Source organism: Allobacillus halotolerans, from assembly GCF_018967645.1.
GTDB lineage: Bacteria > Bacillota > Bacilli > Bacillales > Alkalibacillaceae > Allobacillus > Allobacillus halotolerans.
The window spans coordinates 1-45172 of the sequence record NZ_JAHLZF010000021.1 but is presented as its reverse complement, the minus strand read 5'-3'; the positions used below and the strand labels follow the sequence as shown (position 1 = coordinate 45172).

General features: G+C 42.3%; 39 protein-coding genes and 1 tRNA gene. 8 read left to right on the top strand and 32 right to left on the bottom strand.

What is annotated here, in order from left to right; genetic code table 11:
* Window positions 1-223: hypothetical protein (locus tag KQ486_RS12160; RefSeq protein WP_216687768.1), on the bottom strand; the 223-nt coding region annotated here is incomplete at its 3' end.
* A gap of 46 nt (window positions 224-269) precedes the next feature.
* On the opposite strand from KQ486_RS12160, the gene KQ486_RS12155 reads away from it, so the two are divergent.
* Window positions 270-1190 (top strand): GNAT family N-acetyltransferase, encoded by a 921-nt coding sequence (locus tag KQ486_RS12155; RefSeq protein WP_216687767.1) that lies wholly within the window; start codon window positions 270-272, stop codon window positions 1188-1190.
* Window positions 1191-1238: 48 nt separating this feature from the next.
* Here the strand turns inward: KQ486_RS12155 and rnr are convergent, their stop codons facing one another.
* From rnr to KQ486_RS12090, 13 genes are all read right to left on the bottom strand, one after another.
* Window positions 1239-3413, bottom strand: a complete 2175-nt coding sequence (gene rnr, locus KQ486_RS12150) for a ribonuclease R (protein ID WP_216687766.1) — start codon at window positions 3411-3413, stop codon at window positions 1239-1241.
* A 19-nt stretch (window positions 3414-3432) separates the two neighbouring features.
* Complete coding sequence (locus KQ486_RS12145) at window positions 3433-4179, bottom strand: alpha/beta hydrolase (protein WP_216687765.1); 747 nt, start codon at window positions 4177-4179, stop codon at window positions 3433-3435.
* 180 nt (window positions 4180-4359) lie between these two features.
* On the bottom strand, window positions 4360-4593 hold the full coding sequence (gene secG / locus KQ486_RS12140) for a preprotein translocase subunit SecG (RefSeq protein ID WP_144163001.1): 234 nt from the start codon (window positions 4591-4593) through the stop codon (window positions 4360-4362).
* A gap of 145 nt (window positions 4594-4738) precedes the next feature.
* The gene (locus KQ486_RS12135) at window positions 4739-5992 is read right to left on the bottom strand and encodes a dicarboxylate/amino acid:cation symporter (protein WP_216687764.1); all 1254 of its coding nucleotides are present in this window, start codon (window positions 5990-5992) and stop codon (window positions 4739-4741) included.
* A gap of 925 nt (window positions 5993-6917) precedes the next feature.
* Window positions 6918-8201, bottom strand: a complete 1284-nt coding sequence (gene eno / locus KQ486_RS12130) for a phosphopyruvate hydratase (protein ID WP_144163005.1) — start codon at window positions 8199-8201, stop codon at window positions 6918-6920.
* Window positions 8202-8467: 266 nt separating this feature from the next.
* A complete protein-coding gene (gpmI, locus tag KQ486_RS12125; protein WP_144163007.1) occupies window positions 8468-10003 on the bottom strand; it encodes a 2,3-bisphosphoglycerate-independent phosphoglycerate mutase in 1536 nt (511 codons plus the stop codon).
* The gene (gene tpiA / locus KQ486_RS12120) at window positions 9993-10757 is read right to left on the bottom strand and encodes a triose-phosphate isomerase (protein ID WP_144163009.1); all 765 of its coding nucleotides are present in this window, start codon (window positions 10755-10757) and stop codon (window positions 9993-9995) included. Before tpiA ends, gpmI begins: the two co-directional genes overlap by 11 nt.
* Window positions 10757-11953, bottom strand: a complete 1197-nt coding sequence (locus tag KQ486_RS12115; protein ID WP_144163011.1) for a phosphoglycerate kinase — start codon at window positions 11951-11953, stop codon at window positions 10757-10759. Before KQ486_RS12115 ends, tpiA begins: the two co-directional genes overlap by 1 nt.
* 362 nt (window positions 11954-12315) lie before the next feature.
* Window positions 12316-13326, bottom strand: a complete 1011-nt coding sequence (gap, locus tag KQ486_RS12110; RefSeq protein ID WP_216687763.1) for a type I glyceraldehyde-3-phosphate dehydrogenase — start codon at window positions 13324-13326, stop codon at window positions 12316-12318.
* Between the two features lie 26 nt (window positions 13327-13352).
* Complete coding sequence (locus KQ486_RS12105) at window positions 13353-14387, bottom strand: sugar-binding transcriptional regulator (protein WP_216687762.1); 1035 nt, start codon at window positions 14385-14387, stop codon at window positions 13353-13355.
* A 231-nt stretch (window positions 14388-14618) separates the two neighbouring features.
* Window positions 14619-14876, bottom strand: coding sequence for a glutaredoxin family protein (locus tag KQ486_RS12100; protein WP_144163017.1), 258 nt, complete (start codon window positions 14874-14876; stop codon window positions 14619-14621).
* A 98-nt stretch (window positions 14877-14974) separates the two neighbouring features.
* Window positions 14975-15379, bottom strand: a complete 405-nt coding sequence (locus KQ486_RS12095; protein WP_216687761.1) for a hypothetical protein — start codon at window positions 15377-15379, stop codon at window positions 14975-14977.
* Window positions 15380-15410: 31 nt separating this feature from the next.
* Window positions 15411-15482, bottom strand: a tRNA-Arg gene (locus KQ486_RS12090).
* Window positions 15483-15785: 303 nt separating this feature from the next.
* On the opposite strand from KQ486_RS12090, the gene clpP reads away from it, so the two are divergent.
* Window positions 15786-16364, top strand: a complete 579-nt coding sequence (clpP, locus tag KQ486_RS12085) for an ATP-dependent Clp endopeptidase proteolytic subunit ClpP (protein WP_144163019.1) — start codon at window positions 15786-15788, stop codon at window positions 16362-16364.
* A 55-nt stretch (window positions 16365-16419) separates the two neighbouring features.
* Here clpP and KQ486_RS12080 read toward each other — a convergent pair whose 3' ends face one another.
* The 3 genes from KQ486_RS12080 to KQ486_RS12070 are packed head-to-tail and all read right to left on the bottom strand — an operon-like array spanning window position 16420 to window position 20091.
* Window positions 16420-17883: a sodium/proline symporter gene (locus tag KQ486_RS12080; protein WP_144163021.1), complete on the bottom strand. Its 1464-nt coding sequence runs from the start codon at window positions 17881-17883 to the stop codon at window positions 16420-16422.
* 35 nt (window positions 17884-17918) lie between these two features.
* Window positions 17919-18896 carry an ornithine cyclodeaminase family protein gene (locus tag KQ486_RS12075; protein WP_144163023.1) on the bottom strand — a complete coding sequence of 326 codons (978 nt, stop codon included), beginning with the start codon at window positions 18894-18896 and terminating at the stop codon, window positions 17919-17921.
* A gap of 31 nt (window positions 18897-18927) precedes the next feature.
* Entirely contained in the window at window positions 18928-20091 is a 1164-nt protein-coding gene (locus tag KQ486_RS12070) for an NAD(P)/FAD-dependent oxidoreductase (RefSeq protein WP_216687760.1), read from the bottom strand.
* Window positions 20092-20258: 167 nt separating this feature from the next.
* Here KQ486_RS12070 and KQ486_RS12065 point away from each other — a divergent pair, with 167 nt between their 5' ends.
* The 5 genes from KQ486_RS12065 to KQ486_RS12045 all read left to right on the top strand — a co-directional run bounded on the left by KQ486_RS12065 (window position 20259) and on the right by KQ486_RS12045 (window position 26948).
* A complete protein-coding gene (locus tag KQ486_RS12065; protein WP_216687759.1) occupies window positions 20259-21434 on the top strand; it encodes a CdaR family transcriptional regulator in 1176 nt (391 codons plus the stop codon).
* A 674-nt stretch (window positions 21435-22108) separates the two neighbouring features.
* The gene (locus KQ486_RS12060; protein ID WP_216687769.1) at window positions 22109-23296 is read left to right on the top strand and encodes a CaiB/BaiF CoA transferase family protein; all 1188 of its coding nucleotides are present in this window, start codon (window positions 22109-22111) and stop codon (window positions 23294-23296) included.
* A 12-nt stretch (window positions 23297-23308) separates the two neighbouring features.
* Window positions 23309-24508 carry an acyl-CoA dehydrogenase family protein gene (locus KQ486_RS12055; protein WP_216687758.1) on the top strand — a complete coding sequence of 400 codons (1200 nt, stop codon included), beginning with the start codon at window positions 23309-23311 and terminating at the stop codon, window positions 24506-24508.
* 18 nt (window positions 24509-24526) lie between these two features.
* Window positions 24527-25981, top strand: coding sequence for an NAD-dependent succinate-semialdehyde dehydrogenase (locus tag KQ486_RS12050; RefSeq protein ID WP_216687757.1), 1455 nt, complete (start codon window positions 24527-24529; stop codon window positions 25979-25981).
* A gap of 367 nt (window positions 25982-26348) precedes the next feature.
* Entirely contained in the window at window positions 26349-26948 is a 600-nt protein-coding gene (locus KQ486_RS12045) for a short chain dehydrogenase (RefSeq protein ID WP_216687756.1), read from the top strand.
* Between the two features lie 264 nt (window positions 26949-27212).
* Here KQ486_RS12045 and KQ486_RS12040 read toward each other — a convergent pair whose 3' ends face one another.
* The 13 genes from KQ486_RS12040 to KQ486_RS11980 form a co-directional block, all read right to left on the bottom strand.
* Window positions 27213-27884 (bottom strand): CPBP family intramembrane glutamic endopeptidase, encoded by a 672-nt coding sequence (locus tag KQ486_RS12040; RefSeq protein WP_216687755.1) that lies wholly within the window; start codon window positions 27882-27884, stop codon window positions 27213-27215.
* A 21-nt stretch (window positions 27885-27905) separates the two neighbouring features.
* Window positions 27906-28214, bottom strand: coding sequence for a DUF3870 domain-containing protein (locus KQ486_RS12035; RefSeq protein WP_144163037.1), 309 nt, complete (start codon window positions 28212-28214; stop codon window positions 27906-27908).
* 30 nt (window positions 28215-28244) lie between these two features.
* Entirely contained in the window at window positions 28245-29003 is a 759-nt protein-coding gene (locus KQ486_RS12030; protein WP_216687754.1) for an IclR family transcriptional regulator, read from the bottom strand.
* A gap of 153 nt (window positions 29004-29156) precedes the next feature.
* The gene (locus KQ486_RS12025; protein ID WP_216687753.1) at window positions 29157-30329 is read right to left on the bottom strand and encodes a saccharopine dehydrogenase family protein; all 1173 of its coding nucleotides are present in this window, start codon (window positions 30327-30329) and stop codon (window positions 29157-29159) included.
* A gap of 96 nt (window positions 30330-30425) precedes the next feature.
* Entirely contained in the window at window positions 30426-31961 is a 1536-nt protein-coding gene (locus tag KQ486_RS12020; RefSeq protein WP_144163043.1) for an aldehyde dehydrogenase family protein, read from the bottom strand.
* Window positions 31962-31982: 21 nt separating this feature from the next.
* Entirely contained in the window at window positions 31983-33650 is a 1668-nt protein-coding gene (locus KQ486_RS12015; protein WP_216687752.1) for a thiamine pyrophosphate-dependent enzyme, read from the bottom strand.
* A complete protein-coding gene (locus KQ486_RS12010; RefSeq protein WP_144163047.1) occupies window positions 33647-34828 on the bottom strand; it encodes an LL-diaminopimelate aminotransferase in 1182 nt (393 codons plus the stop codon). Before KQ486_RS12010 ends, KQ486_RS12015 begins: the two co-directional genes overlap by 4 nt.
* A 578-nt stretch (window positions 34829-35406) precedes the next feature.
* Window positions 35407-35664, bottom strand: coding sequence for an HPr family phosphocarrier protein (locus KQ486_RS12005; protein ID WP_144163063.1), 258 nt, complete (start codon window positions 35662-35664; stop codon window positions 35407-35409).
* Window positions 35665-35972: 308 nt separating this feature from the next.
* Complete coding sequence (whiA, locus tag KQ486_RS12000) at window positions 35973-36920, bottom strand: DNA-binding protein WhiA (protein WP_216687751.1); 948 nt, start codon at window positions 36918-36920, stop codon at window positions 35973-35975.
* A gap of 30 nt (window positions 36921-36950) precedes the next feature.
* A complete protein-coding gene (mgfK, locus tag KQ486_RS11995) occupies window positions 36951-37910 on the bottom strand; it encodes a gluconeogenesis morphogenetic factor MgfK (RefSeq protein ID WP_216687750.1) in 960 nt (319 codons plus the stop codon).
* Window positions 37907-38797, bottom strand: coding sequence for an RNase adapter RapZ (gene rapZ, locus KQ486_RS11990; protein ID WP_216687749.1), 891 nt, complete (start codon window positions 38795-38797; stop codon window positions 37907-37909). Before rapZ ends, mgfK begins: the two co-directional genes overlap by 4 nt.
* 391 nt (window positions 38798-39188) lie before the next feature.
* Entirely contained in the window at window positions 39189-40139 is a 951-nt protein-coding gene (gene trxB, locus KQ486_RS11985) for a thioredoxin-disulfide reductase (protein WP_216687748.1), read from the bottom strand.
* A gap of 101 nt (window positions 40140-40240) precedes the next feature.
* Window positions 40241-41245, bottom strand: a complete 1005-nt coding sequence (locus KQ486_RS11980) for a tetratricopeptide repeat protein (RefSeq protein ID WP_216687747.1) — start codon at window positions 41243-41245, stop codon at window positions 40241-40243.
* Window positions 41246-41384: 139 nt separating this feature from the next.
* Between KQ486_RS11980 and KQ486_RS11975 the strand changes: the two genes are divergently transcribed.
* On the top strand, window positions 41385-41603 hold the full coding sequence (locus KQ486_RS11975) for a hypothetical protein (protein WP_216687746.1): 219 nt from the start codon (window positions 41385-41387) through the stop codon (window positions 41601-41603).
* 11 nt (window positions 41604-41614) lie between these two features.
* Here the strand turns inward: KQ486_RS11975 and KQ486_RS11970 are convergent, their stop codons facing one another.
* Complete coding sequence (locus KQ486_RS11970) at window positions 41615-43267, bottom strand: glycerol-3-phosphate dehydrogenase/oxidase (RefSeq protein WP_216687745.1); 1653 nt, start codon at window positions 43265-43267, stop codon at window positions 41615-41617.
* A 25-nt stretch (window positions 43268-43292) separates the two neighbouring features.
* Window positions 43293-44792: a glycerol kinase GlpK gene (glpK, locus tag KQ486_RS11965; RefSeq protein WP_216687744.1), complete on the bottom strand. Its 1500-nt coding sequence runs from the start codon at window positions 44790-44792 to the stop codon at window positions 43293-43295.
* Window positions 44793-45172: the final 380 nt, after the last annotated feature.

Genomic DNA, 45172 nt, shown 5'->3' with positions numbered 1-45172 from the left:
CAGATGTCAAAGATGAATAGGCTGTTTTACCCGTTGAAATCACTTGAGAGAATTTACACATAATAATGGACTTGACTCGACGAAGCACTCCAAACGCTCGACAAACAGCTCCAGCCGCTCGACAAAACGGTCCAACCGCTCGATGAAGCACTCCAAACGCTCGACAAACAGCTTCAGCCGCTCGACGAAGCGCTCCAGCCGCTCGACAAACGAGCTGAAGCACCCGACAAATTATTTAATAGACAATCAAACTAATTTTGTGTCAAGATATGGGTGGAATTAACGGAGATGTTGGCCGAAATAGGAGGTTTCCACACGGGATTGATACGATACATTTTAGACAGCTTGAATTAGGTGATCGGGAGAAGCTTGAGCAAATGGAAACGGGAATTGAAGACGATTATGTCGTCCGTATTTTTGATCGTTTAATTGAGCATAAAGAACATAAGGTTTTTGGACTCTTTGCAGGTGATCAACTTGCATCGGTTGGTGGCTATACCATTTTTGCCGATCAATACGCGATGCTCGGGAGGTTGCGGACGGATGTCCGATATCGTGGTGAAGGTTTGGCAACAAAATTGTTGGAACGCGTCATTCAAGAAATCGAAAAGTTAGATGGAGTCAATTGGGTTGGCGGTAATACCCAACGTCATAATTATTCAGGAATGAAGGTGTTGAATAAATTAGGGTTACCGCAATTGATTGACCTGCACGCTTCGACCGTCGTTGATGATAAAAAACTGAATACTGAAACGGGTCCTTTGTGGAAAGAAATATCTGAACTCGATGAGAAAAAACGTTGGTTGAATCCACTATCCAAAGATCCAAAAACAATATTTCCGTATGAAAGCTATTATCCTTTTCCAGCAAGTCCGACGTTATTTAAAGATGAAATCATCAAGAATTGGATGATGTTTAAAAATGAAGCGGAAGATCGTTTCGTTATCGTAAAAGAAGATCAGAAAAAATATAAATACGCTCAAACCATTTATTTATGGGAAGATTTGTGGGAGCAGCCGGGATTATTGAAAACCATTTCCCATGCGAAACATCGACTTGCTCAACAAAGTGAAGAAGACATCTACATCCGCTTCGATTTAACAGACAATCAGCGAGCAGAAGTTCCAGATGAGGACGCTTTTACTTTTCAAGATCCGTGGGTACTGCACGGGAAATGGTTCGATCGATAACCGAAAAACTATCCTAACGTCAAAAGACGAAAGGATAGTTTTTTTAGTTTATTTGATTTTTCGTGCGCTTCTTTTTCCTTTTGGTTTTGGTTTATCCATACCAACGATTTCAAAGTCAACAGCACGTTCATCGATGTTGGTGCTAATCACACGTACGCGAACTTCGTCTCCGATCCGGAAGATCTTACCCGTTCGCTCACCGATCATTGCTTGATGGCGGTCGTCATAGTGATAGTAATCATCTGTTAGATAACTAATATGCACAAGTCCTTCGACTGTATTTGGCAATTCCACGAACAATCCAAAGTTCGTCAAGGAGCTCACCAGACCATCAAATTCCTCACCGATTTTATCGGTCATATATTCTGCTTTCTTCAGGTCATTCGTTTCGCGTTCCGCATCGACAGCTCTTCTTTCGGCTGCAGATGTATGACGTGCGATATCTGGAAGTTTCTCTTTCCAATCGTCAATCGTTTGATCGCTTAAATCACCATGAATCAAATAGGTTCGAATCAAACGGTGGACAATCAAATCTGGATACCGTCGGATTGGCGAAGTAAAATGCGTATAAAATTCTGTTGCCAAGCCGAAGTGACCGACCGATTCTGGTGAATATTTCGCTTGTTGCATCGAGCGTAACATCAGTTTATTGACGACCATATCCTCTTTGCTTCCTTCAATCTCTTCTAACACTTGCTGAAGAGCTTTCGGATGGACATCATCACTCGTTCCTTTAACGACATAGCCTAAGTTTCCAATAAAATCGAAGAATCGCTGTAATTTCGATGCTTCAGGATCTTCGTGAATTCGGTGGATAAACGGTACATCCATCCAATGAAAATGCTCGGCAATCGTTTCATTCGCAGCCAACATAAACTCTTCGATTAACCGCTCTGCTACACCGCGCTCCAATATTTTAATATCTAATGGATGGCCTTGATCATCAACGACAATTCCAGCTTCCTTGAAATCAAAGTCAATTGCGCCGCGATTCATACGCTTTTTCCGTAAAATTTGAGCAAGCTCTTCCATCGCTTCAAACATTGGTACTAGACTTTCATATTTTTCACGCATGGTTGGCTCTTCACGACCTAATATGGAATTCACAGCTGAATATGTCATTCGTTCAGTCGTCTTAATGACCGCTTCAAAAATTTCATGATTCACTACTTGACCTTTTTGATCGATTTCCATTTCACAACCTAAAGTCAACCGGTCGACTTGTGGGTTCAAGGAACAAATTCCGTTGGACAGGCGGTGGGGAATCATTGGAATAACACGATCTGTTAAGTAAGAGCTTGTCCCACGCTCAAAAGCTTCTCGGTCGATCGGAGAGCCTTCCGTCACATAATAAGAGACGTCGGCAATATAGACTCCTAACAGAAAGTTTCCGTTTTCTAGTTTTTCAACCCGAATCGCGTCATCCAAGTCTTTCGCGTCTGCTCCATCAATGGTTACAATTTGTTCATTACGTAAATCCCGGCGTCCTTCCATATCGGATTCATCAATCGTTTCAGGAACTTCATTGGCATGTTCTAACGTATCTGCATCAAACTCTGCCTTGATGCCATGTTTATAAATGATCGAAAGAATATCAATGCCAGGGTCGTTCACATGACCGAGAATCTCAACAACTTCGCCTTCTGCACTCTTTTTATCTTTCGGAAACTCGGTAATCTTGACGATGACTTTATGTCCATCAGCAGCTCCGTTGTTGTTTCCTTCTTGGATAAAAATATCATTCGGAATACGTTTATCATCGGCAATCACAAAACCAAATCGCCCATTATCTTGATACGTACCGATCACCTTATCATTGTTTCGCTCTAAAATTCGTAGAACGACACCTTCTGGACGATTTCCTTCGATTGAATCGACATTTACCCGAACGAGTACAAGATCACCGTTCATTGCCGACATCAAATCGTGGCTATTGATGTAAACATCGTCTTTGTCCTCATCGTCTGGAATCAGAAAAGCAAATCCCTTCGCATGCATTTGAATCGTTCCGCGGACAAGATTCATTCTTTCCGCTAATCCATACCGGTTTTTCCGCGTACGGACAAGTTCGCCTTCTTCTTCCAACTCATTTAAGCGCTTCATTAACTCCATCAACTCTTCGCTCGATTCAGCCGAAAAAATCTCTTGAACTTCTTCGATAGACAGCGGGTGTGTGGCTTCCTCTTGAAAGTAATTCAGAAGGTCTTTTTTTAACTCACTCATCTACATTCACCTCTTTACCTTATGATTTCCAATCTAACTTCTCTAAAAACGCATAAACATCCTCATGTACCTGGTCTTTATAGTCACTTAACGTGATCACATGGGGGGCTCCCTCATACCACTTGATGTCTTTTTCATCCGCTTGTACGTGTTCATATATATAATTTGCGCTGTCCGTATTGATTAATTCATCATCTTCAGCTTGCAGCACAAGTGTTGGCGTATATATTTCATCAATATGGTCGTGAACCTCTTCGATCAGCTTACTTAACGAATCAAATGTTTCATCAGATTGTTCGAATAACCGATCAATTTCTTCGTCGATCTGTTCTTCATCTTTTTGTTGCAGTTGCTTGTATTGTTTCGCAAATTGCTTAAATCCACCGGAAAGCTCTTTAATATTATCAAAAAACACCGGTGTACAAATGGGGATCGCTGCTTTTAACGGCTTCTGATAAGCAAGCTTTAAGGACAATACACCGCCAAGTGACAAGCCAGCAACAGCGATCTCATCGTAACCTAGCTCTTTCAGATGATTATATCCATCAAGGGCATCCTGCCACCATTGATCGGCTGTCGTACCAACTAACTCCTCTGGCTCAACACCATGTCCTTCATAAATTGGTGCATGTGTTGTATAACCTTTTTTCTCTAAAAAACGTCCAAGCATCCGCACATCTGCTGAATGTCCCGTAAATCCATGTAATAGTAAAACTGCTCGATCTCCTGCTTCGAATGTAAATGGTTCTGGTTTCTTGATCTGCATCGTTTATTTCCTCCTTATTCAGGACATACCTAATCTTAAGATTCCCGAGTTGTCATTGAATTAATCATGGGTAAGTATTTTGAATGGTGAGTGATTCTTTCAGTGAGGTTAATTCGTGGTGAATGTTTTTAGTTCATAAAAAAACAGCAAGCTTTGCACTCACTGTTTTGCCGTCATTTATTAAGATACAATATAGCCTAACAAGAACGTGATGATCATGAAAGTAATCCCTAACACAACTGTCACACGGTGTAGAACGCCTTCTAAACCACGTGCTTTTTGCTTCCCGAATAACTGTTCAGCACCGCCAGTGATTACTCCAGATAATCCAGCGCTTTTTCCTGACTGAAGTAGAATGGTGATGATCAAACCGAGTGTATTAATGAAAAGCAATGTCACTAAGAAACCGTACATGTCTTTGACCTCCTATGCTTGCACACAAATCCATACAAATAATTTTACATAAACAAGCTGAATTTTGCAATACCCTTTATTGGCTTATAACTAAAGAAAAAACCTGAACGCTCATATGAAGCGCTCAGGCTATAAGCAAGGCTTATTAAGTTGTGGCAGGTGACTCTTCTTGTTCATGGGTTTCTTCTTCGATATCAGGTTCCGTTTCCGAAATGTATAATGCACAGGCTGCGTCACCCGTGATATTGACAGCTGTTCGCGCCATATCAAGCAAACGGTCGACCCCGAGAATCAACCCAATCGCTTCGACCGGAAGACCAACTTGCTGAAGAACCATCGCTAGCATGATCAATCCTACGCCAGGAACAGCAGCAGTACCAATGGACGCGAGAACGGCAATTAATAGCACGGTCAGTAGCTGTGTAAGCGTTAAGCTCTCTGCGTATACTTGTGCGATAAAGACGGTCGCGACCCCTTGCATGATTGCAGTACCATCCATATTAATCGTGGCTCCAAGTGGTTGAACGAAACTACTGACAGGTTCCTTTACCCCAAGTCGCTTCTGAGCTGTCGTCATCGATACCGGTAATGTCGCTCCACTACTCGCTGTACCAAATGCCACACTCATGGCAGGTGCGAAGTTTTTAATGAACCAAATCGGGCTTTTCTTCGCCATAAACTTCACGACGGAGCCGTAAGTTACGACAAGATGAATCAAGAGAGAAGCAAGGACGACGAGGAAGTATGCAGCTAATGATTTAATAGCATCCCACCCTGCGCCTCCGACGGCTGAAGCGATCAGACCAAAGGCACCGAATGGAGCTGTGTACATGACAATATTGACAACGTACATCACTAAATCGAATGCTTGATCTAAAAACTTCTTAATCAGATCGGTTTTCTTATTCAACGTCGCTAACCCAATACCTAACAGAACCGCAAAGAAGATAATTTGAAGCATTTCCCCATTTACCATCGCTGCGATTGGGTTTGTCGGGATAATATTCAGCAACGTATCGACGACGGATGGTGCTTCACTCGGCTCATAATCAACACCCGTTGTATCAATTAATCCTTTCTCACCAGGCTTGATGAGCAATGCTAACGACATAGCAATGGTAATCGCAATTGCGGTTGATGTCAGGAAGAAAAGTATTGTTTTCCCGCCAATTCTACCGAGTTTTTTTGGATCACCCAGTGAAGCTGTCCCGATGACGAGTGATACGAAAACAATTGGTACAACTAACATTTGAATCAACCGTAGAAAGATTTCTCCTAGTGGAGTAAAGAAATACGTATCAATCGGTCCAAACGCACTAGGAGCAAACATATTTAAGCCTAAACCGATGGCAATACCTAAAAATAATGCAATAACAATCTTTTTTGTTAAATTTTGCACCTTTTATTTCCCTCCTTAACAATAGGTTATTAATAATTATGTGAAAATTTAGTTAATTATTATTTTTTGTGAAAGCGATTTCTTATTCGAGTGAAAAATACAGTTTTTTCAATAAAACAAACTCGCTAACTAAACACCGTTGCGTCGCTGATATATATGTTTCCGAATCACCATTTGACTGTTTATTTGTAACGTTAAAACGAACAGCTTTTTTGCACCGCTTATTGTACTCTCTCGCAGATCAATTAACCGGCTTAAAACAATAGATCGCACGTATCAACATAGACGAACCCAGTAGATTTTCAGCCTGCCACTGCTTCCTTTCCTACCGGGACTCTATTGATAAAAAAGAGTCGAACCCTGCTGAACGTATCGGTTATCTGTGATGGTCCTCCGATAACACCTGTTATATTTTACAGTGTCTTCTCCTATAATGAAAGAGAAATTTTTCCCAGCAATAAAAAAGTGACTGTGAAAAATTCATTCAAGTTGAGGCAGGTACTAACATTCTAATTTAGTGTAGTGGAAAAACCGACTGGGAAGTATATTCCGCTAAGGTGCGGATCATCATGACGATGGGCGTATACTGAAGGTTTGCGGATATACATAGTAGGATCGCGGTTTAACACTGAAGATCCATAAATTAACACTGAAGCTTCGAAGATTAACACTGAAGATCTTCAAATTAACCCTGAAGATTCACAAATTAACACTGAAGAACCGCAAATTAACACTGAAGCCTCGTGATTAAACACTGAAGACAGCATATTTAACACTGAAGCTCTAAGAATTCACATTAAAAAACGATCCAGACACAAAAAAACCTTGATTAATGAGTATCTTTACTCACCAATCAAGGTTTCATCTTGTTCATCTTTTGCTTGGACAAATTTGTCCAGCCACAGTTCGTTTGCTCAGACGCACTTTATTTTAAGTTATAAAAAGCTGAGTCTCCAGCATAATATGCCGTTGCGCCGAGATAGTCCTCAATACGTAGTAATTGATTGTATTTCGCAACGCGGTCTGTTCGGGAAGGAGCACCCGTTTTGATTTGACCGGCGTTTGTCGCAACAGAAATGTCCGCGATCGTCGCATCCTCTGTTTCACCTGAACGGTGTGAGATGACAGCTGTATAGCCTGCTTTTTTCGCCATTTCGATTGCTTCGAATGTTTCGGTCAATGTACCGATTTGGTTTACTTTGATCAAAATAGAGTTGGCGATTCCTTTTTCAATACCTTCTGCAAGCTTCCTCGTATTGGTGACGAAAAGGTCATCTCCGACAAGCTGTACACGGTCTCCAATTTTTTCAGTTAGTAATTTGAAGCCGTCCCAGTCGTTTTCATCCAAGCCGTCCTCGATCGAAACGATTGGGTATTTATTGACTAACTCTTCATACCAATCAACCATTTCTTCAGCCGTTTTCGTGACGCCTTCACCTTTTAGTTCATACTTGCCGTCATTGTAAATTTCAGAAGCAGCAACGTCCATCGCAAGCTTGATGTCTGTTCCGATTTCATAGCCCGCTTCTTTGACCGCTTCAACGATTGTTTCCAATGCTTCTTCGTTAGATTTTAAGTTTGGTGCGAATCCACCTTCATCACCAACGGCTGTATTATAGCCTTTATTTTTCAAGACTTTCTTCAGTGCATGAAAGACTTCTGTGCCTGTACGCAATGCTTCTTTAAAGGTAGGAGCACTGACAGGCATGATCATAAACTCTTGGATATCGACGTTATTGTCCGCATGCTCACCGCCATTTAAAATATTCATCATCGGTGTCGGTAAGGTTGTCGCTTGGAAACCGCCGAGATATTTGTATAACGGCTGGCCGAGGTAGTCTGCTGCTGCATGAGCTACGGCCATTGAAACACCTAAAATTGCGTTTGCGCCAAGTTTTCCTTTGTTTTCGCTTCCGTCAAGCTCAATCATGACTTGGTCAATATCGACTTGTTCGGTTACATCGAATCCGACGATTTCTGGTGCGATGACTTCATTGACGTTTTGAACAGCTTGCTCAACGCCTTTACCAAGGTAGCGGTCTTTGTCACCGTCTCGTAATTCTACTGCTTCATGCTCACCGGTTGACGCACCACTTGGAACTAGTGCACGGCCGTAACCACCGGACTCAGTCAATACTTCTACTTCTATTGTTGGATTACCACGTGAATCCAATACTTCTCTACCATAAACATCGATAATGTAAGGCATGAAAACTCGCTCCTTCATGTTCTATTTATTTGTTAATTAGTGTAGGTCGCTTTCGGTGGACGCTTTTACCCAAAGGGCATAAGGGCGACATCTGCGATAAATCGCAGTGTCTTCTATACCGCGGGCACAATCTGTGCTATTCCGAAGCCCTGGATGGGCTAGTGTCAGCGTTGGCCACAGGACGTGGCCGTTCTTAGCTGACCCGCTGGAGTCGCCACCTTCGCATCTAAAATACAACTTACTGCTTCATTCATGCTCCAAAAAAGTCATTTAATTAAACTGGTTCCTGTCATTTCACCTGGTTGCTTGATTCCTAACAACTCCAGTAGTGTTGGTGAAAGATCTCCTAAAATACCGCCATCGTGTAAAGATAGTTCTTCATCGGTCACAATGACTGGTACTGGGAATGTCGTATGGGCTGTCATTGGACTACCGTCTTCGTTCATTACTTGATCAGCATTCCCATGGTCTGCTGTAATAACAGCACGCCCACCGAGCTCAATAATGCGGTCGACAATCCGACCTAGACACTCATCGACGACCTCGACTGCCTTAATCGTCGGTTCAAGTTTTCCAGAATGTCCGACCATGTCTGGGTTGGCAAAGTTCAAAATGATTAAATTCGGCGGTTCTTCCGCCAAGACCTCCATGAGCGCATCAGTGACGCCATACGCACTCATTTCAGGCTTCAAATCATAGGTTGCAACTTTCGGAGAATCGATTAATATCCGGTTTTCTCCTTCGAATTCCTGCTGCCTACCCCCATTCATAAAATAGGTGACATGGGGGAATTTTTCCGTCTCAGCAATTCGTAACTGGGTCATTCCGTTACGTGCAACAACTTCACCGATCGTATCCTTTGGTTGGTTCGGAGGAAATGCGACACCGACATGAAAGTCTTTGTCATAGCGCGTCATTGTGACCATATGCAAGTCATCCAGCAATTCATAGTCATTGACGAACACTTCGAATCGATTGTGGATGAATACATCGGTCAGCTGGTTTGCACGATCTGGACGGAAATTCGCAAAAATGATCGCGTCTCCATTATCTACGCGTGAATAAGGCACACCGTTATCATCTAACATGACAATCGGTTTGACGAATTCATCATAGACGCCTTCTTCATACGAGGCCTTGACCGCTTCAATCGCATCCTCACTTGCGTTCCCTTCACCAAAGCGGATGGCTCGATACGCTTTTTCCACGCGGTCATATCGATGATCTCGGTCCATCGCATAATAACGCCCGGTAACCGTTGCGAGTCTCGCATTCGGTACGTCTTTCAATTTTTCATTCAGCTGCGCTAAATAATCAACCGCTGTTTTTGGACCGACGTCCCGACCATCTAAAAAGGCATGTACATAAACGTTTTGGACCTCTTGCTGTTTTGCTACATCCAATAACGCAAAAATATGATCGATATGACTATGAACACCACCATCAGAAAGCAATCCAAAAATATGCAGGGAGCTTTGATGTTTCTTAACGTGTTCGATCGCATTTGAAAATGCTTCATTTCTGAAAAATCGACCGTCGCGGATCGACACATTAATGCGCGTTAAATTTTGATAAACGACACGACCTGCACCGATATTCAAATGGCCGACTTCCGAGTTTCCCATCTGCCCTTCCGGTAAGCCAACCGCTTCCCCGGAAGACTTGAGTGTTGTCGTCGGAAACTGCTTCCAATAACGATCGAAGTTCGGTGTATGTGCTTGCTTCACCGCGTTTCCGAATTCTTCGTCTCTTAATGCATAGCCATCTAAGATGATTAAAGCTGCGAGTGGATTATTTTGCATTGGCTCCTGCCTCCAACAATTTCAAAAATGATTCTTGTTCCATACTTGCTCCGCCGACTAATGCGCCATCAATATCGGATTGTGCAAGAAGTTCTTCAATATTTTCTGGCTTCACACTTCCACCATATTGAATTCGCACTTCGTCTGCAACAGCGTCGGAATAGAGTTCACGAAGTGTTTCACGAATCGTTTGGCAAACTTCGTTGGCATCTTCACTGGATGCCGTTTTTCCTGTACCAATCGCCCAGATCGGTTCATAGGCAACGACTGCTTTTTTCGCGTCCCCTTCTCGAATGCCTTCAAATGCTGCTTTCACTTGATTACGGACAAACTGGTTCGTTTCGTTGTTTTCACGTTGTTCCAGTGATTCGCCGACACAAACGATCGGAAGTAAATCATTTTCGAATGCTGCTTTCATTTTTTTATTGATGAGTTCGTCATCTTCGTGGAAAAATTGACGACGTTCCGAATGGCCTAAGATTACATAATCGACCAAAATATTTTCTAGCATTTCCGGGCTGACTTCACCTGTAAAGGCCCCACTTTTTTCATAGTGCATATTTTGAGCACCAATACGAATTGGCGTATCTCTAGCCGCTTCGGTTAAAAACGGCAAGTGGATGAACGACGCACAGATGACTGTGTCCACTTTTGAGCCTTCCGGTACTTCGTCGCGAAGAGCCATGACAAAACGAGCACCGTCTGCCGCTAATTTATTCATTTTCCAGTTTCCAGCAATAATTGGTTTGCGCATTATTTGTTCACTCCTTCTTCATCTTCCAATGCTTGTACACCTGGTAGGACTTTGCCTTCCATAAATTCTAAGGAAGCACCGCCTCCTGTAGAAATATGATTCATCTCTTCGGCATAGTTGAACTTCTCAACGGCTGAAGCTGAGTCGCCACCACCGATAATGGTATAACCGTCTGTTGTTGCCAATGCTTCTGCAACACCTTTCGTTCCATCAGCAAATGCATCCATTTCAAATACACCCATCGGTCCATTCCATAGAATAAGTTGAGAGTTTTTGATGGTATCAGCATATTCTTTCACTGTCTCAGGACCAATATCAAGCCCTTGCCAGCCTGCTGTCATTTCTTCAACAGAAACAATCTTTTTGTCGGCATCTTCAGCGAATTTATTGGCCATGACAACGTCTTTCGGCAAGTGCAACGAGACACCTTTCTCTTTCGCCTTCTCGATAAACTGCTTAGCTAGATCGATTTTGTCTTCTTCCAATAGCGAGTCGCCAATTTCATGGCCCATCGCTTTGATGAATGTGAAGGAAAGACCACCGCCAATGAGTAAATGGTCGACTTTTTCCAATAAATTATCGATGACACCGATTTTATCTTTTACTTTGGATCCACCGATAATCGCGGTAAATGGACGATCAGGATCCTCGAGCGCATTGCCTAGTACGTTAATCTCTTTTTCCAATAAAAATCCGGATACAGCCGGCAAATGATGTGCGATGCCTTCTGTGGAAGCGTGTGCACGGTGAGCCGTCCCAAACGCATCATTGACATAAAGATCAGCGAGGGATGCGAACTGTTTGGCAAGTTCGGGATCATTTTGTTTTTCACCTGGTTCAAACCGAACATTTTCCAATAATAAAACGTCGCGGTTTTCCATTTTTTCGACGGCTTCGTTCACTTCGTCTGAAAAAACGTCATCCAGTTTATAAACGGGTTGTTGTAAGTAGTTGCTAAGTGATTGTGCGACAGCGTCTAAGCGAAGCTCTTCGACGACTTCTCCGCCCGGTCGTCCAAGGTGACTTGCCAATATGACTTTGGCTTCTTTTTGAATGAGGTACATAATTGTTGTTAACGCGGATTTAATACGGGTATCGTCCGTGATTTCACCATCTTGCATCGGTACGTTGAAATCAACACGGACAAAGACTTTTTTGCCTTTTACATCGACATCTCTGACATTTTTTTTTCGCATGTTTACAAACCTCCAGCTAATGAGTTTCCTTATGTAATTGTTTACCCTGTGATGTCTAATTTTAAAAGAAGGCTTTGTTAAAGTTCTCGTTGTAATTGTGTTCAGCTTCGGTGGACGCTTTCCGCGGGCACGGCTCGAGCCTCCTCGGCCCAAACCCATGGCCTACGGGGTCTCGAGTCTCGTGCTATTCCCGCAGGAGTCGCCACCTTCGCTTCTCACAATTCAACAAATCTTTGCTCCAAAATCAACATTAAACTTTAACAGGCCTAAAAGAAAAGGAGGAACACTGAAATGCTCCTCCTTTAGTCTACCATTTTTCATCGCAAAATGAAGCGAGAAATCGTTAGACAATTATTCAATCTTTAGAAGCCTTGTTTACCCATATGAATCGCTAAATCGATACAACGGTGGGAGTAACCGGATTCGTTATCGTACCAAGAAATGACCTTGACCATATTCCCGTCCATCACCATCGTGGAATCTCCATCAACGATTGAAGAAAATGTGTTGCCATTGTAGTCTGAAGAGACGAGTGGTAATTCTGTATAGTCTAGATAACCTTTCAAATCGCCTTCTTCAGATGCTTTTTTCATGGCTTCGTTCACTTGTTCTTTCGTAACGTCTTGATCCAATTCTGCAACTAAGTCAACAAGTGATACGTTTGGTGAAGGAACACGAACAGCCATACCTGTTAATTTCCCGTCAACTTCTGGCAGTACTTTTGCGACAGCTTCAGCTGCACCCGTTGATGTTGGAATAATGTTTTCTGCTGCTGCGCGTGCACGACGGTAGTCACCGTGTGGCGAATCAAGAACATGTTGGTCATTTGTATACGAGTGAACGGTTGTCATCATACCGCGCTTCAATCCAAATTCATCAACCAATACTTTCGTTACCGGTGCTAAGCAGTTTGTCGTACAAGATGCGTTCGAAACAATTTTGTGCGCATCTTTGTCATATTCGTTTTCGTTTACACCCATTGCAACCGTCAAGTCGACATCCTTACCTGGTGCAGAGATGATGACGCGTTTCGCACCTGCATCCAAGTGTTTTTGCGCACCTTCACGATCACGGAAAATTCCAGTCGCCTCAATGACGATATCGACACCGAATTCGCCCCATTTCAAATTAGCAGGGTCACGTTCAGAAGTGACATGATATTCTTTGCCATCAATGACTAAGTTATTACCATTTACTTCAACTTTTTCTTCTAATGTTCCATGAACGGTATCGTATTTGAGTAAATGTGCAAGCATGTTTGCATCGGTTAAATCGTTAATCGCAACAACCTCTACTTCGTCATGTTTCAACGCTTCGCTGAAAATTCGACGTCCTATTCTTCCAAACCCGTTAATACCAATTTTAACTGCCATGTGACATACCTCCGAATTAACTTTATTTATGATTTATTTTCTTGCAGTTGTTCAATCAAATATCTGGCCACTGCCTCATCTATAATGAGCCACCCACTAGGAATCCACCGTAAAAAAGCAGCAACAGCTTCTTTTTTCGATGATCCGCCAGCGACCGTGATGAGTGATGGAATATTTTTAACTAATTCAGCGGAAATTCCTATTGTATCTACCCTATCAATAACATTCCCATTTTTATCAAAGTAATAACCAAACGCTTCACCGACTGCTTTTGAAGATTTTAATTTCTCTTTCGTAGCTTCATTCGCTTTTCTTCGGTTTGCCATCGCCAAAGCGTCACCTACACCATGAATCAGCACATCGGCTTGCTCCATCAACGAAACAATTTCTTTTACACCTGGTTGCTCCAACATTTTTTCTTTCAGATCAGGTCCCATTTCATCGGGCACATGAAGCAAACGATAGTCTCCGTTTGTTTCTTGTGCCATCTTGACGCAAATGGAGTTTGCTTGGTATTCATGCAAATCACCAAGACCACCTCGCGCAGGGATAAATAATGGACGCTTTTTTTCAAGTGGTTTCATATAATTTGCGACCATTGCCATTGTCGAGCCCCCAGTCACATCGACGATTGACTGATCCTTAATTTGTTCATGAAAAATGATGGCTGCTTCCTTCCCGAGTAACTGTTTTGTTTCAGGGGAGGAGTCTGCATCTCCGGGAACGATTTTAATTTGGTTCAAACCTAAGCGGCTCTTCAGTTGATGTTCAAGTGTCGTCAGATCGGTACTTTCTTTCACCATCCGATAATAACTTTCCACTATCTCTTGACCGGCTGAAGTGATTAACATTCCCCTATTTGTCACTTCAATTAATCCTTGGCGATCGAGAAATTCTGTTTCACTGCGGATATGCCGCTCGGTTTCTTTCAAATAGTCAGCAAGTGATCTTCTACCGACTGGCTCGAGCATCGCGATTCCCTTTAATATTTGGTAACGCTCATCCATTTTATTCATTAATTCCGGAATAAGGATTTGTTGAAATTGATATAAGCTTTTCATTCACTCATCACCTCCTTGCTTCAAGGTTTTTGATTGCGGGAGCGGGTCAATTAAATGTAATTGCAAAGTGAGTTTAACTAACTATCTCTCTTGGTGGTCACATAAAGACCAGTAGTGTGTCTCATTTTGTCCCACTTAGTGCAAAAAAATATTTCCTGATTCTATTATACAAAAAACAGATGAGGGCCACAACTAAAAGGCACGGGAATTTCTTTTATATGAATGAAATCCCTAACCTTTTAGATTTTTGGCCAAAAACTTCTCAACCGTCACAAATGAAAGATCCTCAGCGGTCAATTCTTCATCATCGACTCGAATGACCGGAATCGTCAGGAAATAAGTTTCCAACAGACGCTCATCCTGATAAATATTCTGTTCGACAATCGTGAAATTATACTCCGATTGAAAAATCTGCAGCATCTGTTTTGCTTCTTCACATAATTTACAGTTGTGCTTTGTATAAAAATAAACCATTTTCGTTTTACGCATGGTACTTTGCCCCTTAATGAAGTTCTTAATCCCATTATATCGAAAATTTACCCGAAAAGTGAATGGATTAATCTTATCTATGTGTATTTTTGATGAAATTATGATTTTTGAGATTTTTGCTGTTTGAGCTGGTGGATGAGTAGTTGGAGTTTGGTGTTATCGACAGTTGGAGTGCGCTTATCAGCAGTTGGCGTGGGTTTATCAGCAGTTAGAGCTGATTTATCAACAGTTAGAACAACTTTATCAGCAGTCAGAAGCGCTTTATCAACAGTTAGAACAACTTTATCGACAGTTAGAATACGTTTATCAGCAGTTAGAATCACTTTATCAACAGTTAGAATGCGTTTATCAGCAGTTAGAGCTGATTTATCAACAGTTAGAACAACTTTATCAGCAGTCAGAAGCGCTTTATCAACAGTTAGAACAACTTTATCGACAGTTGGCTCGATTTGATCAGCAGTTTGGTCACCAGTCGGCGTGCAACTCCATATAAAAAACTCCACTACACGAAATGTGCAGCAGAGCTTTTGGTAGCCTCCTCGGAGGGAATCGAACCCCCATCGCAAGAACCGGAATCTTGTGTGTTATCCTTTACACCACGAGGAGAAGTATGTTGTGATAAAATGAATTGCAGTGAAAATTATACGTTGGCTTGTCGCTAATTTCAAGAATTGATTTTATTAAACCAAGAATTAGTCTATCATAGAATCGACTATTTGGAAAGAAGCTTACTAATTTTATACGTGTACCCAACGTTTAAATGAGCATTTTGTTGGGAACATTGAATTATGTACCTACATAAGAAATCAACTTCATGAATAAAGTCAAAAAGGTTAAACTTTTTGTTTGACCTTATTTGACCAAAGAGGTAAGATTAAATTGAAAAAGAAATTAAAAGGAGTGAATGGAATGAATTTAATCCCTACAGTTATTGAACAAACGAACCGCGGAGAACGTGCTTATGATATTTATTCCCGTCTATTAAAAGACCGAATTATTATGCTAGGCGGACCGGTTGACGACAACGTTGCCAACTCCATTGTTGCGCAAATGTTATTTTTAGCAGCGGAAGATCCTGACAAAGATATTTCTCTATACATCAACTCACCAGGTGGTTCCATCACTGCTGGTATGGCGATTTATGACACGATGCAATTCATCAAGCCAGATGTTTCTACAATCTGTGTAGGTATGGCAGCTTCTATGGGTGCATTCTTGCTTGCAGCAGGTTCTGAAGGAAAACGTTATGGCCTACCGAACTCTGAAGTAATGATTCACCAACCATTAGGTGGTACGCAAGGTCAAGCTTCTGACATTGAAATTCACGCAAAACGAATCATTGAAATGCGTGAGAAGATCAACCAAATTCTTGCCGACCGTACAGGTCAGCCGCTTGATGTGATTCAGCGCGATACAGACCGCGATAACTTCATGTCTGCTGAAAAAGCGAAAGAATACGGCTTGATTGATGAGGTTATGGAAAAATAAAACGAATGATAAAAGGCTTTGACGATGTCGTCAAAGCCTTTTTTATATCTAAAACTTAAGTTGCTACGTCTTCTTTCAAATCTTCCTCCACTGCCGCTTCTTTATCAGGCATTAGTAAACTAAAGACGATCCCGAAAAATAATGCGATAAAGAACGTTGTGAAACGGGAAGTCATCATTTCTTCTAGCGGCGTGCTAATCCATAAGATGGTCGATAACAGACCGGAAACGATGGTCGCAATTACGCCAGCACTGGAATATCTTTTCCAGAAGAAGGCCATGATAATCGCCGGTGACAAAGTACAACCGACACCAGCCCACGCCCAACCAACAACGAGGTAAAGCAATGATTCAGATACGAGTGCAATGACCATTCCGATTGCACCAAAGAACAGAACTGAGAAACGAGATAACCACAATAATTGCTTCTCTGTTAGCTTGATGCCTAACGCTTGGTTGATAATGTCTTCTGTCACGGATCCTGTAACAACAACCAACTGTGAGTTTGCCGTCGAAATAATTGCTGCCAACACTCCAGCTAACAACAATCCAGCAATCCACGGTGGCATAAACTGTAAGATCATTGTCGGCAGTAATGTTTCAACATCGCCGAAACTACCTTGATCATAAAGTGCAATCGCTGCAATACCGATTGCGAATGCGCCTGTGTAAGCCAATACGGTCCATAGGATGGCAACATTTCTTCCTTGTTTCACTTCCTTGTCGTTTCGAAGGGCCATAAACCGTGCACTAAGCTGTGGTTGACCACCCAAAAATCCGAAGAACCAAGAGAAGTTAGTAAAGAATAACACACCGAGCGAGAAGCCTGTCACACCGCCAAACCATTTATCAAAGGTAGGTCCCGCGTCAACAAGCGCTGCGCTGACAGAAATATCATTGGCAAAAATATGGGCAAAAGCGACAATAGGAAGTGCGACTAATGTAATGACCATCATGACACTTTGAATCATATCCGTCCAAACGACAGAGATGAAACCACCCGCAAAAGCGATGGCGAGAATGACAACCGTCGATAGTATAACGCCCCAAACCGGCGGAATATCAAACGTTGTCAGTAACATTTTCCCTGCACCGGCCATTTGTGCACCGACATAAAACATTAAAAAGCCACCGATCAAAACACCTGCTAACCAACGAATCGTGTTTGCTTTTTGTCCGAAGCGTTTCGCTAAATAATCCGGCAATGTAAGTGCGTTATATTTTTCAGCTTCGTCTTTAAAACGCTTGGCAAGGAATAGCCAAGAAAATAAAATACCTGAAGCAATACCAGCTGCAACCCATACACCAGATAACCCTGCAGTGAAAACAAATCCGGTATAACCGAGCAGTAGCCAGGCTGATTCACCTGTTGCTCGTTCGGAAAACGCCAACGCCCAACCCGGAAGCTTTTTTCCTCCTAATAAGAAGTCGGACTGTGACTTACTTTGCTTACTGAAATAATAACCAATCGCCATGATGATCAAACAGTAGATGATGAATTCCGTTAGAATAATATTCATCGAAAATCCCCTTTTTTAGGCTAAGCCTTTACTGATCATTCAAGTTTGGTACCCACTTCACTCAACATCACTTTGTCATGAATCACATTCGCAGCAACAACATCAAATAATCCCATTCCAGTTGACTTAAAAACCACACTCCCCTCTGGATTATTTCTCCAATATTCACCAGCATCAAAACTATTTATTTGAACGACATCCGAAAATTCATGAATGTCTTCTTTCACAAACCAATTAGATTCAACCGCTTGAATGACATCGCCACACTCTTTCATCGCGTCTTCACTATCGACGAAAAAGTGATCACATAGTGCGTATAATTGTTGTGGAAATTCACGCATACTTGGTTGAAAAGAACCAATCCCAACAATCAATTTACCTTTTAGTAACTCTTGGTCGTCAGGTAATACAGGATCATGGGAAGACGTTGCGGTAATGACGACATCCGCATGTTGAATCGCTTCCTCAGCAGAATGACAAGGATAAATGGCTATATCATCCGGTAACCTTTCATACAGCCGTTCGATCAAAGGTTCCAACTTCTCATACGTTCGATTTGTGATATAGATCTCCTTAAAATCCCGTGCTGCACAAGCGGCTAATGTTTGATAAAATCCTTGAACACCCGCACCAATGACTGCAAGGCGCTCAGCATCTGGTTTTGCAAGTCTTCGTACGGCAGCACCACCAAGCGCACCCGTTCGGAATCCGGTAATAAAGTTTCCATCCATGATCGCTAACACTTCACCGTTTTGGCTATCGTTCAAGATCACGAGCCCTTGAATCACAGGTTTATCTTTATTTTCCGGAAAAGATGTGAGCAATTTCGTTGCGATTGCTTGGTCCGTAATACACGGCATAAGAATCATCGTATTCGTATCTTGCTGAACCTGCATCCGTGTAGGCATTTGATAATTTTTGTCAGCATAAATCAGGTAAGCTTCTTCCATCGCATCAATCATTTCTTCCATCGTGATCGATGACTCGATTGTTTGCTGATTGAGATAAAGCATAATAAGAAATCCCCCTTTCATTAAATAGATGTTAGACAATAGCTCCTTCAATCAATAGATCATTCTCTTTGAATCGTTCAAAGCGAAGTGGACGCAGATCCAGCGTTTCATATTGACCATAATGGATTAACTCAGCAAGACATTGGCCGACTGCTGGAGCTTGTTGCATCCCATGGCCACTAAAACCACAAGCCATATAATAGCCCTTGGCCTCAGGGTGCTCTCCGACAATTGCATTTTGATCCTCTGTATTATGGGCATACAATCCCGCCCAGCCGCTGATGATTTTTGCATGCTCAAAATTCTTGACGCGGTGTCCGAGAATAGGCCATAGTTGCTCCATAAAGAAGGAACGTTTCCAAGAAAAATCGAACCCAGGTGTCACTTTTTCACTAAAACCACTGATGAAATATTGTCCTTCATGACGGAAATAAACACCTGACGGGTCTACGGTCAATGGAAGTTGCTTAGCAAGGGGTTCTTCAATATCGAATTGGATAATTTGTCGTTTAAGTGGGATGACAGGGATTGGAAAACCACTATTCTCACTGATTTGCGCTGCCCAACCACCCGCACAATTAATGACTTGCGGTGCTTGATAGCGATTGCCATCTTTTGTTTCAATCCCCGTCACGACACCAGATTCGTGGGTAATACGTTCGACTTGTTCATTGACAAAGGTTGCTCCTAATTGCTTGGCATTTTTTGCATATCCTTGCATGACTGAGTATGGATCCAAATAACCGTCTTCCGCACAATACAGCCCACCAACTAAGTCATCGGTCGTTAATTCAGGAATAACATTTTGCAGTTCGTCAGGTGTTAATAGTTCAGACGGCACACCATAATTCCGCTGTAACTCTGCTTGCGCTTTTAATTCCGCCCAATTTTCATCTTGAGCTAGAAAGAAATATCCGTGTTGTCTAAAGTCAATTTCTGCTGGTTCTCCGTTGACAGCCATATCTTCTGGAAACGTCAAGTATTTTTGCAATGAATAACGACTGATCTGGATGTTGATGGCAGTCGTGAACAGTTGTCTGATTCCTCCGGCACTACGTGGCGTAGATGAATATTCATAAAGCGAATCTTTTTCAAAAATTAATATTTCACCTTCAAAACCTTCTTTTAATAAATGATAAGCAACGCTGGAACCGATTACGCCTCCACCGATAATAATGAGATCTGTCTGTCTCATGACGCTCCCTCCATAATGTCAGAATATTGTTTCTTTTTATCGTACAAAAAATATTTGATTGTTGACTATGGTTAACTTGCATAAATTAAATGAAAATTATTACTATTAAAAATGTTTTGTGATATGGTAAAATAAATATAAATTGTCAGTTGAACGGAGTGTGTAAGGTGAACGAATTTGTACAGTTTGCACAAAAGGCTGTGAAAGCGGTTTCAAATGTGTTACCTTTTTCTATTAGTCTCACAGATGATCAAGGCTTGATTGTCGGGGATTCTGATTCTCGCAGGATTGGTACATACCATGAGCCTTCACAACAAGTCATCTTGGAAAATAAACTTGTCTTATTTGACGAATCAACGACCGACCATACAAAAAATATTTATCCCGGCGCAGCGGTTCCCCTCCATTTCGACTTTGAGACGATCGGTGTTTTAGGGATCATTGGAGACCCAAAAGAAGTCGAAAAGTATGCTCTGTTAGTGAAAAGCTACATTGAAATGATGTGGAACGAGGCTGCACACCAACAACGTCGCACATTTGAAATCAGTCATATGGAAACATTTTTGCATTATGTCTTGTTTACACCCGATGCTGAAAAAGAAAAAATCATTGATTACTGTGAAATGATGAATATCCCACATTCGAAAACCCGCTTCATCATCGTGGCTGATTTTGGTCATTCATTGTCGACAATTAACCAAAAAACGTTAACGTTAGATGAAATTAAATACCGCTTCATTCACCTTATGAAAAATATATTCAACAATCATGATGATTTATGCGCTTTTTTGAATAATGATCGAATTGTCTTGTGCAAACCATCCTATGGAATTGAAGACTATAAAGAGCAATTGAAAGCGTTCGATGCACAAGCGAAACGTTTCTCGGAGCAAGCAAACCGTTTATCAATCAAAGAAATATCTATTGCCGCAGGTCCTCTCGTATCTTCCATCGGTGAATTGACAAACTCCTATCAAAAGGCCGATCTACTCATTCGTTTTGCAAAGAGAAATGGTTTGAATGGTGGAGCCTATCATTGTTTAGATCCGTATATACTTGCAAATTTATTTTATGACGGATCAACCCAACTACTGGAAGAACCACTTGAAATGATCCTCCAGCCATTGATGGAAGATCCGGCTAGTGCAGAGTTGATCAAGAACTTCACGACTTATTTGGAATGCAATATGAATATTAGCGAGGCGGCAGAACAACTTTTCGTCCACCGAAACACCCTACTCTATCGACTCAATAAAGTAGAGCGAATGACAGGCATTCCCTATAAAAATTTCAAACTCGCATCAATGCTTTATTATTATTTGCAGCGGAAGGCTAGCAGTTGAAAGGGAAAGTACTATTAGAGGAAAGTTGGCGGTCATAAAAGGTCGATGCGCGCTAAGGATATGTGCCCGAGATTTTAAAATTTGCGCCCAGGACTTGCGGATATGCTCCCTGCGTGTAGTATTATGTGACCAGTTTCGGTGAATATGTGCCCTGGTAGGAATAATATGAGACGAATCTTTGAAAATATGAGCCTTTATGGAAATGTGAAATTGAGCTTATCTTACGGATTCTCGACAGCGATCAACGTGTCATATGCGCCCGTATCAGTGAAATATGCACCTTCTTGTGGCGGATATGCTCCCTCCTTCTTCGGTTATGCGACCAACTTGGGAAAATATGCGACCAAACGGGCAAGATATGCTTCCAATCTCTCAATATATGAGCCTTCCAAAACACTTCGCAGAAAAACTTTCCATTCATCATTGCATTTATTTCTGAATATTGTAAAATAGATAACAAACCAAGGTTAAACTGTCACAAGCAGTTATTCTCCCTTGGATGCTGAAAATGTTTCAAATAACTAAAACTGTTCCATAGCCGAAACTCCTTGTTGCCGAGGAGATGCAAGGCGAATGTGAAGCCAGTTCATTGTTTTTAGTCGGATGACTAATAACTTTGTGCTGGCTTTTTTTAATGGTTTTATGACTGATGTTAAATGAGAGGAGTGATCAAGCTGAGTAACACATTGGAAGGGATTCGTGTTCTTGATTTGTCGAGGGTACTTGCCGGGCCGTATTGTACGATGATTTTGGGCGACCTCGGAGCTGAAATCATCAAGGTGGAAGCGCCTGGTGGCAGTGATGAGACGCGCGGTTGGGGACCTCCTTTTCAAGAAGGAGTCAGTGCTTATTACCTTTGTGCAAACCGGAATAAAAAAAGCCTTACTGTTAACTTGAAATCGGAAGAAGGTCAGCGAGTGATTCATCAGCTCGTCAAAGAGAGTGATGTCATCATCAATAATTTTAAGACGGGTACGATGGACCGACTCAATCTCGGATATGACGAGTTGAAAAAAATTAACCCTGAGCTTGTTTATTGTACGATTACTGGATTTGGTGAGACCGGACCGTATAAGGATTTTCCTGGCTACGATTTCATCATTCAAGCAATGAGTGGCTTGATGAGTATTACCGGGACGGAGGAATCGGGACCACAGAAGGTCGGTGTTGCTATCACGGACATTTTGACGGGGCTTTATGCATGTATTGGAATCCAAGGTGCCTTGTTGGAACGAACCCAGTCTGGTGAGGGACAAAAAATCGATATATCCCTCTATGATTCTGCCGTCAGTTCACTCGTTAACATTGCGAGCAATTACTTGATGGCTGGAAAAATTCCAGAGCGACTCGGGAACCATCATGCCAATATCGTTCCTTACCAAACATTTGATACGAGTGATGGCAGTATCGTCATTGCAGTTGGAAATGACCGGCAGTTCGCTCAGTTAACCAAACTACTCGGGCATTCGGAGCTGGCAGATGACGAACGCTTTCAGACAAACGCCAAGCGCGTCGAGAATCGTGGACAGCTCAGTCCTATTTTAAATGCCCTGTTCAAACAAGAATCAACCGCTCACTGGACGGAAGTTTGCCGGCAAAATAATATTCCGTGTGGACCGATCCAAAACTTAAGTGAGTTAACGAAAGATCCACAGCTACAGCACCGCGACATGTTTATCGAACAAGAACATCCTATTGCAGGAGACATCAAGCTCGTCGGCAGTCCATTAAAACTTTCAAAAACACCAGTACAGTACCAATCCTATCCACCATCTGCGGGTGAGCATAACGAAGAGCTTCTGCAAACAATCGGATATTCAACAGAGGAAATTGATGAATTGAAAAAGAACCATATTATATAGGAGGAATGAAAAATGAATTTTGAATTTAGTGATGAACAGAAGATGCTACGACAAACGGCGAGAGATTTCGTCGATAAAGAAATTATGCCTTACATGGCTGAATGGGATGAGAAAGGTAGCTTTGACCCAGCCATTTGGAAGAAGCTTGCCGACCTTGGGTTGATGGGCGTTTGTGTGCCGGAAGAATACGGCGGCAGCGGCATGGACTATAACTCACTTGCCATCGTATGTGAAGAGTTGGAACGAGGTGACACCACTTTCCGGACGGCCGTTTCCGTACACACGGGCCTGAACAGCATGACACTCATGCAATGGGCGAATGAAGAACAAAAGCAAAAATACCTGGTACCACAAGCAAAAGGAGAACAAATCGGCGCATTCGGTTTAACAGAGCCTGGTGCAGGATCTGATGTCGCAGCGATGTCTACCACTGCGAAAAGAGATGGCGATTATTACATTCTAAACGGCCAAAAAACATGGATTTCCTTGTGTGATGTTGCCGACAACTTCCTCGTTTTCGCCTATACGGATAACAAAGATAAAAAACATAAAGGGATCTCCGCCTTTATCGTTGAACGTACAATGGAAGGTTTCTCATCCAAAGGGATTAAAGGAAAACTTGGAATTCGTGCGGGTAACACAGGAGAGATCTTTTTTGATAACATTAAAGTACCGAAAGAAAATCTGCTTGGCGAAGAAGGTGAAGGCTTCAAAATCGCGATGTCTGCATTAGACAATGGTCGATTTACGGTTGCCGCAGGTGCGTGCGGGCTCATCCAAGCGTGTATTGAAGCAAGCGTAAACTACTGCCATGAACGCGAAACATTCGGTAAGCCAATCGGTATGCATCAGCTCGTCCAACAAATGATTGCGAAAATGGAAGCCGGCTATCAGATGAGCCGTTTACTCGTTTACCGTGCAGGGGAATTGAAGAACAAGGGAGTTCGCAACACACGCGAAACGTCACTTGCCAAATGGCAGGCTTGTGATTTTGCGAACCAAGCAGCAGATGACGCCGTTCAAATCCATGGTGCCTATGGTTATTCAAGCGAATATCCTGTTGAAAGATACTTACGAAATTCCAAAGCACCGGTCATCTATGAAGGTACGCGAGAAATCCATACACTGATGCAAGCAGATTACGTTCTCGGTTATCGAAAAGATAAAAAATTAAACAAGATGCTGCCGGCTTGGTCAGGTGAAGACAAATAAGCTATGGGAGGTATGTCCATGACAACCTTTGATGCAAACACTAAAGGTATTTTTGTGAATGGTGAATGGAAAGAAGCAAAGTCAGGCGAAACGGAAGTCGTTGATAATCCAACCACGTTAGAAAAACTGACCGAAGTTTCAAATGGAGATTTCGATGATGCGACGGACGCTATCGACGCGGCTTATGAAGCTTTTCCAGAATGGTCAAAAATGAGCCCTCGGAAACGATCGAATATTTTATACCGAGCGTATGAGCTCATGATGGAAGACGTCGATCGATTAGGTGAAATCCTGACACTCGAACAAGGAAAGCCGTTAAAAGAAGCAAAAGGTGAGATCAAAGGTGCAGCCAGCTTCTTGCAATGGTATTCCGAAGAAGCAAATCGCATATACGGAGAAATGATTCCAGCATCCCGTGAAGGCAATCGGCAGTTCGTCTTGCCACAGCCAGTCGGGGTCGTCGGTGCGATTACACCGTGGAACTTTCCTTCTTCAATGATTACACGTAAATGCGGACCTGCTTTGGCAGCCGGATGTACAGTTGTATTGAAACCAGCGATGGAAACACCACTTTCTGCGATTGAGATTGCGAAAATTTTCGAGAAAGCCGGTCTTCCAAAAGGCGTATTCAACCTCGTGACTGGAAAAGCACAAGAAATCGGAGAAGCCTTTTTAACAAATGATAAGGTACGTAAAATTACGTTCACCGGATCAACAGAAGTCGGAAAGTACTTAATGCGCGAAAGTGCCGACCAACTGAAGAAAGTTTCATTGGAATTGGGTGGACACGCACCGATTCTCGTATTTGAAGATGCTGACCTAGAAACAGCAGCTAATTTAACGCTTGCAAGCAAATTCAGAAACGCCGGCCAAACGTGCATTTGTGCGAACCGCGTTTATGTTCAAGAATCGATTAAAGAAGAATTCAGCAAAGTGTTATTGGAAAAAGTGAAAGAGCTGAACGTCGGTAACGGTTTAAACGACGATGTCGATATCGGACCGTTAATTAACGAAAACGGCACCGAAAAAGTACAGGATCATTTAACTGATGCAACGGATAAAGGCGCCCGCATTCTCTGTGGAGGAACTAAGTGGGATGGCGAATATGAAGGACACTTCTTTGAACCAACCCTGCTGGATAATATTACGGATGACATGAAAGTCATGAATGAAGAAACATTCGGTCCGCTTCTACCGCTTCAAACGTTTAAAACCGAAGAAGAAGCAATCAAAGCGGCCAACAATACAAAATACGGCTTAGCGGCATACTTCTTTACCGAAAACCTCGACCGTACCTTCCGCGTATCCGAATCATTGGAATACGGAATGGTCGGCGTCAACGAAGTCTTTCCTTCAGTCGCAGAAGCACCATTCGGAGGAATCAAACAATCCGGTTTCGGAAAAGAAGGCGGACACCACGGGATTGATGATTTTGTTGTGAAGAAACTAGTTACGATTAGTGGGAAGAAATAGAATAGTGCAGTTAACCCGAGAGTTCGTTACTCTCGGGTTTTATCATTTAGCCTTTGCTAAAGTGCGTTGTTGCTGATTCAACATCGGTTTCTCCGCCATTTATAGGCGGTTTTGCACGGTTTTTCGATGGCTTCGCTCCGTTTTTCGACGGCTTTCCTCCGTTTTTCGACGGCTTCTCTCAGTTTTTCAACGGCTTCTCTCAATTTTTCGACGGCTTCGCTCCGTTTTTCGACGGCTTCGCTCGATTTTTCGACGGCTTCTCACCGTTTTTCGGCGGCTTCGCATGATTTATCGACGGCTTCCCGCGGCAAACTAATTAACTATGCTAAAATAATCATAGATGACGCAATAAAGAGAGGTTGTTACTATGAAAATATTACTCATCGGAGCAACAGGCCTCTTAGGCCAAGCTGTCAAACAAGAATTAGAAGGCGAACATGAAATCATTGGGGCTGCTTTGGAAGGAGCCGATTTTAACGTCGACATGACCAAGCCAGATCAAATTCGTGAGATGTTTGAAAAAATCGGGAAAGTTGATGCAGTCATCAGCACGGCCGGCGACGCTCCTTTTGTTCCGCTGGAGGAATTGACACCTGAATTGAATGATGTTGGTATCGAGAGCAAATTAAAAGGACAGATCAACCTCGTTCTAATTGGGATGGATTATGTGAATGACGGAGGAAGCTTCACGTTAACGACTGGTATTTTAATGGACGACCCTATCCCTAAAGGAACGTCATCAGCCATGACAAATGGGGCGATTACAGGCTTTGTCAAATCAGCAGCGATCGAGTTGCCAAGGGGTATACGGATTAATAATGTAAGTCCGAATGTCTTTTCTGAAGCATCAAAAGAGCATCGTGACACATTTCAAGGGTTCGAGCCTGTTTCCATCGAGAAAGTTGCGTTGGCATTCCGGAAAAGTGTCAATGGAAAGCAAACTGGACAGACTTATAAAGTTTATTAAAATGCGACAATCCGAAACTTTTGTTATAAGTTTCGGATGTTTTTATTTTTCTATGGATAGATTCCCCCACGTTTGTGTCCATTGTTTCTGTTGGACTCTTGCTTGATAGATTGCCATTCTGTGTAAAATCTCCATCATCCACTCATCCGCTTCAATTACTTCGATGATTTTACCTTTTGTTCACAAAAGATGACACCCCTTGTTTGATTGTCTGAGAGATTATTGGATAACTTACATTATTCTTTTCAGTATAAATCTCCATTTCTAGATCATCAACACAAACAATACAGCGAAAACATTCGCTACAAAATGTGATAGAGCGCTCATCCAAGCGTTATTGGTTTTATGAAAAATCACCCCGTAAAGAACACTGTTGATCAAGATGAACACTAAATCATAACCGACAATAAGAGTTGGTCCAATTGCAAAATGTCCTAACGTAAAGAATATAGACGTTACAAGAATGGCTGGCGCAATCGGCATGAAGTGACTCATCTGTTTTTGGAAGAATGCCCGCCAGGCAATCTCTTCGCCGAGTGCCATGACTGTAAGTTGGATGATCAAAAGAAAAATGACTTGAAAAGAGAGGGCAACTTCTGTTCGTTCTTGTAAATGAGTGAAAAATTCAGGTAAGAATAAAGCAGCGATTGATAGACTGAGGACATTCATGATTAGCGGTAGAACGAGCCAAAACCAATTCGGCTTCATTTTAAATTCAATGATAAATCGTGGAAGACTGAGTTCATGTGAGCCAAATAAATCTTGTCGTTTACTTCTGTATAGAATAAATCCGATGACGCCAACAAGAATCGAAATTCCTGCAATCGACAATTCAAAAAGGCTCAAAACAGATAAGACAATCATAGCCGAAACGAAAATCAATAAAATTCCTCGCAACTCCATCCCTACTTTCACAAAAAAATGTCCATAGATCATTCTATGAACATTCTTGGTTGTTTATTTTTTTTGTTGTTCATACTGTTTATATAAATCTTTCACTGCGGTAGCCAATGCGGATCCTGCTTTACCGAGGTAGTGCTCTTTGATGAGTTTGACAGGTTCCTCGATTCCGTCTTCCAAGCAATAACCTCTTAAAATCCGACTGATGAACTCCCGGCCATGTTCAGTCGCCAACGTACAGCTAACTTCAATGACGACGCCATGCTTCTTATCCAGTTCCGCTGTCACCGTCAGTGTTTCATAGATCGTTTGTGCAGCCATGCCTGCCGGTAATTTTGCATGACCTGCGACAAAGTATGTATTCATGCTCTCGACCTCCCTTTCACTCTTATTCTATCATTTTTTTGGAGCACCGAGAGCAATAGAAATTTGAGTTGCGGTATGTTGAATCTTCCTTTTCATATCTGTTAAGCGCTCTCCTTCAAAATGTTGTGAAAGACCACTAATGGTTAAGGCTGAAATAACATGACCTAGATGATTATAAATCGGATATGAAATACCGACCGTGTCTTCATCTTGTTCGCCATAACTGATTGAATATCCTTGTTTTTTTATCTTTTTTAATTCTTGTTGGAGTTTTTCTTGGTCGATCGGCTCGCCATTTTTTATCGATCGAAGTGGTTCGTGCATGAAAACGTGGTTCTGCTCTGTTTCATCCATGAAAGCCAATAATAGTTTCGGACCTGATCCAATATAAAGCGGAGAACTTTTACCCACCTGCGTGTATAGCCGGATGGCACGGTTGCTCTCCACTTTTTCTATATAAGTGGCATGTAAGTCGTTTTGGATAACCAGGTGAACAGCTTCGTTTATTTCCTGACCTAATTCCTCCATATAAGGCTTGGCGATCCTGCGAATATCCAGTTGATCGGCTACTAAATTTCCAAGCTCCAACAAACGCAATCCTAATCGATATTTCCCATTCGGCTCAGGATCCCTTGCCAAAAAATCTTCTTGTTCCAATGAACTGAGCAAACGATAGGCTGTCGCTTTTGGGAGTTCTGCTTTTTCTGCAATTTCCTTCAATGTCCATTCTGTCTGTTTCTCATCGAATAACTTCAATAGTTGCAAGGCTTTAATGACGCTCTGATTCATTGTTTTTCCCTCTTTCATCGATCTAACTTCCATTCGCAAGCGTTCCGCGACTACTTTTTATCGAGACATACCTCTATTTAGAGGGTAGTACGACAATTGCATCGTCTACACCCTAAAAGTAAAAATTTTTTCTAAAGAAATTTCGCTGTCTGTTTAAACATTGACATACGATTCATCTTCGTAGGTTGCCTCTTGGATGACGACGTCTCGCTTCGCCATTTCCTCGATATATTCTTTCCCAGGTACGATTTGTTCTGGTGGATAGACACCTTGTTGTTCAATCACACCAGACCCGATCATTTGAGCTACGACGGAAATTGTATTTGCTGTTGCACGTGCCATTGCCGTCACCTGGTTTTCCATGTCTTTCGTAGTTGTCATTTGGAATTGATGGTATTGTTTTTGACCATTTTTCTTGCCGCCAACGACCACACGAAGAAGGACGGCATCTTTCTTTTCCCCGAGCTCCACAAAAGGATCTAACGCTTTCAGAAGCACTTCCCGTGTATTAATTTTTTGTCCATCGATATCAACAAACGCATCCTTCGATGTTAAATTCAGGTCAACTAATAGCTTGAACTTTTCTGCATGACCAGGATAACGAATCGTTTTATATTCGAGTGTGTCAACGTCTGCGAACGTAATTGGCAATGTTGACGTCCCGCCGGATGTATGGAATGCTTCCAACTCCCCATATTCATCAAAATGAATGGATTCGACTTCTGTCAGTGCCTTCACTTCTTGTTTTTTCCCGTCGCGAATAATCAACGCTGGGTCGGTATAATGATCGAATAAACCTTCCATGGAAAAAACATGATTGTATTCCAGTGGCGGTTCAGGTTTTGCTGGAATTCCACCGACAAACAGCCGGATGGACTCGACTTCATCTAATTTGCTTGCCCCATAACCAGATAAAATGTTGATCATACCCGGAGCAACGCCCAAATCAGGAATGATCGTAACGCCTGCTTTTTTAGCTTCTTCTTTCATGCCCAATACTTTATCCGTAATATTACCGATATGGCCACCGAGGTCGACGGATGATACACCGACTTTGATCGCTGTTTGAGCGACTTTTTCATTAAAAGAATAAAAAAGTGCATTGATGATGACATCAAAATTCCGCATATAATCGGCAAGTTCCACATCGTTTGAAGCATCGACTTGGTAGGCTGTCAATTTCGGTGAATTTAGCTGATCACAAACATGCTTCGCCTGGTCAAATGCTAAATCTGCCAAACCAACCTCTGTCACTTGTTCGCTATTCACTAAATCTCTCGCCGCTTCTTTCCCCATTAATCCAGACCCTAACACTCCTATTTTCATCCTGTGTCCTCCCCATGTAAACAGATTTAACCGGCAAGCTGATCCACCCAACCAACTTGCCGATTGTTTAACATTCGATTCAATTTTTATAGACGTTTAGTTATCAATTTGTGCACGTTGAAGCTTTCCGCTGTAATCCACATAGACCGCTCTCCACTCTGTAAAGACATCCAGTGCTGCTTGACCGGAATCACGGTGGCCGTTTCCTGTGCCTTTTGTTCCACCGAACGGTAAGTGAATTTCAGCACCCGTTGTTCCAGCGTTTACATAAACAATCCCTGTATCCAAGTCACGTTGTGCTTTAAAGACTTGATTGGCATCCTGGGTGAAAATAGAACTGGACAGTCCGAATTCCACACTGTTGTTCACTTCGACGGCTTCTTCATAACTTTCCACTGGGATGATTGACAGAACAGGTCCAAAAATTTCTTCTTGGGCAATACGTGCGTTCGGTTTTACGTCCGTAAATAATGTCGGTTCAAAGTAATAACCGGATTCATATTTCCCTTCCGTCAATTCACTTCCGCCAGTAAGTAGCTTGCCTTCTTCTTTTCCGATTTCAATATATTTCTTGATTTTATCAATGCCGCCTTGATTGATGATCGGACCAACTTTAATGTCATCATTTAACCCGTCACCGATTTTCAAGTTTTTCATTTCTTCTAATATATGTTTTTCAAGGTCTTCTTTCACTTTTTCATGGACGATAACTCGGCTTGTGGCGGTACAACGTTGACCACTCGTACCAAATGCACCCCATACGATTCCTTGTGCCGCTAATTCTAAGTCAGCATCATCCATGACGATGACTGCGTTTTTACCGCCCATCTCAAGCGATACTTTTTTCAACTGACGTCCACATTCAGAAGCAATATTTCGGCCTACTTCATTGGATCCTGTAAATGAAATCACTCGTAGGTCGTCATGATGCACCATCGCATCGCCGACGTCGCCTCCTGAACCGAAAACAACGTTGACAACGCCTTTTGGCAATCCAGCTTCTTCAAAAATTTTCGCCATTTCATAAGCCATTAATGGCGTTTCTGTTGCTGGCTTCCAGACGACTGTATTTCCTGCCACAATTGCCGGGAAAGATTTCCATGTCGCAATGGCAATAGGGAAATTCCATGGCGTAATGATTCCAACGACACCCACTGGCGCGCGAACACTCATTGCGAATTTATTTTTCAACTCCGCAGGAACCGTATGACCGAATAAACGACGTCCTTCTCCAGCCATATAAAAGGCCATATCGATACCTTCCTGAACTTCTCCGCGCGCTTCCTCTAACACCTTTCCGTTTTCTTGCGTCAAAATTTGTGAAAGATGTTCTTTACGTTCTTTCATCATTTGACCGATATCATATAAAATTTCTGCACGCATTGGCGCTGGCTCGAGTGACCATTCTTTCTGTGCTTTTTTCGCTGCTGCTACAGCTTCGTTAACATCGTCGGTTCCGGATAGTGGTACGTCGACTAATTTTTTACCGTTAGCGGGATTGACAACATCCCCGTACTGATCCGTCTTCGGTTCAACCCATTCGCCTCCGATGAAATTTTTCAGTTGGCTGACATCTACTTTACCAACTGATGTTTCTCCGATATCACTTCTTTGATCCACTTTGCTTGTCATGCTTATCCCCTCCAATAGAATTTATGATTGATTACGCAAATCATTAATCGTTTTCTTAATCGAAATTTGTTCAGGATCGGTCATAATTTCGATGACCGTCGGTGTAGTGGTATCCATGGCTTGTGATAAAGCACGCTGAAATTCTTCCGCTCGTTCAACTAAAATTCCTTTTGCACCGAGACCTTCAGCAATTTGAACGAAATTGACGCTTCCTAAATTGGTACCAATCACTTTTTCCGGATAGTGCATTTCTTGGTGCATGCGGATAGTACCGTACATATGATTGTTGAATACAAGGTGAATTGTCGCGAGATTGTTTCTGGCTGCCGTTTCAATCTCCTGCAACGTCATCATGAATCCTCCATCACCCGATAAGGAAACGACATGCCGCTTGGGATGAGCAAACTTCGCTCCGATGGCCGCTGGAACACCATAGCCCATCGCGCCTGATGTTGGTCCTACATAGGTGTTGCTCTCATTAAACGGAAAGTACGTATGGAGCCATCCTGCAAAATTGCCTGCGTCATTTGTGTAAATCGTGTCGCTCGGCAATTGTTTCGCCAGTTGATCGATGACAAAACTGTTAATCGGCGAATGTTCATCTAATTGAAGTGTGGATGCTTTTTCATACGCTTCACGTCGTTCACTCGCCCACTGTTTCCATGTCGGTTGGATGGTTAGCTGATAACATGTTTCTAATGCTTCTTTGGCATCTGCCTGGATACCTAACTGAGGTGCATACACTTTTCCCAACACTTCATCTGATATGTCGATATGAACCAATTTATGACTCGTTGAAAGAATTGAGTAATCCTGTGTTGTCACTTCAGATAAGCGTGTACCAACGGCCAGGACGGTGTCAGCATTTTTCACCGTGTCAATGATGTTCGGATTCGTTCCTAACCCTAAATGACCGCAAAATAACGGATGATTATGTGGGAAAACATCATGACGTCTAAAAGCTGTGATCACCGGCAAGTGAAATTTCTCAGCGAAGGCGACGAGCGCTTCTTCAGCCTGTGAGCTTTTTATGCCACCACCTGCAATGACAACCGGTTGCTTGCTTTCAGCTAATAAATTTTCTAGCTTACTCACCTCAGATTGCGAAGGTGTTGGTCGCGGTTTGGTGAATGGTGGACCGGGCTCTGCGTCACATACTTCTTTTAACACATCCTCCGGCAATGAAATGACGACTGGGCCGGGACGTCCAGATTGTGCAACGCGAAATGCCCGTTGCATGATTTCAATGGCTCGGTCGCCGTCTTGAAGTTCATACGTCCACTTGGAGATTGGTTTAAAAAATTGGTCCAAATCGACCTCTTGGAAGCCTTCCCGCCCACGGAATTTACTGTGAACTTGCCCGAGGAGTACAATCATTGGTGTGGAATCTTGGTAAGCTGTATGGACACCGATTGTCAAATTGGCACCGCCTACACCACGGGTTGCCATGACAACGCCAACTTTTCCACTCGCCTTCGCGTATCCTTCCGCCATAAATGCAGCTCCACCTTCATGTCGGTTGGATACAAGCTCAATGGTTGAAGAGTCATAAATGGCATCCATGACTGGTAAGTAACTCTCGCCAGGAACGCAAAAGACTTTATCGACTTCTTCACGCTCCATCACCGAGACAATTCCTTGAGCCCCGTTTATTTGTGATTGTTTTTTCAAGGATTGCACAGAATTCATAGCTCTTTCGCTCCTTCCTTGCTGAACTGCTTCATGCGATCGACGGCTTCCTGTAACCGGTCTGTCGGTACCGACAACGATACACGGAAATAACCTTCTCCCCCCGATCCGAAAGCCGAACCTGGAGTAACGATCACCCCCGCTTTCATCAGTAATTCATCCGCAAATTCAGCTGACGTATAACCTTCTGGTACAGGTGCCCAAATGAAGAACGTTGCTTTCGGCCGGTCGACTTCGATCCCGAGCGCTTGCAGACCTTCCAGCATGTCATCCATTCGTTTTTCATAAATCGCATTATTCGCTTTCACCGACTGCAAATCACTTCGTAAAGCTGCTGTTCCCGCTTTTTGAATCGGTATGAATTGTGACGTGTCGGTGTTGTTCTTCACCGTAGACAGTGCTCGAATCATCTCTGGGTTTCCTACGACATAACCGATTCGCCAACCGGTCATATTAAAGCTTTTTGAAAGGGAACCGAATTCAACGCCAACTTCTTTTGCGCCAGGAACTTGCATTAAGCTCGGTGCTTGGTAATCCCCATAAGTCACGAGGCTATACGCGGCATCTTGTGCTAGCATTGTCTGGTGTTGCTTTGCTTTTGTAACCGCTTCCAAAAATGTGTCAATGGTTACCGTACCTGCAGTGGGATTACTCGGGTAATTGAGTAACATTAATGTTGCTAGATCCCACTCCTCGCTAGTCAGTTGTGAAAAGTCTGGACGAAATCCATCTTCTGCATTTAGTTGATAATGATGCGCTTTTGCACCCGCCAAATGGATCGCTGCTTGATAAACCGGGTACCCTGGGTTTGGTACAAGTACGCTTTCACCAGGGTTCACAACAGCTGTAATCAAATTAGCAATGCCTTCCTTTGAACCGATTAACGCAAGGATTTCCGTTTCCGGATCAAGGTCAACATCGTATTGTGTTTTGTAAAAGTGAGCTACGGCTTCTCTGTATTCAGGAATTCCAAAGTAGTTAGAATACCGATGATTCTCAGGCTTTCTTACTTCCTCTACTAACCGGTCAATGACGAAGTCCGGTGCCGGCAAATCAGGTGCACCAATCCCTAAATCAATGACATCTACTCCTTGAGCTTCGAGATCCTTTTTCTTTCGTTGAAACTCAGAGAATACATATGGAGGCAATGTATTGACACGTTCCGAAGTATACTCCAACCATGTTCCACTCCCCTCTTTCTATTTCATTAAATGAAATAATATTTCATTAGATGACTTTATCACTCATTATATAAAAGACGTTACATTATTTCAATACTTAAAATAAAATTAATTTTTAGATAATTTGTTGGTTATTGTCGATTACTATGCTGATCCTGGAACTCGTTTAGGAGTGGCTAGATTTTTTATTGGCGGGTTCATTCGATTTATCGGCGGGTTTGCTCGTTCATCGGGCGGCTCGATCTGTTTATCGGATAGCTAGACCTGCTTATCGAGCGGTTGGATTCGCTCATCGGGCGCCTGGAAAAGCGCATCGGGTGGCTTCACTTGATTTTTCGACGGCTTGTACACAGAATTCGACGGCTTCAGCTCACTTTTCGACGGCTAACACACGGAATTCGACGGCTTCAGCTCATTATTCGATGGCTCCCACACAATATTCGATGGCTCGAACACGGAATTCGACGGCTTCACGTGAGTTTTCGACGGCTGCAGCAAAACACGCGCCATTCTCCAAAAACAAAAAACTGTTCAATAGGATTTCTCCCATGAACAGTTTGATGAAAAAAGAGGGTCTATGATTCAGCGGTAATGAATTGACTCAGCTTTTCGATCGCTTCGTCTTCATCTGGTCCGTCTGCTTGGATGCCTACAACTTCATTCATACCAATGGCCAAGCTCATTACACCCATTATACTTTTGGCATTGACCTGCTTTCCGCCTTTCTCCAAAAAAATCTCTGCAGAAAAACGGTTGGCTTCTTGGACAAATTTCGCTGCAGGTCTCGCTTGTAGTCCTGGATCGATTTTTACAGTAAGTTCTCTTTCAACCACTTTCATTACTCCCCTCTTCAAAAATCAGCTTATTAATACAATATTATAGCATGTTCTATTGCTTATTTAAAAGGCTTTGTTAAAGGCCGTTGTTGATATTGTGATCCGCTACCGGTGGGCGCTTTCCGCGGGCACGGCTCGAGCCTCCTCGGAAGAAAGACACTTCCTGCGGGGTCTCGAGACTCGTGCTATTCCCGCAGGAGTCGCCACCTTCGCTTCTCACAATTCAACAACTCAATGCAACATCATTAGAAAATCAACACTAAACCTTAACAGAGCCATTTAAAAAGAACGATACATTTTATTTATTAATTTTGCAACAGTTCACCTTTTCGTAATTTCTCTGCAAATTCATCAATTCGTTTCAGTCGATGATTGATTCCAGACTTGCTGATTTTTCCGGTTGTCGATAGTTCGCCGAGTTCCTTTAAGGAAACATCTTGATGTTCCAGTCTCAGTTTAGCGACTTCTTGAAGTTTTTCAGGTAGCGACTCCAAACCAACCGTATCATCTATGAATTTAATGTTTTCAACTTGACGAAAGGCGGCACCGATTGTTTTATTTAAATTCGCTGTATCACAATTGACCAGGCGATTCACGGAATTTCGCATGTCCCGCATAATCCGAACATCTTCAAACTTTAATAAAGCTTGGTGCGCTCCGATAATAATCAAAAAATCAGTAATTTTCTCTGCTTCTTTTAAATACGTAATATAGCCGTTTTTCCGTTCATGAGTCTTAGCGGATAAATCAAATTGATTCATTAAGTCACAAAGCGCTTCATTATGATCCTCATAAAATGAGAAAATTTCCATATGATATGACGATGTTTCCGGATTATTGACAGAGCCACCTGCCATAAACGCTCCTCTTAGATAGGCGCGTTTACAGCAATCTTTCTCCATAATTTCCTGGGAAATATGTCGAATAAAAGTCAGTGGCTCCTGCAAAATATTCATATCAGTCAATAGATGTTTGGCACCTTCAGATATTCGAACGATATAAACATTATTTTTCTTCAAACGCATTTTTTTCCGGACAAGCAATTCAACTGGAAGTCCGTATATATTTTTAATCAACGTATAAATCCGGCGAGCAATCGCTGCATTTTCTGTTTGAATATCCAACGTATATTTACGGTTGGAAAATGAAAGCGTACCATTCATTCGAATCAAAGCAGAGAGCTCAGACTTTTGACAGCAATGATCTGCTTCAATCGTTGTTAATTCTTTTTTTGTTTCCGATGCAAAAGACATCGCGCATTCTCCTCTATATTATCCTCATCACTATTGTACCAATTCATGCAGGATCTTGGCGATTTCATGCTCATTATGTTTCAAAGTTCCATCTTCATGTAAGTTTGCAATATTTCCCCGAACGACTTCAACACCCAATTGTTGGATAACTTCATCATCGCATAAGACCGGTTCAGCTTTTTCTTTTTCATATTCTGCGATAATCTGATTGGAAATTTCCTTATTATGAACAATGATTCGATCTAAAAAGGATTGGTTCGCATGTTGATGAATCGCTCGAATATGGTCAGAAGCTTTATAATGACTCGTTTCACCGTACTGGGTCATAATATTACACACATAAACAGAAGTTGCTTTTGTTTTATTTAATGCTTCCTGAATTTTCGGTGCAATCAAGTTCGGCAAAATACTTGTGTATAAGCTACCAGGTGCAATGACGATTAATTCGGCTTGCTCAATTGCCCGGATTGCTTCTGGTAATGGCTCTACGTCATCAGTATCATAAAAGACACGTTTAATTCGCTTTCCTACTTCAGGAATTTGCGACTCCCCACGGATGACGGACCCATCTTCAAACTCCGCCTTCAAGTACATGTTTGAATTGGAGATCGGATAGATGCGCCCTTTCACATTAAACACGCGCGAAATTTCCTTGATGCCTTTATAGAAATCACCAGTGATTGATGTCATTCCAGCCAAAATTAAATTTCCAAGCGCATGACCGGATAAACCATTTCCATTTTCAAATCGATGTTGAAAAAGCTTTAATAACGTTGGCTCTACCGCAGACATCGAAGCAATTACTTTCCGTATATCACCAGGTGCAGGTATGGCGAGGTCTTCTCTCAATCGGCCCGTACTTCCTCCATCGTCAGCTACGGTAACGATTGCAGACAAATTAACCGGATACTTTCTCAATCCTCGCAGTAAAACCGGCATCCCGGTTCCTCCCCCGATGACCACAACTTTTGGGCCATTTATATCTGTCATTTTTTAACTTTTCCCCTTTTTTTATCGATATCTCTATGATACACATGGGTTGTATAATTTCTGCCTAAAATGTCACCTAACTTCTCGGATAAGGCAACCGAGCGATGCTGTCCACCTGTACATCCGATTCCAATGACCAATTGGCTTTTGCCTTCGCGCACATAATGCGGCAACATGTATTCGAGTAAATCCTTCAGTTTCCTCATAAATGTTCGTGTCTCTTTCCATTTGAATACATAAGACGAAACTTCATGATTTTTACCAGTCAAATCTCTCATGGAGTCGACGTAATGAGGGTTCGGCAGGAAACGAACATCGAACACTAAATCCGCATCAATTGGAACACCATGTTTGAATCCAAACGAGACGATTTGAACGGAAAAAACTTGCTGTTTCTTCTCCTTGAAATGGTCGGTAATTTTCTGTCGTAGTTCTTTGGCAGGTAGTTGATCCGTATGTAGAATGGTTTGAGCACGGCCTTTTAGCTCATCTAAAATTTGTCGTTCCTGCTTAATCCCTTCTAACGGTAATCCTTCAGGTACCAATGGATGTGATCGCCTTGTCTCTTTATAACGGGTGACAAGCGTTTGGTCTTCTGCATCCAAAAATAATACGTGCTCCGCAATTCGATCGTCTTCAGCGAGTTGATCGAGCGTTTCGTACAACGTATCAAAAAACTCTCTGCCACGTAAATCCATGACAACAGCGAGCTTTTTATTCTCTTCTTGGTTATCCTTCATCAATTCTAAGAACTTCGGGAGTAAAGTCGGTGGTAAGTTATCGACACAAAAATATCCGAGATCTTCAAAGCTATGAACAGCTACTGTCTTTCCGGCACCAGACATTCCTGTAACGATGACTAACTCAACTTTCGACTTATCTTCCATGCGATCACCTTTTCTTCCTTTTATTTAGACGGTTGTTTTTCTATATATATTTACATAAATGGTTTGGTATGTTTAAGCGATCCGATTCTACGATTTGTGAAAGAGTTGACCGTGTTTAACTAAGTTGACCCTAACATGTATTGATCGTGCTTAAAATGTTTCCTTTCCTTCCATTATACAATGGATTGACGGATCCACCAAAGAAAATCGAACATTCTCTTAGATGATTCCGATATTCAATTAAGTATTTTTCATCAAAAAAACACAGGCAGTTTATAAAACTACCTGTGCGTGAAACAATATATTGAATAAAGGGGGTCAATATTTACTTACATTGTACCCGATAATTATTGCAACCGTGTTACAACAGCGTTAAAACCCTTTTACTTTTTTATTTCTTTGCTGCACTGATCTTTTCCATTAAATCTTCAATATACGATTGAGCGCGTTGTCCCGCGATACTTCCGTCACTTGTTGCCGTAACGATTTGGCGTAGTTCTTTTTCACGAACATCACCAGCTGCAAAAATTCCTGGAATGCTTGTTTCCATATTTTCATTCGTTACAACTTGGTTTTCATCGTTTAAGATTCCCAGACCTTTAAACGGGTCACTTAATGGAAGCAATCCGATGTAAATGAATACACCATCAATTTCTTCCTCGCGCTCTTCACCCGTTTGGTTATTGACGAGAACAGCTGTTTTTACTTGGCCGTCCCCTTTAATTTCCTTCATTTCAGTATTCCAATAAAAATCAATTTTTTCATTTTCAAAGGCACGGTCCTGAAGGATTTTTTGGGCACGTAGTTCATCCCGGCGGTGCACAATCGTTACCCGATCAGCAAAGCGCGTCAGATAGATTCCTTCCTCAACAGCAGAGTCTCCTCCGCCGACAACGAAAAGTCTTCTTTCTTTAAAGAAAGCTCCGTCACATACGGCACAATAAGAAACACCGCGTCCAGCAAACTCTTCTTCACCAGGGATTCCTAGCTTCTTGTACTCGGCACCAGTAGAAATGATGATCGAGCGTGTGCGGAACTCTTGGTCTCCTGCTTTAACGACTTTATAATCACCAAAATCTTCAACCGATTGAATATCACCATAAGCATACTCTGCACCAAATTTCTGTGCGTGTTCAAACATTTTGGTCGATAAATCCGGTCCTAATATATGATCGAAACCTGGGTAGTTTTCGACATCTTGTGTGTTAGCCACTTGGCCACCAGGCATTCCTCTTTCAAGCATCAATGTGTCCAAATTGGCACGTGACGTATAAACAGCTGCCGTCATTCCAGCAGGTCCTGCGCCAGCAATAATTACATCATACATACGTTCATCAGTCATGAATCCTCACTCCTTTTATCAAACATCCTACTACATCATATTCCATTATTCTGCGTTCGACAAACGTTCAGCTCAAACGCTTCCGTGGATGCTTGAAGCCATCAAAATTGGTTGATGAAATCCGCTAAATCCGGATGTTTTTTACAACCTTGATCCCAAATCTGCTCAGCTTTTTTCACCTGGCCAATTTGTTTTAAAGCATAACCATACCAAAGATAATAATTCAAAAAGCCGGAAACATTCCCAGCCTGGATTTTGTGAAATCGCTGGACTGCTTCTTCGCATGCATTGACTTGAGACAGGATGACAGCTATTTTTAGCTTTTGTGAATCGTAGGTCGGATATACGTTGTTCAATGATTCAATCAGCTCATCAGCTATCGCTTGTTGATTCGTGTGGTAATAAAAATAGATCAAATTGAGTCGACTATGAAGCGAACTGGAATCTTGTTCGAACCAAGACTCTTCTAATGTGATAGCAACATCTTCTTTTCCTAGTCGAAATAGTGCATAGGCGTAATCATGCCGTGCTGGAATATATTCTGGGAATTGAACCATCATTTCTTCCAAAATTTCAATCGCTTTATCCCATTCTTGATGCTCCAAATAATAATAGGATGATTCTTGGCAAATAAAGAATTCGTCTTCCTCATCCATCTCCAACTCATCATCCAGATCTTCAAGCATTACCTGATTTATGAGCGCAATCAATTCTCTCACATCATCTGAAAATTCACCATCAGGTGCTTCAGATAAATATTCTGTCGCATACCGCTTCGCTTCCTGAAAGAGACCTAAATGCGCATAATTATTCGCCAAAAGATAATACCCGTCGACATAATTTTCATCCAATTCAACGACACGCTGCAACAATTCATTCGCTCGGTGATATTGGTGCAATTCCGTGTATAGTACCGACAACTGGCTGAGAAAAAGTGGATTATCCGGTGAACACTCGATTGCCTTCTTGATCCATTTTTCCGCACGTGAAAATTGCTTTCGTTGAAAAGCTTTCACTCCATGGGAAAAATAGAACTGGCTATCCGCACGAAACGGGACCACATTTCCTTCTAAATTATTTTTCTGCTTCATACTTGATGTTTGCATAAAGGCCTCCTACAGAACTCATCAAAATTCTCTCCTTTTAGTATAACATATACCAAATATTCACAGTAGGTATATTTAGGAAGGAGAACATTCGGTCGGACTTTCGCGAAAAATGAATGCAACGATCTAATGAAGGCGGATGATCGTTCAAAGGGATGCGCTGAACGTTCAAAGATTTACGTTGATCGTTCAAAGGGATGCGCTGAACGTTCAAAAGTTTACGTTGACCGTTCAAAGGGATGCGCTGAACGTTCAAAAGTTTACGTTGACTGTTCAAAGGGATGCGCTGAACGTTCAAAAAGCGCGTGTAACCGAAACAAAATATAAAAAAAGATTAGAGCGTGGACTCTCGCTCTAATCTTTTCATCTCTATTTCATTTCTTCTTTCACAGGGTTTTGGGCTTCGTAAATTGCTTTTTCCAACTCTTCCGTATGTTGTTTCATCTCTTCGTCATCCCATTGGAAGTAATCTTTCATTTCCTGGATGACTGGCTTTTTATATTTTTTCACAAAGTCAATGTCAAAGAAGAGTGCGCCTGTTCGTCGGATAAAGAAGTCAACCGGTTTATAGACTGCTTCGTATTCGAGCGTATACATTAATTCTGCCCAAATATCAGCTTCTAAAAATACATGTTCATGCATGGCTGTCTCATAATAGTTGATTAGTTTTTCGGTATTCGCTCCATATCGGTTCATCCATTTTTCGAGCATTTCTTCTGGATAACCGGTGTTGAGCACTTTTTTCTTAAACTGTTTGAACCCTTTCGAACCACCGACTTCACCGCCAGCGAGTGGCATTTTTTTCGTTTTCGACTCAGGGAGCTTCCGGCCATTCTCAGCTTTCCATTGGGAAGCGACGAGGTCGACGATACTCTCAGCCATTTTTCGATAGCCTGTCAGTTTGCCTCCTGCAATAGAGATCAACTGAGAATCAGATACGAAAATTTCATCTTTCCGTGAGATTTCTGATGGGTCTTTACCTTCTTGCTGAATGAGTGGTCGAATCCCAGACCAAGAAGATTCGATGTCTTGTTCATTCACGTTCACTGTCGGGAACATCTCATGAATGGCCCGCATCAAGTATGCTCGGTCTTGTAATGAAGCGGTTGGATTCTCAAAATCTCCTGTATATGCTGTGTCCGTCGTCCCTACATACGTTTTTCCGTCTCTTGGAATCGCAAAAATCATTCGGCCATCAGGCGAATCAAAATAAATCGCTTGGGTCAGTGGAAATACAACACTATCGAATACAAGATGAATTCCTTTTGTATGGAAAAGCGGTTTTTTCAGCTTCGGATTGTCTTTCGAACGCAATTCATCCACCCATGGTCCTGCAGCGTTGACGACTTTCTCTGCATAGACCGAAGCGGATTCATCATTCAATTGATCGACCGCATGAACCCCGACAACTTTTCCATCACGATATAAAAACTGGTCGACTTTCATGTAATTGAAAGCGATCGCTCCATTTTCAACAGCTTTTTTTAATATTTCCATTGTCAATCGTGCATCATCGGTTTTGTACTCAACATAATAGCCGCTTCCTTCTAGGCCTTCGCGGCGCAACAATGGCTCGTTGTTCAGCGTTTCCTCTTTGCTGAGCATTTTTCGTCGTTCTTTCTTTTTCACGCCTGCCAGAAAATCGTACAGTCTTAAGCCGATATTCGTCGTAAACGGACCGAACGTCCCTTCATCATAAAAGGGCAGCAGCATCCATTCCGGTGTTGTAATATGTGGCCCGTTTTCATAAACGATTTCTCGTTCTTTACCGACTTCCGCTACCATTTTAATTTCAAAGTTTTTCAAATATCGTAAGCCACCGTGAACGAGCTTGGTCGAGCGACTGGAAGTTCCAGCTGCGAAGTCTTGCATTTCGAATAACGCAACACTCAAGCCTCTTGTCACAGCATCCAAAGCAATGCCGGCACCGGTAATCCCGCCACCGACTATAATAAGGTCAAATGACTGATTTAATTGCTGCTTAGCTTCTTGTCTATGTTTATTGGAAAATGTATTGGTCAAAAAAACCACCCCCTCACGAGAAAAATCAATTCCCTTCCGTAAATGCTTGTGTCGCTTTCACGGCACGTTTCCATCCTTGATAAAGCTCGTTGCGAATATTGTCCTCCATAACTGGCTCAAATAAACGGTCTACAGCCCACTGATTTTCAATCTCTTCTTTATTCGACCAAAAACCGACGGCAAGTCCTGCCAAATAAGCTGCACCTAGAGCTGTTGTTTCATTCACAACTGAGCGTTCTACAGGCACATTTAATAGATCACTTTGAAATTGCATTAAAAATTCATTTTTCACTGCTCCACCATCGACTCGAAGTTTTTTCAAATCAATCGAGGAATCGTCAATCATTGCATTGACGACATCTTTCGTTTGATATGCGATCGATTCCAAGGTTGCACGGATGAAATGTTCCTTATCTGTTCCACGGGTCAAACCAAAGACGGCACCACGGGCTTTACTGTCCCAATAAGGTGTTCCTAGACCAACGAAAGCCGGTACGACATAGACGCCTTCTGTTGATTCAACTCGTTTTGCATACCGCTCACTGTGAGGCGTCCGCTTGATCATCCGCAGTCCATCACGCAGCCACTGGATGGCAGAACCCGCAACGAAAATACTGCCTTCCAGCGCATAATTCACTTCCCCGTCAAGTCCCCAGGCAAGTGTCGTCAACAATCCGTTTTTTGATGATACTGCCTCTTTTCCCGTATTCATTAACATGAAACATCCCGTGCCATACGTGTTTTTGGCCATTCCTTTTTCAAAACAAGCTTGCCCGAATAATGCCGCTTGTTGGTCCCCACACGCGCCAGCAATCGGAATATTTTCACCGAGAAAATGATAGCTGATCGTCTCGCCGTAGATTTCCGAAGATGGCCGAACTTCTGGCAGCATCGATTTCGGTACACCGAGAATATCGAGTAATTCATTGTCCCATGTTAATTCATGAATATTGTACATCAATGTACGCGAAGCATTCGAATAGTCTGTTACATGAACTTGCTGACCGGTCAACTGGTAAATCAGCCATGTATCGATGGTTCCGAACATAAGCTCACCCGCTTCAGCTTGTTCCTTTGCTCCTTCCACTTGATCCAAAATAAACTTTACTTTCGTTCCTGAAAAATAAGGATCAATTAAAAGCCCGGTTTTTTTACGAAACAACTCTTCATACCCTTGATCTTTCAATTCCTGACAAATATTTTCGGTTTGACGTGACTGCCAAACAATCGCTTTATGAATCGGCTTCCCCGTCTTCCGTTCCCAAACAATGGTCGTCTCACGCTGATTGGTAATCCCAATTCCAGCCACTTGACTTGGATGCAAGTCTGCCTTCCGCAACACGTTTGTAATGCAGGATTGCACAGACGTCCAAATCTCATTTGCGTCATGCTCAACCCAGCCTGGTTGTGGAAAATATTGTTGGAATTCCTCTTGCGCCGTCTCGACGATCTCGCCTTTATGATTAAATAAAATTGCCCGCGAGCTCGTCGTTCCTTGATCCAATGCCATCATGAACTTTTCCATCGTCAAACACTCCCTCAATACTTCCGTTTAACATTCTTCTATAACCATCTTATCAAAAGCCACTCATAAAAGAACAGCAAACAGGTATAGAGAATATTTATTTTGAAGTCTTTAGGACTGCGTCGCATTTTCTATAAGACTTTCTGGGAATATTTTTGGTCCGTTCGGGGGGATAGAGCACCTCTATAAGACTTTCCGGCGATTTTTCTTGGCCATTCGAGGGTATAGAGACCCCCTATAAGACTTTCCGGCAATTTTTTTCAGTCGCTCGGGGGTATAGAGCCTCTCTATAAGACTCTCCAGCATGGTATGTCAACACTAAATTGGACAAATTTTTTAAGGTGTTATGATATACTTCTCGAATCTATTGTACGCCGCCT

Excerpts from the sequence above, each read along its gene's own strand:
- trxB (WP_216687748.1), bottom strand. The coding sequence starts at position 40,139 with ATGACTGATGAACGTATGTATGATGTAATTATTGCTGGCGCAGGACCT.
- whiA (WP_216687751.1), bottom strand. The coding sequence starts at position 36,920 with ATGTCTTTTGCATCGGAAACAAAAAAAGAATTAACAACGATTGAAGCA.
- KQ486_RS12030 (WP_216687754.1), bottom strand. The coding sequence starts at position 29,003 with ATGAATCAGAGCGTCATTAAAGCCTTGCAACTATTGAAGTTATTCGAT.
- KQ486_RS11975 (WP_216687746.1), top strand. The coding sequence starts at position 41,385 with ATGATCGTTCAAAGGGATGCGCTGAACGTTCAAAGATTTACGTTGATC.
- rapZ (WP_216687749.1), bottom strand. The coding sequence starts at position 38,797 with ATGGAAGATAAGTCGAAAGTTGAGTTAGTCATCGTTACAGGAATGTCT.
- clpP (WP_144163019.1), top strand. The coding sequence starts at position 15,786 with ATGAATTTAATCCCTACAGTTATTGAACAAACGAACCGCGGAGAACGT.
- KQ486_RS12105 (WP_216687762.1), bottom strand. The coding sequence starts at position 14,387 with ATGAAAAGCTTATATCAATTTCAACAAATCCTTATTCCGGAATTAATG.
- rnr (WP_216687766.1), bottom strand. The coding sequence starts at position 3,413 with ATGAGTGAGTTAAAAAAAGACCTTCTGAATTACTTTCAAGAGGAAGCC.
- KQ486_RS12070 (WP_216687760.1), bottom strand. The coding sequence starts at position 20,091 with ATGAGACAGACAGATCTCATTATTATCGGTGGAGGCGTAATCGGTTCC.
- KQ486_RS12055 (WP_216687758.1), top strand. The coding sequence starts at position 23,309 with ATGAATTTTGAATTTAGTGATGAACAGAAGATGCTACGACAAACGGCG.
- KQ486_RS12015 (WP_216687752.1), bottom strand. The coding sequence starts at position 33,650 with ATGAATTCTGTGCAATCCTTGAAAAAACAATCACAAATAAACGGGGCT.
- KQ486_RS12080 (WP_144163021.1), bottom strand. The coding sequence starts at position 17,883 with ATGAATATTATTCTAACGGAATTCATCATCTACTGTTTGATCATCATG.
- KQ486_RS12075 (WP_144163023.1), bottom strand. The coding sequence starts at position 18,896 with ATGCTTTATCTCAATCAGCAAACAATCGAGTCATCGATCACGATGGAA.
- gpmI (WP_144163007.1), bottom strand. The coding sequence starts at position 10,003 with ATGCAAAATAATCCACTCGCAGCTTTAATCATCTTAGATGGCTATGCA.
- secG (WP_144163001.1), bottom strand. The coding sequence starts at position 4,593 with ATGTACGGTTTCTTAGTGACATTGCTTTTCATTAATACACTCGGTTTG.
- tpiA (WP_144163009.1), bottom strand. The coding sequence starts at position 10,757 with ATGCGCAAACCAATTATTGCTGGAAACTGGAAAATGAATAAATTAGCG.
- KQ486_RS12045 (WP_216687756.1), top strand. The coding sequence starts at position 26,349 with ATGAAAATATTACTCATCGGAGCAACAGGCCTCTTAGGCCAAGCTGTC.
- eno (WP_144163005.1), bottom strand. The coding sequence starts at position 8,201 with ATGCCTTACATTATCGATGTTTATGGTAGAGAAGTATTGGATTCACGT.
- mgfK (WP_216687750.1), bottom strand. The coding sequence starts at position 37,910 with ATGACAGATATAAATGGCCCAAAAGTTGTGGTCATCGGGGGAGGAACC.
- gap (WP_216687763.1), bottom strand. The coding sequence starts at position 13,326 with ATGGCAGTTAAAATTGGTATTAACGGGTTTGGAAGAATAGGACGTCGA.
- KQ486_RS12155 (WP_216687767.1), top strand. The coding sequence starts at position 270 with ATGGGTGGAATTAACGGAGATGTTGGCCGAAATAGGAGGTTTCCACAC.
- glpK (WP_216687744.1), bottom strand. The coding sequence starts at position 44,792 with ATGGAAAAGTTCATGATGGCATTGGATCAAGGAACGACGAGCTCGCGG.
- KQ486_RS12100 (WP_144163017.1), bottom strand. The coding sequence starts at position 14,876 with ATGCGTAAAACGAAAATGGTTTATTTTTATACAAAGCACAACTGTAAA.
- KQ486_RS11980 (WP_216687747.1), bottom strand. The coding sequence starts at position 41,245 with ATGCAAACATCAAGTATGAAGCAGAAAAATAATTTAGAAGGAAATGTG.
- KQ486_RS12050 (WP_216687757.1), top strand. The coding sequence starts at position 24,527 with ATGACAACCTTTGATGCAAACACTAAAGGTATTTTTGTGAATGGTGAA.
- KQ486_RS12115 (WP_144163011.1), bottom strand. The coding sequence starts at position 11,953 with ATGCGAAAAAAAAATGTCAGAGATGTCGATGTAAAAGGCAAAAAAGTC.
- KQ486_RS12025 (WP_216687753.1), bottom strand. The coding sequence starts at position 30,329 with ATGAAAATAGGAGTGTTAGGGTCTGGATTAATGGGGAAAGAAGCGGCG.
- KQ486_RS12040 (WP_216687755.1), bottom strand. The coding sequence starts at position 27,884 with ATGATCTATGGACATTTTTTTGTGAAAGTAGGGATGGAGTTGCGAGGA.
- KQ486_RS12020 (WP_144163043.1), bottom strand. The coding sequence starts at position 31,961 with ATGACAAGCAAAGTGGATCAAAGAAGTGATATCGGAGAAACATCAGTT.
- KQ486_RS12145 (WP_216687765.1), bottom strand. The coding sequence starts at position 4,179 with ATGCAGATCAAGAAACCAGAACCATTTACATTCGAAGCAGGAGATCGA.
- KQ486_RS12035 (WP_144163037.1), bottom strand. The coding sequence starts at position 28,214 with ATGAATACATACTTTGTCGCAGGTCATGCAAAATTACCGGCAGGCATG.